We start from the raw sequence: 57,671 nt of genomic DNA, 5'->3' as shown, positions 1-57,671 counted from the left end.
CCGCCATGCGTTTGTGCGCTGGAGCGGCGTGGCGCCAAGCCAATTCAGGACGTGAAGAAGGGGCGAATTGCGGTCATGATTTTTGGCCATATCCATCCCCTTTTGGCCTTTCCTGCCGTTTTCCGATTCGCCGTGCAACGCAACACTGGACGCAACCGAATCAGCCCTGCGGAGAACAACAAATGCTGACGATCTACTCAGACGATCACCACCTGCACCATGGCCGCTGCGAACTCATCGATGGCCAGCTCAAGCCGTGCTTCGAGATGCCGTCGCGCGCCGACCATGTGCTGCAACGTGTGCAGAACCAGAACCTTGGCGGGGTCGAAGCGCCCAAGGATTTCGGTCTTGAGCCGATCGCCCGTATCCACAGCCGCGACTATCTCGATTTCTTCAAAGGCGCGTGGGACCGCTGGACCGAATTCAACACTGACGGCGATCTGCTGCCCTACACCTGGCCGGCGCGCACGCTGCGGGCAATCAAACCGACCAGTCTGCATGGTCAGCTCGGCTATTACAGCTTCGACGGCGGCGCACCGATCACCGCCGGTACATGGCAAGCGGCCTACAGCGCGGCGCAAGTAGCCCTCACCGCCCAAGCGCAAATCCAGCGCGGCGCACGTGCAGCCTTCGCCCTGTGCCGTCCACCGGGACACCATGCCGCCAGCGATTTGATGGGCGGTTATTGCTACCTCAACAACGCCGCGATCGCCGCGCAGGCTTTCCTCGATCAAGGTCACAAGAAGGTCGCAATCCTCGACGTCGACTATCACCACGGCAACGGCACGCAGTCGATTTTCTATGCGCGCAGCGACGTACTGTTCACCTCGATCCACGGCCATCCGGAAGCGGAGTTTCCGTTCTTTCTCGGCTACGATGATGAACATGGCGAAGGCGCCGGTGAAGGCTTCAACTTCAACTATCCGCTGCCCGCAGGCTCCGGTTGGGAGGTGTGGAGTGCGGCGCTGGATCAGGCCTGCGACGAGATCGACCGTTATGGCGCCGACGTGATTGTCGTGTCCCTCGGCGTCGACACCTTCAAGGACGATCCGATCTCGCAGTTCAAACTCGACAGCCCGGATTATCTGGCGATGGGCAAGCGCATTGCCGCCCTTGGCAAACCGACGCTGTTCGTCATGGAGGGCGGTTACGCGGTGGAGGAAATCGGTATCAACGCGGTGAATGTGCTCGAAGGATTCGAGCAATAAGCGAACTCAGGCCGGATAAACAAACCAGACCCGCTCAGGCGGGTCTTTTTTTGCCCGCAATATTTATCTACCGCATGCGCCTCACCGCCCGCCTCTACCTTGCCCGGAACCGCCGCCCTTTCAGCGCGCGCCTATCAGAGCAGGAATTGCCCATGCCCGAAATCCCCTCACCCAGTGCCGTCGACATCCTGACCCAACTGGTGACCGGTCCTTCGCTGCGAGAAGTCGCCTCGAAAACGCTACGCCCGGCACTCAAGACGTTGTATCCAGACCTCGACATTGATCCACAGCTGGCCATGGTCGTGAGACCGACCTGGGTCATTCAGGATGATGAGGTCGTCCCCGGCCGCCACTTGATTGAATCGCTGACCGACACACTGGTGCGGCTGGGCCTCTCCGGCACTGCCGTGACGTACCTCGACGGCGAACACTATCTGACCTTGCAGCCCGATCAGCCCGCTGCCATCCAGCTGCCGGTGAAAATCAGCGCCGTCGGCAAACTGCTCAATGAACGGGCACCTTTGCTGTTCATTGCCTACAAGGAACAGCAAGTCGAGTATTGGGACGAATTCACCTACCCGGGGCAACCGCGCTGGCAGCAACTGTCGCAAGCCTTGCGCAACCTGTGGAACGTCGAGGCCAATCCCGACTGGAATGCCAACCAGCGCGCCATGGTCGAGGCGGTTTACCGGCACCCGGACAAACATCAGCGCCGGCCGACCGGCAAATACCAGGTACGCGCCTGCCTGATCGATCTGGACCGCAACGAGGGTGACGACCAAGAGCACCTGGCCCTGCTCGATACGGCGGTGCTGATCGGTACTGACGGCGAAAGCACCTGGATCATGACGCACTCGGTGATCCAGGGTTTCGAGCACTTCGAATCACTGGATGAGCTCGGCAAAGCCTTGCCGCGTCGCTACTGGAAAGAGGCCTCCGGGACCGGATTGAAATGGCGACTGTTCGAACCGCAGGGCAACTTCTTTGACTATCAGGCCTGTACCTTGATCGCGCTCGAAGCTGACGCTCTGGGTGAGATCAGTTTCTTTCAGGATTCGAGCGCCAACCCACTCTACCCGCACACCGGGACGGTCGGCGATCCTCGAGAACCGACACCGCGCCTCAAACCTCATATCGAGCGCCTGCGTCCGATGCTGCCCGCCTGGCTCGACAGCGCGGCGCCTGCCGATCAGAACCGTTACAGCCGGCATCTGCTGGATCTGACCATGATCCAGCATACGAACAAGGGAAAAACATTCCAGAGCGAAGTCATCAGCCTGCAAGCGTTCACCTGTGAGGCCCTGAAACAACAGATCCTCAAGGATCATCCGAGTGCCGCCGAGGTGAAGATCGAGGACATCGAAATCAGCATCACCAGCCTGGTGGTCTGGGGCACATTCGTATTGCCGGGCAACACCCAGACCCAGACGCTGTCACTCATCGAACTTGCCCTGCAGAACCTCGCGGGACAACCGACAGGCAACAAAACCGTACGCTACAAGGACGACAGCGAGTTGCCTGAATGGCTGACCGCGAGCTACCTCGAACAACTGGTGAACACGGTCGATATCGGCCGGACTTACACCGCGCACCTGCAAAACCTGTTGGTCGACGACAGCGAGCAAGCGTCGACGCTACAAAACCTCTACACCAGCCAGTTGCCCATCGAACTGCCGTTGCTGGCGTTGCAACACAAAATACAAGGCAAGGCCGGCATCACTGATCAGGGGTATCGCTACGTGGTTGCCGCCCTGGCCAGCAGCGACGATGAACGCCAGGTCGATCGCGAGGAAATCGTCATTCGTCCGTTGGCTTTCGTCGCCCATCGCACCTCATCAAAGGCAGATACCGTCAACAACATGTTCGTTATCGGCCCACGCGACGTCGACAAAGGACCCTGCGTGCTTTACCGGCCACTGTTTGAAATGGCGCTGATGCAGTTTCCCTCTCACGCCAACCTGCTGTACGAAATCCAGCATTCTCGCCATCTGCGCGAGTCGGTCCTCGCCTGGTTACCGGACGATGTGCGCTTCAACTACAGCCAGTTTGTCTTCACCGCGAGGCTGCCTTCGATATGGACGATCCCGCAGTTGCTGACCAATCCCGGTACCGCTCTGGACATGTCCGGCCCCGTGGCACTGGGGACGGCAACGATTGAACAGGATGTGCTGGCGACGCTGCACAACAGCAACGTCCAGGCGCTGATGACCCAGGCCGATCGCCAGTCGGTGTCCGATGCCGAGGCGCGCTGGGCCACGCTTAAACACGGCGGCTGGACGCTGTTCAACGCCGCATTGCCGTTTCTGGGGCGCAGCGTCGGCACAGCCGCGTGGATCTGGCAGATCATGGACGACCTGCAAGAAATCAGCGACGTCGCCAATGAGCAATCCGGCAAGACCGCCTGGACCGCGATCGCCGACATCCTTCTGGCGCTGGGCATGGTACTGGCCCATCGTGCAGCGGTCGGTGACAAGCCACAAAACGAATCGACCAGTCCGGAAGAACCCGGCCCAACCATCACGCCCCCCACCGTCATTGGCAAGGCATTACAGCTGCCAGATATTGCCGGCAGCGCACTGCCCGGCGCTCATGAGATATCGATCAACCCTTTTGCCGCCCTGAAGCGATCTCCCGTCGCACTGACCACGTTGCTCGACAGTTTTCAGATCGCCAAACCCCGAGGCATCGGCGATGCCGCCAGCGAAGGCATACACAGACACCTCTACCCCCGCCAGAAACAATGGTTCGCCCCCGTCGGCAAGCGCTGGTTCGAAGTCACGCTCAATGAGCACGCGGATGTCCAGATCATCAACTCACGCCAACCCGTTCCGCGTCTCGGGCCCTTGCTGAGCCACACCGCTAATGGTCAATGGGTGGTCGATCTACGCTTGCGCCTGCGCGGCGGCGGACTCGACGCAGCGCTTGAGAAAGCTCAGGACTTCAGTAAAAAAACCGCCAAACAGCTGAGCACCACCATCAGCGCTTTCGACAAGACGATGAAAGCCAAAAGCACTCAGCGTGACGCCGACCACGACGCGTTCAGCAACGCGCCGGCGCAAGTCCGTGCGCAAGCGCGTCAGCGGTATCTGGATACGCTCGACTCACAGCACAAGGCGTACGGTACGAGCATCGAACAGATCAAAGCGTTGAATAAAAAGCAAACCATTCCCAACTACCGGGAGGTCATGATTCAACGACTGGAGATGCAGTTGTTCCTCGGCCAGGAATGGCTGGAACTGCATACCACGGAGTTCCAGGCGAGTCTGAAGACGATGCAGACAATGCTTGCCGATGAAGGACGTTTCGCCGTGGAGACGTTCGCTCGGCAGTTCGAAACGATGACCGATCAGACTCAGGCCATCATTGAAAAAATAGAGTCGGCCCGGACCCGTTTCGACGAGCTGATGCTGCTGGGAAGCGATGCGGTTGAGGTACTTCACACCTATCGTGAGGCGCTGCCCAAATATGATCTGAATGACCTCAAGCTGTTGCAGATCAGCCTCGGCCAGGAGATCTGCATCAAGGCAGCAGACCCGACCTCGGGCGCCAACGCCTATCAGGCCTTGTCCACGCTCATCGAAGACGCTGCACTGAATATCCAGAGCGCGTTGAATCTGAGCGCCGATGAAAGCCTCGACAACCTGCGCGAACGCAAGGATGCCTTGAGCAATGTTGCCGAGCAATTCACCTCGATCGACCAACGTTTTGGCGATCTGCTGATCGACTATCCCGATCAGATCTACACCGAGCGACTGACGCATGTGCGCAGCCGGGTCAATGCGTTCAAGGCCCGCACAGATGTAAAACTGGCCGACTTGCTGCGTTACAGGCACTTGCTGGAACCGGCGCCGGGACCTTCAAGGCAAACATCGGCACGCCAGATCATCAAAACCAAATCCAGGCGCACGCTGGTCGGCGAGCGCAAAAAAAGTCTCGAAGGCCAGGACACCGATCAGGTGGAAGTGCGCACCACCCTGACGGGCGTCATCGCCACGTTTGAGGAAGAATCACCCGGGGTCTGGGTCGAGCAGCGCAAAGCCACAACCAAGCCGCCCAAGACCAGCCCTGACCTCAACCACAGCATTCGTGAGGGCGAGGCTCTGCTCGACGGCTTGGCCGCGTTCCACCGGCGTATCGAAGCCCAACTCAAACGAGGACCAAGGATTCCTGTCGAGATCGAGGAGCAATACCACAATCATGCCGCCGCTTTGCGAGAAGCCAACGCGGCAATCGATGAAGCACTGACCGGCAGCAATCTGACTGCCGACCTGAAGAAGCCGACCGAAGCGCTCGGCCACAGGCTTGACGCGGCCGCTCGAACCCTTGAAGAAAAAGGCACCAGCACCCGTATCCGGATGGTCAAGCAACAACTGCCGACCGCCGCCGGGATTCAGTGGCTGAAGGACAAGGGAGAAGTGACAATCTCCCAAACCGTGACTCGGCACCGGCTCAAAGGACAGGCCAGGGATTTTCTCGACGAATATGAAATTCGCGACGCCCACACCCACAAGGCGTTGTGTTACGCCCATTTCCATTACAGCAGCGCACAAGCGCCCGTCGCCCCGTTCCCCGTCGGCCACATGAAAACCGTGGCACAACGGCATATGAGGGGGGCCTATGAGCCACGCTTACTGAACAATCAGGCGCTGATCAATGTTCACCGCAGCGGTATTTCCGAGCGGTCCGCGCAGGCGCTGTTCCTCACGCCTGCCACGCCTGTCGTAACCGGGTCAGCGCCGCTGTGATCGCTGGCTCAGGTACGGCGGCAAAGCCCAGCACCAGTCCGGCGCGCTGCGCCAGCGGCGTCGTCGAATCCGGCAGCCAATAACGGCTCAAGCCGTTGATCTCCACGTCGGCGCGGGCGGCTTGTTCGATCAGTTGCTGCTCGCGCTCGATGCTGTCGACCGCCACGGTCAAGTGCAGTCCGGCCGAGACCGCAGGTAAATCGCCGACGCCGGCAATGACGCTCGGCCAGCCGTCGAGCAAGGTATTGCGCCGGCTCAGCGCAGCGCGGCGCATGCGCCGGATATGCCGCTGGAAATGTCCGGCAGCCATGAATTCGGCCATTACCGCTTGTGTACTCACCTCGGAATGCCGGACATCCACAGCCCGCCGTTGCGAGAACGCATCCACCAACGCCGGGGGCAACACCAGATAGCCGAGACGCAGCGCCGGGAACGCGACTTTGCCGAAGGTACCGACATACAGCACGCGGCCCTGTCGATCGAGTGCCGCCAACGGTGCCAGCGGCGCGCCGGTGTAACGGTATTCGCCATCGTAATCGTCCTCGACGATCCAGCCTTGGCTACGCTCGGCCCAGGCGAGCAGTTCGAGGCGTCGCGCCAGGCTCATCACAACGCCGGTCGGATATTGATGTGAGGGCGTGACATACGCCACGCGACAATCCTCAGTGGCCGCCAGTGCCGAGCAATCCATGCCCTCTTCATCCACGGCAATGCCGCGCAAACGAGCGCCCGCCACGGCGAACGCATGACCGGCCGCGCGATAGCCCGGATTTTCGATCGCCACGCCATCGCCCGGCGCTACCAGCAACTGTGCACAAAGGCTAATCCCTTGCTGTGCACCGCTGGTGATCACAATTTGCTCAGGCGAACACTGCATGCCCCGCGAACTGCGCAAATAGGCGGCGATCATCGCGCGCAAACGCGCATCGCCGGATGGATCGCCGTAGCACAGCTGCTCCAGATCCGGCTTACGCCAGAAAGCCGCATTCAGCTTGGCCCACACCTCGAACGGGAACAGATCAAACGCCGGAACACCGACCCGAAATGCGCGCGGCGGACCACTCGGTGGCCGGGGTAAATGGTTCTTTTCGATGCGCGAAAAACTATCGCTGTGGATAACTTTACTGGATGGAATCACAGGTGAATCCAGCCAATTTGTGGATAAGGCTGTGGGTAAGCCTGTTGAAAACCCTGTGGATACTTTTGTGGATAGTTTTTTCGACGGCGCTGCTACGGGCATCAATTGTGCGACGTAGGTGCCATCCCCCACCCGCCCTTCAATAAAGCCTTCGGCATACAGTTGATCGTAGGCGCGCACCACGCTGTTGCGGGAGATTCCCAACGCCGCCGCCAGATCGCGACTGGCCGGCAACCGCGTACCACTCGCCAGCCGCCCATCCAGCACCCGCAAGCGCAACGCCTGATAGAGCTGACGACTCAAGCCCTGACGGCGGTCTAGCTCGATACCCGCGGGATTGAACGGCATGGACAACGTCGGCGAATCGGGCATGGCAATGGACCTATGAAATTGGTCATTAATGGCTCTTACAACAGACCAATAGCCTGCCTACGATGCTGGCATTCGCCAAGGAAAATCTCCATGTACACGCCACGCGCTTTTGCCATCGAAGACTTGTCCCAACTGCACGAACTGATTCTTGCCACCCGCCTCGCCATTCTGGTCACCCATGGCGACAGTGGTTTGCAGGCCAGCCATGTGCCGGTGCTGCTGCATTGCGAACAAGGTGAGTACGGCACGCTGTACGGGCACCTGGCCCGCGCCAACCCGCAATGGAAAGACCTGCGCGACGGCGCTGAAGCCATGCTGATCTTCGCCGGCGCCGACGCTTACGTCAGCCCGGGCTTTTACCCGAGCAAGGCCGAGCACGGCAAAGTCGTGCCGACCTGGAACTACATCGCCGTGCACGCTTATGGCCACGCCGAAACCTTCAGCGACGGCGGGCGCCTGCTCGACATCGTCAGCACCCTGACCGACCGTCACGAAGCGGGCCGTGCGCAGCCGTGGTCCGTCGCCGATGCGCCCGCCGATTACATCGACGGCATGCTCAAGGCGATTGTCGGTTTCGCCATTCCCATCGACCGCCTCGAAGGCAAGCGCAAACTCAGCCAGAACCGCAGCGCCGAAGACATTGCCGGCGTGCGCGAAGGCCTCGCTGCCAGCCCGGAAATCAATGATCAAACCCTCGCCCGATTGATGCGCTAAGGAAATCACCATGAGTCAGATCGACATTCGCCAGGTCAGCGCCGATGACCGCGCCGCGTGGCTACCGCTGTGGCAGGCCTACCTGCAGTTCTACAACACCGAACTGCCTGACGCTGTAACCGACAGCACCTGGCAGCGTTTTCTCGACCCGAGCGAACCGACCCACGCGGCATTGGCCTGGGCCGACGGTAAAGCCGTGGGCATGGTGCATTACATCTATCACCGCTCGAACTGGAGCATCGAAAACTCCTGCTACCTGCAGGATCTGCTGGTGATGCCGCAAACCCGTGGCAGCGGTGTCGGACGCCTGCTGATCGAACACGTTTATGCCACCGCCAAGGCTGACGGCTGCGGCAAAGTGCACTGGCTGACCCATGAATCCAACGCCACCGCGATCCAGCTCTATGAGCGCATCGCCGAACGCCCGGGCTTCATCCAGTTTCGCAAAGCCCTTTAAGGAGACGCACGCATGACCGCATCACTCGCTGACTGGAAAGGCGTCCCCGCCCCCACCGCCACGTTGCTTGAAGGCCGCTTCATTCGCCTGGAACGACTCGATCCGGCGCGTCACGGCGACGAGTTGTTCGCCGCACTCGAAGGCCCCGGCGCCGACCCGAAACTCTGGGATTACTTGCCCTACGGCCCGTTCCCGGAACGCAGCGTTTTCGACGCTTGGCTGAACAACCACGCGGCCGCCAGCGACCCGTATTTTTTCGCTGTGATCGACCGCGCCAGCGCTCAGGTGCAAGGCATCCTCAGCCTGATGTCGATCGTCCCGGCCCAGGGTCGTATCGAAATCGGCCACGTCACCTTCGGCGCGCCGATGCAGCGCTCGCCGAGAAGCACCGAAGCGGTGTACCTGCTGGCCAAACATTCCTTCGACCTCGGCTACCGCCGCCTCGAATGGAAGTGCAACAACGGCAACGCCCGTTCCAAATACGCTGCCGAGCGCCTCGGTTTCAGCTTCGAAGGCGTGTTCCGTCAGCACATGGTGGTCAAGGGCCAGAACCGCGACACCGCGTGGTACTCGATTCTGGATGGCGAGTGGCCGGCGATTGCGGCAGGATTCGAGCAGTGGCTGTCGGATGAAAATCAGACGTCCGACGGGCAGGTGAAAGGCTTGGTCGAGTGCCGATCGTGATTACCTGAAAAGCAAAAGATCGCAGCCTGCGGCAGCTCCTACACGGGATTGACGTTCACCCAAGGAGTTGCCGCAGGCTGCGATCTTTTGATCTGTTGTTCACCCCAGCTTTTGCGCCAGCACCGCAATGTGTTCCGGCCCGATGCCGCAGCAACCGCCTAAATGGCTGGCGCCACGCTGCTGCCAATCAATTGCCCAATGCAAGTAACCCGGCGGATCAAGATCCTCGCGCAGCGGATCAAGTCCGTCATTGGCCGTGGCTTCTTTTGGCTGCGGCGGAAACGCGTTGGCGTAAGCGCCAATTCGAATCTTCACCCCCAGACGCTCGAAGGTTTCACGCGCCGCATCGATCGCGGCACCGATCACTTCCGGCTGACTGCAATTGAACAGCAACGTTTCGACGCCCAACTCAGCCGCCACCGCCGCCGCTTCGGCAACCGGTTCGCCAGAGCGCAAGCGCGGCACTTCATCGGTGTCTTCGTCCTTCAAGGTGAACGACAACCAGAACGGTTTGCCATCCTTCGGCAACCCGGCGTGAATGGCTCGCGCCTCTATGATCGAACTCTGGGTTTCCGCCAGCCACAGATCAACATGCGGAGCCAGGCCATTGACCAAGGGCGCCAGCAACTCGGTCACTCGTGCGGCCTCGAACAGATCCGGACGATAGGAGCCAAACAGCGGCGGCAATGAGCCGGCCACCCGCACGGATTTCCCCGAGGCTTGCACTGCACGTCGCGCCAGCTCACCGGCCAACGCGGCCAGCGCCTGCCCTTCAGCGGCGAAACGCGCTTCGCCAATATGGAACGGCACCACGGCATAACTGTTGGTGGTAATCACATTGGCGCCACTGGCGATATACGCGGCATGTACCGCCTCGACAGCCTGCGGTGCTTCACTCAATGCCAGCGCCGACCACTCAGGCTGACGAAATGGCGCACCGGCGCGCTGCAACTCACGGCCCATGCCACCATCGAGAATAATCGTGCTGCCTGCGCCCATATGCTTTTCACTCATATGCTTATGAAAATAACTCACTATCAGAGTCGTTCTTATAACTATTTAATACGCACCATTCCGTTAAAAACAACCTCTTTTTTACTCAGGGATCGACTGTGAAATTTCAACCGCTACTGGCCCTGGGCCTGACGATTCTGGCCGCCTCCACGCAAGCCATTGCGGGCACGACACTGGACCGTATCGAGCAAAAGAAAGAACTGGTCGGTGTGCTGATGGAAAGCTATCCGCCGTTCTCGTTTCTCAATGACCAGAATCAACTTGATGGCTTCGACGTTGATGTCGCCAAAGCCGTGGCTGACAAGTTAGGCGTCAAGCTGCGACTGGAAACACCGTCCTGGGACGTCATTGCGGCCGGCCGCTGGAGCGGGCGCTACGATATCTGCATCTGCTCGATGACGCCGAGCAAGGCCCGCGCCGAAGTGTTCGATTTCCCGGTCGAGTACTACGCTTCGCCGGCAGTGATCGTGGTCAACGCCAAGGATGAGCGGATCCACGACGCCAAGGATCTGAGTGGCAAAAAAGTCGGCCTCACCAGCGCTTCCAGTTACGAAAGCTATCTGAACAAGAACCTGGTCATTGAAGGCGCCGAAGACACGCAGCTGCAGTACCCGTTCGACGATGTGCAGATCGCGCCGTACGACACCGACAACGTCGCCTTCCAGGACTTGGGCCTGGGCGCCGGCGTGCGCCTGGATGCGATCCTCACCAACCTCGTCACCGCGCAGCCACGCCTGAACCAAGACAACCGCTTCAAACTGGCCGGTGCGCCGCTGTACTCGGAGCCGAACTCGGTGGCCATCGAAAAGGGTGACGCGCAATGGGACGCCAAGGTGCGTGAAGTCTTCGCGCAACTGAAACAGGACGGCACCCTGAGCAAGCTGTCGCAAAAATGGATCGGCGCTGATATCAGCCAATGACTTCTTTCCCGACACCTCCCCAGCCACCGCAACCGGTGGCTGAAACTCGCCTGCAACGGATGTTCGGTTTTCGTACGCGGCTGTACCTGACATGGGCAGCGCTGTTCTGCCTATTCGCCGGGTTCTTCCTGAGCTTCGACCTGAAGTTCTCGATCATCCTCGACAAACTGCCCAATCTGGTCGGCCTGCACCTGGCGCCCAACGGTTTTCTACAGGGTGCGGCGCTGACGCTTTTCCTCTGTCTGTGCTCGATTGTCGCCTCGTCCCTGCTGGGCTTCATCACGGCGTTGGCACGCCTGTCGAAAAGCGCGGTGGCGTTCGGCATCGCCAGTTTTTACACCTCGTTCTTTCGCGGCACGCCACTGCTCATCCAGATCCTGCTGATCTACCTGGGCTTGCCGCAATTGGGCATCGTGCCTGGCGCCATCGTCGCGGGCATCATTGCCCTTTCACTGAACTACGGCGCCTATCTCAGCGAAATCTTTCGTGCCGGCATCCTCGGGGTCGACCACGGCCAACGCGAAGCTTCGCTGGCACTGGGGATGCGCGAGACAGTGATTTTCTGGCGCATCACCCTGCCGCAAGCCATGCGCACAATCATCCCGCCCACGACCAACCAGTTCATCTCGATGCTCAAGGACTCGTCACTGATTTCGGTGATGGGCGTCTGGGAAGTGATGTTTCTCGCCCAGTCATACGGGCGCTCAAGCTACCGCTACATCGAAATGCTGACGACGGCGGCCATCATTTACTGGTTGATGTCGATTGGCCTGGAGTTGATTCAGGCGCGCATGGAGCGGCATTACGGCAAGGCTTACGTGCGTCGCGATCAGTGACTCATCACCTCAAAGACATCATTCTGTAAAAACCCTTCGCTATACAGGACGGCCCGCTTATAACAAGAAGGCCGTCCACTCATGCCGTTCCCGCCCCAGCGTCTGTCCCTCGCCATTGCCCTGTTGATCACCGCCACCACCGCCCACGGCAAAACCGTGCAGATCGACACCGCCACCACGGCAGCACAAACGCTGGGTGGCAGCGACACTTTGACGATTTCCGCACCCGGCAGCATCATCAACAGTGGCAAAACGGTAAGCCTGAAGGACAGCACCAGCGGCGTAGGTGTAGTGATCGATAACGCGGGCAAAATCATTTCCACGGGGGGCCGCGCGATCGACAGCAGCGGCGACCTGAGCAAGGCACGCAACTACACCATCTACAACCGCAGCGGCGGGCAGATTCTCGGCGCCAACGACGCTTTGCGCATCGACAGCAATTTCGTCAGCGGCAGTCTGTTGATCGATAACAGCGGGGTGATCCGCTCCACCACCGGCCAGGGTCTGGACCTCGATGCGCTACGCAGTGACGGCGTGAAAACCACCATCATCAACCGCGTCGGCGGGCTGATTCGCGGCGACGCCAGCGACGGCATGAAGACCGGCGCCAACGCGACGATCACTAACTACGGCGAGATTTCCACCGGCGATTCGCACAATGCCGACGAGAAATTCGACGGCATCGATATCGATTCCGCGAGCGGTGTCAGCGTGACCAACTACGGGGTGATTTCCGCTGGACGTCACGGCATCACCACCGATCTCGGCGCGACGCTGATCAACTACGGGCAGATCACCGGCCGTAATGGTTCCGGCTTCGGTTCCGATGGCGATGGCACCGTGATCAACCACGGCACCATTACTGGCGCTTACTCAGGCTTGCAAGCGAACGGTGACGGCGATGGCGTGGACATCGACAAGATCGCCCACATCGAAAACTACGGCACCATTCAAGGCGTCGGTGCGGGTGGTGTCGACAAGGGCGGTTTCGCCAACGGCAGCGAAGGTATTGCCCTCGGTGGTGGCTACATTCTCAACGCCAGTAATGCTTTGATCAGCGGTGCCGACAGCGCCATTCTGGTCGACGATGGCAGTGGCGGCTCCGGACTGGCGGCGACCACTCTGGAAAACTTCGGCACCATCCAAGGTCTCAACGGTTTCGGCGTGAAGTTCGTCGGTGAATTCGCCGACAGCGTCATCAACGGCGGCACGATCAGCGGCAGCAATGGCCTGGCGCTGGATCTGGGTGCCGGCAACGACAGTCTGAGCTTGCGCAATGGCAGTCGCTTTGTCGGCGTGGTGGATGGCGGCAGCGGTTACGACCGGGTGGTGATGGATGACGCGGCCGGTGGCAGCTTCGGCGCCAGTCGCAACTTCGAATGGCTGGAGGTCAAGCAAGGCGCGTGGACGCTGACCAGCCATGATGATTTCAGCGACGGCGGCGCGGTGCGCAACGGCGCAACACTGGTCAACCAAGGCAGCATCGTCGGCAACCTGAGCGTCGACGCAGGCGGTGTGTATGCCGGTGGCGGTTCGGTGGGCAGCCTCACCGTCAACGGCACATTGCGCACCGACACCCACCTCGGTCGCGCAACCATCGTTCGCGATTTGAACATGGCCAGCACCGCCACCCTCGCCTACGGCGTCAATGCCGATGGCAGCAGCGCGCCGGTACAGGTCGGCGGCATCGCCAGTCTCAATGGCGCAACGCTCGCGGTAAATCCCGGCAGCGGCACGTATCCATGGCAGAGCCATTACACCGTGCTGCAAGCGGCGCAGGTCAACGGCACCTTCGGCAAAGTCACCAGCGACTATGCGTTCCTGACGCCGACCCTCGCCTACACGCCCACCCAGGTCGACCTGACCTACACCCGCAATGACGTGGCCTTCAATGCGTTCGCCACGACCGGCAACGGTACAAACGCCGCCAACAGCCTGGCCTCGATCGGCAAAAACAGTGCGCTGTACAACGCCTTGCTCAATACCAGCCAAAACAGCGCCGGCGCTGCAATCGAACAACTGGCCGGCGCCAGCAACGCCAGCCTGACCAGCGCCACCCTCGGCGCCAGCAGTCAGGTCGGCACCAGCATGCTCTCGGCGATGCAGCAAATGGGCGGCAGCCCGGGTTTGATGGTCGGTCTCGATCAACGCGACACCCCCGTGCTGGCAGCCAATGGCGTGCCGTCCGAAACGCGCAATCTGAATGATCCGAACGCGCGCGGCCGGCTCTGGCTGCAAGGCATCGGCGGCTACGGCAAGCTCGATGGCGAACACGGCAGCAGTGGTCTGGAGCAACGCACCAAGGGCAGTGTGCTGGGCGCCGACTGGTCACTGAATCCGGCATGGCGCCTGGGTGTACTGGGCGGCTATTCAAAAACCGATCTGGATGCGACCGGCGTCGACGGCAACGTAGAGAGCTGGCATGCCGGCGTCTACGCGCTGCATCAGAATGGCCCGATCGCCGTGCGCCTCGGCGCGGCGTACAGCGGTCATCAAGGTGAAAGCAAACGCACCATCGCCTTCAATGGTTTCAGCGACCGCCCGAAAGGCGACTACGACGCCGACAGCCAGCAAGCCCTCGCCGAACTCGGCTACGCCATGGGCAGCGGCCGGCTCAGCGCCGAGCCGTTCGCCAATCTCGGTTATCAGCGCTACCACCGCGACCGCTACAAGGAAAAAGGTGGCGCCGCCGCGCTGCAAGTCGACAGCCAGACCCAAGACAACTTCAGCAGCACCTTCGGCCTGCGCCTGGCGCACTTGAGCAGCCTGGACAACGGCATGAGCGTGACCCCGCGCATGGCCGCTGGCTGGAAACACACCTACGGCGATGTCGGCAGCTCGACGCGTCAGGCGTTTGTGACTGGCGGCACGGCGTTCAGTGTCGATGGCAGCTCGCTGGATCGTGACAGCCTGGTGCTGGAAGCCGGCCTCGATGTGGGGATTTCCGCGCGGCATACGCTGGGTGTGGGATACAGCGGTGAGATCGGCAGCAACAGCCGCAACCACGGGTTGATTGGTCAGTGGCAGATGAGTTTTTGAGGGCTGAACAGCCGGCGGGGTCTTGAATGGCCGTAGGAAAAGGAGCCGCTGCGGCCGAGTAAAAATCCTGGTTGCGGATCTCGCGGTCATTTTCTACAAAACGATGCGATGTCGCCTGCAAGCCTACGGGAAGCAGCCGACATCGGATTTTTCGGTGCATCAATAAAGTTTGGTCTCCCATCAACAGAGATCAAACTGAATGTCTGCTCAACACAAATTCGCACCGAAATATTTGGCTCTAGCCGTTGCGCTGGCACTTGGCGGTTTACAGCTTGCTAACGCTCAGCAGCAGCCTGACGTAGCCGAGTCACTCCCCGACATAAACGTGCCGGAGCTGCCAGAAATCGGCTCATATCAGGAGGCTCTCGAAAGTATTCAGCGTTTTATTGGCGATAAAAACACTGTGCCCATCGTGCTCGATACACCCGAAAGTACTTTCCAAGGTGCAGCAGTCAACGATTTGATCGTTCTCAATGACGGCGCCTCCGTCAGTGGGCGGTTAGATGGCGGCGAGGGGAAAAACGTATTGGTAGTGAATGCCTCTAACGGCGGCACGCTAAAAGACACCCGTAATCTCAATGGATTGCATCTCGTCCAGGGAGACTGGACGATAAGCAGCAAGGGAGACTTCAAGGAAGGCGTGTTGGTAGAGCCCAGCGGTACGCTGACAAACCTGGGCGCCATAGAGGGAGGCGCGATTAGCGCCGGCAAGCTTTTCAACAGGGGAAGTATCAAGGGCAACGTACAAGTAGAGAAAGGAGGCAGTTTTGCGGGCAAGGGTACGGTAGGAAATCTGCACGTGAATGGCCTGCTCACGGTCAATGAATTGCACGGCAGTCCGCGGGTGAAAGGCAACCTGAGCTTTTCCCCAAACGCCGAACTGGCTTATGAGGTCAGTCCTGTCGGCAGTCAGACGATCAAGGTCGATGGTGCAGCCAAGCTTGATGATGCCACCCTGAAAATTGTCGCTACTTCGGGGGAGTACCCATCAAGCCGCCAGTACAAAATCATCGAAGCTGGCAGCGTAGAAGGTAAATTCGGCACGATTGTGAACGACCTGGCCTTCATGACAGCCACACCTCAATACAACAAAAAATCCGTCGGACTGACTTACGCCCGTAACGGTGAGCCGCTTGCGAGCGTTGCCACAACTACCAACGGTCGTGCAGTTGCCGACAGCATTGTCGAACCACAAGCGCCTGCGCCATTCGCAACGCCAACGCCATTGACGGCATCCGCACCAGTTCCAGTTCCAGTTCCAGTTCCAGTTCCGACGTCAGCATCGACTCTCGTTGCAGAGTCCGCCCCATCGCCAGTGCAGGACGAACCTCTGACTGCGCAAGTTAACGAGACCGCCGAACAGCCCGCTCCTGCGCCACTTAAACCCACAAACGCAGCAGTCGCCGCGTTGCTGACCAGTGACAAAACCACCGCCCCCGTCGCCATCGAACAGCTCGCCGCCGGCAGCAACGCCAACCTCGCCAAAGCCACGCTGAGCAGCATCACTCCGGTGAGCGCAAGCATGCTCTCGGCCATGCAGCAACTGAACAGCCGTTACGGCTCTGCCTACTCCGGCAATTCACCGCGTCAGGCCGCCGGCGGCGCCGATTCCGGACGGGTGTGGATTCAGGCGCTCGGCCATGGCGGCAAGGTCGATCGCGAGTTCGACAGCACCCTCAAACACGCGACCCAGGGTCTGGTCATGGGCGCCGACTGGCGGCTCGACGAGCAATGGCATATCGGCCTGGTCGGCGGTAAATCGCAAACCCGACTCGATGCCCGGCAATACGATGGCGATCTCGACAGCTGGCACCTCGGTGCCTACGCCGTGCGTCAGGACGGACCGTTCTCACTGCGTCTCGGAGCGACCTATGCCAGCCATGACGGTGACAGCAAGCGGCGAGTAGCCTTCAACGGGTTCAGCGACCGCCTCAAGGGCAGCTACGACGCCAACACCCAGCAAGCCTTTGCCGAACTGGCGGTCAATGTTGGCCGGCACAACGCAACGCTCGAACCGTTCGCCAGCCTCGGCTATCAGCGCTACCAGCGCGACAGCTACAGCGAAAAAGGTGGGGATGCGGCGCTGAAAGTCTTTGGGCAAACCCGCGACAACCTCAGCAGCACCTTCGGCCTGCGTACGGCGAAAATCACTCGACTGGATAACGGCATGACGCTGACGCCGCGATTCAGTGCCGGCTGGAAACACACCTTTGGCGAGATCGAAAGCGGCACCCGCCAGCAACTGGTCAAGGGTGGCAAGCGGTTTGAGGTTGCCGGTGCAGCGCTGGATCGAAACAGCCTGTCGGTGGATGCCGGCCTCGATCTTGGTCTGTCAGCCAATCACTCTGTCGGCGTGGGTCTTACCGGTGAAATGGCCACTGACAGCCGCACCCACGGCGTGATGGGCCAATGGCGCATGGCGTTCTAACTGACACAACATTCTTTGTAGGAGCTGCCGAAGGCTGCTCCTACAGGATCAAAAAAACGCAAAAAAAAGGGGAGCACATGCCCCCCCGAGGTTTAAAGCGTTGGATCGCGGCCGTTATCTCAGCCTTCGATCTCGATCAGGATTTCGCCCGGATTGACCCGATCACCCTTGGCCACATGAATCGCAGTGACCTTGCCGGCAATCGCTGCCTGGACTTCGGTTTCCATCTTCATCGCTTCGGTGATCAGCACAGCCTGGCCGGCCTTGACGGTGTCGCCCTCCTTGACCAGCACATCGACGATGTTGCCGGGCATGGTGGTACTGACGTGGCCCGGCGCCGAGGCTTGTTTGCGCTTGCTGCTGCCACCGCTGACGAATTCGTTGAGCGGTTCGAACACCACTTCTTCCGGCATGCCGTCGATGGACAGGTAGAAGTGACGCTTGCCTTCAGCCTTGACGCCGACACCGGTGATGTCGACGCGGTAGGTTTCACCGTGCACATCGATGACGAACTCGGTCGGTACGCCTTCGCCGCCCGCCTTCGTTACACCGCCCGCTTCAGGAATTGGCAGCAGCACTTCAGGGGTCAGGGTGCCGGCGGCACGTTCTTCGAGGAATTTGCGGCCGATGTCCGGGAACATGGCGAAGGTCAACACGTCCTCTTCCGACTTGGCCAGTGCGCCGATGTCAGCGCGCAGCTTGGTCATTTCCGGCTTGAGCAGATCGGCCGGACGCACATCGATAACTTCTTCGCTGCCGATGGCCTGACGACGCAGTTTTTCGTTGACCACGCCCGGCGCTTTGCCGTAGCCGCCCTGCAGGTACAGCTTCACTTCGTTGGTGATGGTCTTGTAGCGCTCGCCGGCCAGCACGTTGAAGAACGCCTGAGTGCCGACGATCTGCGAGGTCGGGGTCACCAGCGGCGGGAAACCGAGGTCTTCACGCACACGCGGGATCTCCGCCAGCACTTCGGCCATGCGGTTCAGGGCGCCCTGCTCTTTCAACTGGTTGGCGAGGTTGGAGATCATCCCGCCCGGCACCTGGTTGACTTGCACGCGGGTGTCGACGGCGGTGAATTCGCTTTCGAACTGGTGGTACTTCTTGCGCACGGCGTAGAAGTACAGGCCAATCTCTTGCAGCAGCTCGAGGTTCAGGCCGGTGTCGTACTCGGTGCCCTTGAGTGCAGCGACCATCGACTCGGTGCCCGGGTGGCTGGTGCCCGACGCGAAGCTGGAGATCGCGGTGTCGATGTGGTCGGCGCCGTTTTCGATCGCCTTGAGCTGACACATGGTCGCCAGACCCGCCGTGTCGTGCGAGTGGATGAACACCGGTAGCGATTGCTCGGCTTTCAACGCACGCACCAGTTCGCCAGTGGCGTACGGGGTCAGCAGACCAGCCATGTCCTTGATCGCCACGGAGTCGCAGCCCATGGCTTCCATTTGCTTGGCTTGCGCCACGAACGCATCGATGGTGTGCACCGGGCTGGTGGTGTAAGCGATGGTGCCCTGGGCATGTTTGCCGGCAGCTTTCACTGCTTCGATGGCCACGCGCAGGTTACGCACGTCGTTCATCGCGTCGAAAATGCGGAACACGTCGATGCCATTCACCGCCGCCTTGGCGACGAAGGCTTTGACCACGTCGTCGCTGTAATGACGATAGCCGAGCAGGTTCTGCCCGCGCAGAAGCATTTGCAGGCGGGTGTTAGGCAGCGCCGCGCGCAGTTGGCGCAGACGCTCCCACGGATCTTCCTTCAGGAAGCGAACACAGGCGTCGAACGTCGCGCCGCCCCAGCATTCCAGCGACCAGTAGCCGACTTTGTCGAGCTTGTCGCAGATCGGCAGCATGTCTTCGGTGCGCATGCGGGTGGCGAGCAGCGATTGGTGAGCGTCGCGCAGGATGGTATCGGTAACGAAGATCTTCTTGGACATTGTTGTATTCCTCACAGGCCTGCGTGGGCGGCGATGGCGGCGGCGATGGCCAGGGCCAGCTCTTCGGGTTTGCGCTTGATCGAGTAGTTGGTCAGTTCAGGGTGGCTTTCAACGAAGCTGGTATTGAACTGGCCGCTACGGAATTCCGGGTTGCGCAGGATTTCCTGGTAGTACGCGGCAGTGGTCTTCACGCCTTGCAGGCGCATGTCGTCCAGCGCACGCAGGCCACGGTCCATCGCCTCCTCCCAGGTCAGCGCCCAGACCACCAGCTTCAGGCACATCGAGTCGTAGAACGGCGGAATGGTGTAGCCGGTGTAGATCGCTGTGTCGGTGCGCACGCCCGGACCACCGGGGGCGTAGTAACGGGTGATCTTGCCGAAGCTCGGCAGGAAGTTGTTCTTCGGGTCTTCGGCGTTGATACGGAACTGCAAGGCGAAACCACGGTGCTGAATGTCTTCCTGCTTCACCGACAACGGCAGGCCGGAGGCGATGCGAATCTGTTCGCGGACGATGTCGATCCCGGTGATTTCTTCGGTGATGGTGTGTTCCACCTGAACCCGGGTGTTCATCTCCATGAAGTACACCTCGCCCTCGGCGAGCAGGAACTCCACAGTACCGGCGTTCTCGTAACCCACAGCCTTCGCCGCACGCACCGACAGGTCGCCAATGTAGGCGCGCTGTTCCGGGGTCAGTTGCGGGCTCGGGGCGATTTCGATGAGCTTCTGGTTGCGACGCTGAATCGAGCAATCACGCTCGAACAGGTGCACGACGTTGCCGAAGCTGTCGCCGAGGATCTGCGCTTCGATGTGCTTGGGATTGACGATGCATTTTTCCAGGAACACTTCGGCAGAACCGAAGGCCTTGGTTGCTTCGGAAATCACCCGAGGGAAATTCTGTTCGAGTTCTTCGCGGCTGTTGCAGCGACGGATACCACGACCGCCACCACCGGAAGTGGCTTTGAGCATCACCGGGTAACCGATGCGGTCGCCCTCGGCCAAGGCTTCTTCGATATCAGCGACGTTGCCTTCGGTGCCCGGCGTCACCGGCACACCGGCCTTGATCATGCTGCGGCGCGCTTCGGTCTTGTCGCCCATGCGGCGAATGACTTCTGCCGAAGGGCCAATGAATTTGATCCCGCGTTCGGCGCAGATATCAGCCAGCTCGGCGTTTTCCGAAAGGAAACCGTAACCGGGGTGCAGTGCATCACAGCCGGTTTCAACCGCCAGGTTCACCAGTTTGCGCGGGTTCAGATAACCGGCCAGTGGCTCGGCACCGATGCTATGGGCCTCATCCGCTCGCTTCACATGCAGCGCATGACGGTCGGCGTCGGAAAAAATCGCAACCGAGCGAATGCCCATTTCGGCGCAGGCTCGCACGATTCGTACGGCAATCTCACCACGGTTGGCGATCAGGATCTTTGTTATCACTTGGAGGTTCCCTTGAGCCGGTGGCACCACGACCTGCTAGACCCAGGTCGACGCGTGACCAAATGTTTCAATTTAGTCGCAGGTCCACACTAGCGCTCATGAAGGATTAACAAAAATGAATAAAAATTGGGTCAGGCATAAGTAAAGACTTATAGTTGAAGCATCCGCCAGCCGTCAGAGCCTGTAAAAAATGCGTAAGTCCTTGATGCGTATGACATTGCGTCAATTGCAGATCTTCAACGAAGTGTGTGATTTACGCTCTTACAGCCGCGCAGCCGAGGAAATGTCCCTCACACAACCGGCCGTCAGCCTACAGATTCGTCAGCTCGAAGAGCTGATCGGCCAGCCATTATTCGATTATGTCGGCAAAAAACTCTACATGACCGAGGCGGCCGAAGCGCTCCAGCGCGCCAGTCGGGACATTTTCGGACGCCTGGAAAACCTCGATATGCAGCTATCAGACATGCAGGGTTCGCTGCAGGGTCAGCTGAAACTGGCGGTGGAATCCAGCGCCAAATATTTCGTGCCGCACCTGTTCGCCGCGTTTAAACGCCAGCATCCGGAAGTGAATCTGCAACTGACTGTGGTCAACCGTGGCCAAGTGATCCGCAGGCTCTCGGACAACCGCGACGATCTGGTGATCATGTCGATGGTGCCGCAGGACATGGGCCTGGAATTCCTGCCGTTCCTCAACAACCCGATTGTCGCGGTGGCGCGCCCGGATCATCCATTGGCGCACATGGGCCCGCTGCGCTTGCAGGATCTTGAACCGTACACGCTGCTGGTCCGCGAGCCGGGATCGGGTACGCGACTGGCCTGCGAGGAGTATTTCAAGGAGAAGCGCGTGCACTTCACCCAGACCCAGGAAGTGGCCTCGGCCGAAGCGCAGCGTGAATGCGTGCAAGCGGGTCTGGGCCTGGCGCTGCTGACACGCCATGCCCTGAACCTGGAACTGGCGACCGGCGGACTCGTCGAGTTGCCGGTCGAAGAACTGCCGCTGCTGCGCAGTTGGTGCCTGGTGCAAGCCAAAGCCAAACGCTTGTCACCGGTAGCACACGCCTTCCTGGCGTTTATCCGCAGCGAACGGGTGCAGATCAGCGCGCTGGTTGAGCGCTTCGACGGGAAGCTGCGGTCGCTGCCTGCCAGTGAGTGATCTCGGGAAAGTCGCCGATTTCGGCCTGAAGCTGGCGCAGTTCGAAGCGATCTTCGATAGCGCGGCGAAATTCCATGCGGCGCTGGTCTTCTTGCTGACGACGGGTTTTCGCGGCGCTGTTGCGTTCTTCGTAAGGCTGAGCCATTTCGAGTCTCCCAAGGCGATGACGGGAGTTTCACGATAGGCGGCGGGGATGACGGTTTGGCTGCGCGGGGATGACAGTGCGATGAAACTTGCGGTGTTTTTGAGGACGCCTTCGCGAGCAGGCTCGCTCCCACAAGGGATCTTCTGTGAACACAAATTCTGTGTCATACCGAGATCAAATGTGGGAGCGAGCCTGCTCGCGATTAAGGTCGGAACGACCTTGGATGACGTGAGTCATCAGTCATCCAGAGCTTTGGCGGCCTTAGGCGACAAGCGCAGGCTGCGCAAACTGCGCTTCACGCTCTTGAGGTGGTTAACCAAGCTCGGCCCGCGCGCCATGGCCACGCCCATCGCCAGCACATCAATCACCACCAGATGCGCAATGCGCGAGGTCAGCGGCGTATAGATTTCGGTGTCTTCATGCACATCGATCGCCAGATTGACCGTCGACAATTCGGCTAGGGGCGTCTGACTCGGGCATAAGGTAATCAGCGAAGCGCCGCTCTCGCGCACCAGATTGGCGGTGATCAGCAGATCCTTGGAACGCCCCGACTGGGAAATGCAGATCGCCACATCGGTCGGCTTCAACGTCACCGCCGACATCGCCTGCATGTGCGGATCGGAATACGCCGCCGCCGTCAGCAGCAAACGGAAGAACTTGTGCTGTGCATCCGCTGCCACTGCACCCGATGCACCAAAGCCGTAGAACTCGACCCGCTGCGCCTGCGACATCAGTGTCACCGCACGCTGCAACTCGATCGGATCGAGCTTCTCGCGAACCTCCATCAGGGTGTGCAACGTGGTGTCGAAAATCTTCAGGCTGTAATCGGCAACCGAATCGTCTTCATGGATCGCGAACTGACCGAAGCTGGCACCGGCCGCGAGGCTTTGCGCCAGTTTGAGTTTGAGATCCTGAAAACCGGAGCAACCGATGGCGCGACAGAAGCGCACGATGGTCGGCTCGCTGATGCCGACACTGTGGGCCAGGTCGGCCATGGAACTGTGCATCACCGCCGCAGGGTCAAGCAGCACGTGGTCGGCGACCTTGAGCTCCGACTTGCGTAACAGGTGACGTGATTGGGCGATGTGTTGCAGCAGATTCAAGGGGCTGGACTCTTCTTATGGGCAAGGATGTAGCACGCTTGTAGTTATACTACATGAATTGGCTTTTTGCCTGCTCAATGCGTAACTCCATGTCCCCATATCAGGCGCGATGGGGTGCATGTAGCCCTTAAAGCGGTTTTTCCTGATTACGCAAAAGCCCGGCCAGACTGGCAGCTTCCACCGGGCGGCTGATCAGATAGCCTTGCACCTCATCGCAACGCTCGGCGCGTAAAAACTCCAGCTGATCCTGTCGCTCGACGCCTTCAGCCACTACTTTCAGTGACAGCCCGTGAGCCATGGCAATGATCGCGCGAGTGATCGCCGCATCTTCACTGCCCTCACCCAACCCGCGAATGAACGCCTGATCGATCTTCACGTAATCCACCGGAATACGTTTGAGGTAACTCAACGACGAATAGCCGGTGCCGAAGTCGTCGATCGCCAGTTTCACCCCCAGATCACGCAATTGCTGGAAGGTCGCGATGATGTGTTCGACGCTGTCGAGCAACTGGCTTTCGGTCAGTTCCAGTTCGAGGTAGTGCGGCGCCAGCCCGGTTTCCTCCAGCACTTGCCGCACCAGACTGACCAGCTTGCCCTGGCGCAATTGATGCACCGACAGGTTCACCGAAACGCGGATCGGCTCCAGCCCCTGGCGCTGCCATTCGCAAGCCTGCCAGCAAGCCTGACGCAGAACGAATTCGCCGATTGGCCCGATCAGTCCGGTTTCCTCGGCCAGCCCGATGAAGTCTCCCGGCGGCACCCGGCCCATGGTCGGATGATCCCAGCGCACCAACGCTTCCGCCGCATTCACGCGTCCGGTTTCCAGGCACAGCTTGGGCTGATAGAACACTTTCAGCTGCTTGTCTTCGATGGCTTTACGCAACTGGTTTTCCAGTTGCAAACGCTCAAGGGTGCTGGCCTGCAGGCTGTCGGTGTAGAACTGGAAGCTGTTGCCGCCGAGGTGCTTGGCATGTTGCATGGCCATGTTCGACTGGCTGACCAGCGCAGAAATTTCCCGCGCGTTGTCCGGCAACATGCTGATGCCCATCGACGCGCTGACCACCAGTTCATGGCCTTCCACGGTCAGCGGCAAGCGCAGCTTGGCCGACAACCGCGTGGCCACCCGGGCCAGACTCGACAGATTGCCGTAGGCATCGAACAGCACCGCAAATTCATCACCGGACAATCGGGCAATGGTGTCCGCTTCCGGCAAGGCGTTGACCAGGCGGCGCGCCATTTTCTGCAGCAACTGGTCGGCAATCTCATGGCCGAGGCTGTCGTTGAGCAGCTTGAAGCGATCCAGGTTGATGTGCAGCAACGCCAGACTGCGTCGGCCCTGACGCGAACGCTGATGCGCTTCGTGCAAGCGTTCGCGGAACAATGAGCGGTTGGCCAACCCGGTCAGTTCGTCATAATGAGTCAGATAACGCATGCGCTCTTCGGATTCACGCCGCGCTGAAAGATCGGCGAAGAAGCCGACAATGTGACTGACATTTCCCCGACCATCACGCACCGCATTGAGTTGCAGCCACTGCGGATACAGTTCGCCGTTCTTGCGCGTTTCCACCAGTTCGCCCTGCCAACTGCCGTGCTGCTCCAAAGCGTGACGGATCGCCACATAATGACGGCGGGCATCGCGGCTGCACGGCAATTCGACGACGTTGCGCCCGAGCATGTCTTCGATGTCGTAGCCGGTGACGCGGCTGAACGCCTGATTGATTGCGATCAGCGCGTAATTCGGGTCGAGAATCACGATGCCTTCACTGGCCGCTTCGAATACGGTCGCCGCCAGGCGCTGCTGCTCTTCGAGGCTTTTGCTGGCGCTGATGTCGCGGCGGGTGCCGACCATGCGGATCACCCGGCCGCTGTCGCTGCGCTCTACCGCGCGGCCCCGGTCCTCGATCCACACCCAGTGGCCATCGCTGTGACGCACGCGGTATTCGATCTGGTAGTCCTCGGTGCGGCCCTTCAAATGCTCGATCAACGCGTATTTCAGCGTCGGCACATCGTCTGGATGCAGACGTGGCTTGAGGTCGCGCAACAGCGCCGTGACGTATTCCGGAGCGAGGCCGAACAACTCCTGAATCTGCGTGTGGTGGACTTCGTCGGTTTGCAGGTTCCAGTCCCACAGCCCCAACTCGCTGGCCTTCAACGCCAGCGCCAGCCGCGCCTCGCTTTTGCTCAGGGCCTGATTGGCAGCGTCCAGTTCTCGGCTGCGCTGAGCAACGCGGTCTTCGAGTTCGACCTGTGCTTCACGCAACTTGCCCTCGGCACAGCGCCGGTGGTCGATTTCCTTGGCCAGCTCCAGATTGAGCTGCTCGCTGCGCAACTGCGTCTGTTGCAGGTGTTCGATCAAATGCTGATTCTGAAAGCGCCGCAGCAAGCCGCGATCAATCAGGCGATTGACCTGCCACGCGACCACGCTCAGCGAGCCGAGCAGGATCAACCCGAGCCAGCCCCAGCCGCGTGCCTGCTCATCGCCGCCCCAGAACAGAAAGCCGATCGCCGGCAGCAGACAGGGCAAGGTAAAGGAGAGAAACGCCGGCAGGCTCACCGCGTAGGCAACGCTGGCCGAGAGGGTTGCAGCGCCGATCAGGCCGAACACCCAGGCTTGCTGCATGAAGTTGTCGGCGGGCACCAGGGCAATGCCGGCACCGGCCAGCGTCAGGCCGGTCATGGTTGAGCCAAGCAGAAACATCCGCCGCCAGATCGGCTGCGCCTGACGGTCAGGGATCGCCGAGTCGAACGCGGCGACCTGAATCACCCGCAACGCCACCAGCGACAACAACCACACCAGCCAGACGCTGACCACAAAGTAGCGCTGCGGGCTCCAGAGCAAAGCGGCGCAGACCAGACCATTGATCAACATAAACAGGGTGGGCAACAACGAGCCCTGATACAGCAGACGCGTACGCTCGACCGCCATTTCGACGGCATAGTGCTTGCGGATAACCCGGGGTTCCACGGAGGGGCCCGACAGTTCAGAGCTGAGGGTCATGGGCAACGTTCTTGTTCTTATAAGGAGGGCGTGCGCCCGAAACGTGGACGGAGCATACACAAGCAGCTCCCGTTGCCAAACTGCTCCAGATCACAATTTCAGCGAAACTTTTCCACCCTTTGGCACCGGTAAAACCCTCGGAGCGCGGCGGGCCGATGCTTGTAGCCAGTGACTGACCGGTCGTCATCGACAGGACTTTCATCGGCTAATGCAAAGCTCGGTTTGCCCGGGCCTGCGGCGCACCCTAGAATGCCCCGATGCGCGATGATCTCTCCCTTCTGCTGAACTCCCTCAACGATGCCCAACGCCAGGCCGTAGCAGCCCCCGTTGGCCGTCAGTTGGTCCTGGCCGGTGCTGGCTCCGGTAAAACCCGAGTGCTGGTGCACCGTATCGCCTGGTTGATCCAGGTTGAAAACGCCTCGCCCCACTCCATTCTGTCGGTGACCTTCACCAACAAGGCTGCTGCGGAGATGCGTCATCGCATCGAGCAGTTGCTGGGTATCAACCCGGCCGGCATGTGGGTCGGCACCTTCCACGGCCTGGCGCACCGCTTGCTGCGGGCGCACTGGCAGGAAGCCGGACTGAGCCAGACTTTCCAGATTCTCGACAGCGACGACCAGCAACGGCTGGTCAAGCGGGTGATCCGCGAGCTGGGTCTGGACGAGCAGCGCTGGCCAGCCCGTCAGGCGCAGTGGTTCATCAACGGCCAGAAAGACGAAGGTCTGCGGCCGCAACATATTCAGGCCAGCGGCGACTTGTATCTGGCGACCATGCGCGGAATCTACGAGGCCTACGAGGCGGCGTGCCAGCGTGCCGGGGTTATCGATTTCTCCGAACTGCTGCTGCGTGCCCTCGACTTGTGGCGCGATCACCCGGGCCTGCTGGCGCATTATCAGAAGCGCTTCCGGCATATTCTGGTGGACGAATTCCAGGACACCAACGCCGTGCAATACGCCTGGTTACGCCTGCTCGGCAAGGGCGGCGACAGCCTGATGGTGGTCGGCGACGATGACCAGTCGATTTACGGCTGGCGCGGCGCGAAGATCGAAAACATTCATCAGTACTCTTCCGACTTCGCGGATTCGGTGACCATTCGTCTGGAACAGAACTACCGCTCCACCGCCGGCATCCTCAAGGCCGCCAACGCCCTGATCGCCAACAACACCGGACGCCTGGGCAAAGAGCTGTGGACCGACGGCGGCGATGGCGAAGCGATCAATCTGTACGCCGCGTTCAACGAACACGATGAAGCACGCTACGTTGTCGAAACCATCGAAAGCGCGCTGAAAACCGGCTTGGCCCGCAGCGATATCGCGATTTTGTACCGCTCCAACGCCCAATCGCGCGTTCTCGAAGAAGCTTTGCTGCGCGAGCGCATTCCGTACCGTATCTACGGTGGTCAGCGCTTCTTCGAGCGCGCGGAAATCAAGAACGCCATGGCGTATCTGCGCTTGCTCGAAGGTCGCGGCAACGATGCGGCGCTGGAACGGGTGATCAACGTGCCGGCCCGTGGCATCGGCGAGAAAACCGTCGAGGCCATCCGCGATCACGCGCGCCACAGCGATGTGTCGATGTGGGAAGCGATGCGCCAACTGGTCGCCAATAAAGGCCTGACCGGTCGCGCCGCCGGTGCGCTGGGTGTGTTTATCGAGCTGATCGAAAACCTCGCCGCCAAGTGCATGGAAATGCCGCTGCACCTGATGACACAAACCGTCATCGAGCAATCCGGCCTCATTGCCTACCACGAAGCGGAAAAAGGCGAGAAAGGTCAGGCACGGGTAGAAAACCTTGAGGAACTGGTCAGCGCCGCGCGCAACTTCGAGAACACCGAAGAGGACGAAGAACTGACGCCACTGGCGGCATTCCTTGGCCACGCTTCGCTGGAGGCCGGCGACACCCAAGCCGACGAGCATGAAGACAGCATTCAGTTGATGACCCTGCACAGCGCCAAAGGTCTGGAATTCCCTTACGTGTTCCTCGTGGGTATGGAAGAAGGCCTGTTCCCGCACAAGATGAGCCTGGAAGAACCGGGGCGCCTTGAGGAAGAACGGCGCCTGGCCTACGTCGGCATCACCCGGGCGATGCAGAATCTGGTGATGACCTATGCTGAAACCCGACGCCTGTACGGCAGCGAAACCTACAACAAGGTTTCGCGTTTCGTACGCGAAGTACCGAAGGGCCTGATTCAGGAAGTGCGCCTGTCGAACAGTGTCAGCCGTCCATTCGGCGGTAATCAGTCGATGAGCGGCAGCAACCTGTTCAGTGGCAGCGAGATTCCGGAAACGGGTTTCAGCCTCGGTCAGGCGGTACGCCATTCGATTTTTGGTGACGGCGTGATCCTCAACTTCGAGGGCGCCGGTGCGCAGGCACGGGTGCAGGTGAACTTCAGCGAAGGCAGCAAGTGGCTGATGCTCGGCTACGCCAAGCTGGAAGCGATCTAAGACCGATTTCGCTTTTCTGTGGGAGCGAGCCTGCTCGCGAATGAAATCACCGCGGTTGATCTGATAGACCGCGGTGCGGCGTTCGCGAGCAGGCTCGCTCCCACAGGGTTTGGCGGTGGATAATCGAACAAGGACATTTCCATGGGCTCAGGCTTCTTTTCTTCCTGGACATTCTGGGCCCTGCTCTCGGCCACTTTCGCCGCATTGACGGCGATTTTCGCCAAAGTCGGTATCGAAAACGTCAATTCCGACTTCGCCACCCTACTGCGCACGATCGTGGTATTGGTCAGCCTGGCCTTGATTTTGTACGCAACGGGCCAATATCAGTCATTGGGATCAATCTCCGCCAAAAGCTACCTGTTCCTGTTGTTGTCCGGCCTGGGCACCGGCGCGTCGTGGCTGTGCTACTTCCGCGCGTTGAAAGTCGGCCCGGCCTCGCTGGTCGCACCGGTGGACAAACTCAGCGTAGTGCTGGTGGCGGTGCTTGGCGTGATCCTGCTGGGTGAGAAACTTGACCTGCGCCAATGGGGAGGTATCGGCCTGATCACGGCCGGTGTGGTGATGCTGGCGTTTCGTCGCTAAGCACGTTTTCCCACTGAACCTGTCTCCGTTTCCTACAGCCAAATGTACATGGCCTTATTGCCCCGACCGAGCTGAACGTAACCTGTCAGGCAAAAGCCCGAAACACTCTCTCGCTAGCCAGTAACACTTCAGCTGTGCAACATGGCGCGCGTGTCTCCACAAACGGGAATTCCCTTTATGAAACGTTTTCTTAGCATCGCCATGGCGTTGTGCATCGGCCTGACGATGAGCCTCGACGCCAACGCCAAGCGCTTTGGTGGTGGCAAAAGCGCCGGCGCTGCGCCGACGCACCAGACCAGCCAAATGGCTCCATCTTCTCCAGGTGTCGGCGGCGCTGCTGCGACCGCAGGTGCTGCCGGTGCCGCTGGCGCTGCGGCCAAGGCCGGCGGTGCTTCGAAATGGCTCGGCCCTCTGGCCGGTATCGCCGCCGGTGGCCTGCTCGCTTCCATGTTCATGGGCGGCGGCTTCCAGGGCATGCAGATCTTCGACATCCTGATCATGGCCGTGATCGCGTTCGTGATCTTCCGCTTCATCGCTGCACGTCGACGCAAGCAGCAGGAGCAGTTCGCTCCGGCCGGCGCACCAATGCAGCGTGAAGTGTTCGAGCAGAAGCCTGCTGCCATGGGTTCGATCTTCGGTGGTTCGGCTGCACCTGCTGCCGCTCGTCCGGTGATCAATGCGCCAGCCTGGTTCAACGAGCAGAACTTCCTTGAAGCTGCACGCAGCCACTTCCAGGCGCTGCAGCAGCACTGGGACGCTAACGAGATGGACAAGATCGCCGAGTTCGTGACCCCGCAAATGCTCGAGTTCCTCAAGCGCGAGCGTGCAGATCTGGGCGACGCGTTCCAGTCGACCTACATCGACAACCTCCAGGTTCAACTGGATGGCGTCGATGACCGTGCTGACAAGACCATCGCCACCCTGACCTTCAGCGGTGTGTCGAAGACTTCGCGCTTCGATCAGGGCGAAGTGTTCAGCGAAAGCTGGAACATGGAGCGTCCGCAGGGCGAGAACCAGCCTTGGCTGGTTGCCGGTATCCGCCAGAACGGCTGATCCCTCCCGACGCTTCACTTGCGGTAATAAAAACCCCAGCCTCGGCTGGGGTTTTCTATTTCGCGGTTGCATCTATAGCGAGCTACTGTATAAACCGGCCCATATAAACCGCGCCATTCAAGCAAGAGGATCCCGGACGTGGAAGAAATCATCGAACAACTGCGTGAAGCCAACGAACCCGTGCCGGTTCCATTGGAATTGCCTGACGAAGATCTGCTGGTCGAAATCGAAGAACAGCTGTTCATCGACATTCCGTTTGTCTTCAGAGAGTTTTTGCTGACCGTCAGCGATGTGGTGTATGGCAGCCTCGAACCGGTGACTGTCACCGACCCGCAATCCCACACCTACTTGCCGGATGTTGCCGCCAACGCCTGGGATGCCGGGGTTGATCGCAGCCTGATTCCAATCTGTCAGGACGGCGACGACTACTACTGTGTCGAAGAAGACGGCACAGTGGTGCTGTGGCAAGCCGAAGAAGAATTGATTGCCGAGGAAACCTGGGAATCGGTGTGGCACTGGGCGCGGGACGTCTGGCTGGAAAGCTGATCGGCCAGCCGCCCCCGGCAGGTCAATGCCCCGACGACTCCTTGTGGTTGTCGAGGGTTTCCAGCAGCGCCACCTGCATCCGCGTGTGCACGCGGATGAACCAGCGCCAGAGCAGCGCCGCCACGGCGGCCGCGACGACGGCGATCAGCACCAGCAACTTGTTGGTCGGCAAGATACTGGCCGACAAGGCTGCCAGCAGCAGGAAGATCACCAGCAGCGAGAGAATCGGGATCACTTCGGAGATCACCCGACGCACTCGCTGCGTGTGACGCCCGGCCATTTCCGGCTTCACGCCCATCTCCGCCAGCAGCATCGACAGCGCCTTGAGCTTGCGATACGCCGCAATCAAAAACGGCAGCGAAACCAGCAACGCCCCGCCCCAGATCAGCGCCTTCTGCCAGCTCGGATCGCTGATCCAGTCTTGCAGCCAGGCCGAGAGGCGTTCAGCAAAGAACGCCCCGCTAAAGAAGATCGCAATCACCAACGCCAGATTGACCCCGACCTGGAGCAGGATCTTGCGGATAATCGACGCCAGCATCGCGCCCTCGCCTTGCGGCTGGATACTGCGCAACCATTCGCCGTACATGCCCAACACGCGACCGAGACGCTTGGGCACGGCCGCCGACAACTTGATCGACAGCGGATCGGCCGCGCGAATCAGATACGGCGTCAGCAGCGTGGTGATCACCGACACAGCGACAGCAACCGGATAGAGGAAGTTACTGGTCACCTGCAGGGTCATGCCCAGCGCGGCGATGATGAAGGAAAACTCGCCAATCTGTGACAGGCCCATCCCCACGCGCAGTGAGGTGCGTCCGTCATTTCCGGCGATAAACGCCCCGAGGCCGCAGGACAACATCTTGCCAAGCACCACGGCGACGGTGATGACCGCGATCGGCCACGCGTATTGCAACAGAATCATCGGATCAAGCATCAGGCCGATGGCCACGAAGAAAATCGCACTGAACAGGTCGCGAACCGGCTCGATCAGCCGTTCGATCTTCAGCAATTGCCGAGACTCGGCCATGATCGCGCCGATCAGGAAGGCGCCGAGCACCATGCTGTATTCGAGCTTGACCACCAGCAGACAGAAACCGAAACACAGACCCAGCACAGTGATCAGCAGCATTTCGTTGCTTTCGAATTTGGCCACGTAAGCCAGCAGGCGCGGCACCAACAGAATGCCGATGACCAGCGCGACGATCATGAACAACGACAACTTGCCGACCGTGGAGAACACTTCACCGGAACTGACCGTGCCGCTGACGGCGATGCTGGATAGCAGCGCGATGATGCCGATGCCGAGAATGTCTTCGACGATCAATACGCCGAAGATCAACTGCGCAAAGCGCTCGTTCTTCATCTTCAGGTCATTGAGCGCCTTGACGATGATGGTGGTCGAGGAGATCGCCAGAATCGCGCCGAGGAACAGCGAGTCCATGGTGTTCCAGTCGAACCAGCGACCGATTTCGTAGCCGATCCAGATCATCAGGACGATTTCGAGGAACGCCGCAATAAACGCCGTGGCACCCACCTTGAACAACTTGCGCAGGCTGAACTCCAGCCCGAGGCAGAACATCAGGAAAATCACTCCAAGCTCAGCGAGGGTCTTGATGGTTTCTTCGTCGTGGATCAGGCCAAACGGCGGCGTGTGCGGGCCAATGATGAAGCCGGCGACGATATAGCCGAGCACCACCGGCTGCTTGAAGCGATGAAACAACACGGTCACCACGCCTGCGACCAACATGATCACTGCCAGGTCCTGAATAAAACTGATGGCATGCATGGCGTGGGCTCCTTGAATGACAAGGCTCGCGGGCAGACGTCAGAAAAGTCTGAGCGAGCTAGGTAAAAATCCGCTTTTGGTGTGGGAATTGCCCTTGAGGCGGGCTTTTGCAGGGTAACACCGCGACTTCCGCCTGGAAGGCGGTGCAATATATGGAAACAGATCGATCCCGGCGTGACGGCGGCCCGTCGCCCGGCGTCCCGATAACGGTGCTTTAGAAAAGCGACCAGGCACCCGCAGAGGTGCTTCCAGCAACCAGCCTTGATCCGTGAGAACGTTATGGAACCCGGAAACGCCCAGCTGTCGATGACGGTACTGATGACCCCCGACATGGCCAACTTCTCTGGCAATGTCCACGGCGGCACCCTGCTCAAATACCTCGACGAAGTGGCTTACGCCTGCGCGAGCCGTTATGCCGGCCGCTACGTGGTGACGCTGTCGGTGGATCAGGTGATTTTTCGCGAGCCGATTCATGTCGGCGAACTGGTGACTTTCCTGGCGTCAGTCAACTACACCGGCAACACGTCGATGGAAGTCGGCATCAAGGTCGTTACCGAAAACATCCGCGAACGCTCGGTACGCCACACCAACAGTTGCTTCTTCACCATGGTTGCCGTGGATGACCAGCGCAAGCCGGCCGCCGTGCCGCCGCTGCAACCGCAGAACAGTGAAGACAAGCGTCGTTATATGCAGGCGCAGCAGCGTCGGCAGATTCGTCAGGAGCTGGAGAAGCGCTATCAGGAGATCAAGGGCGACGCCTGAGATTTGTAGCGTTAGGAAATCGCTATCGCGAGCAGGCTCACTCCTACATTGGAATTCGTTTCCCTGTAGGCGTGAGCCTGCTCGCAATTGGATTCAACGCGGTCTTACAAACTGATCGCAGTCGCCTCGAACTTCACCCGCGGATGCGCAATCCGATCCTGCGCCCGCACCAGTTGCAACTCATAACTGGCGCACGCCTGAGTCTCCAGCAATACCTCATGCACCGCCGCCGCCGTGAACTCAAACGCGGCTACCAGGCTGTCACCCAACAGCACCCGCGCCAGAAACAGGCCGGATGTCAGATCACCCACGCCCACCGGCTGACGCGGAAACGCCAGCAACGGGCGGCGCAGATGCCAGCTGCCTTCGGCTGTCACCAGCAACATTTCAAAGCCATCGGCCGGTTTGCCCGGATAGTCCAGATGTTTGACCAGCACCACTTTCGGCCCGCGTGCCAACAGTGCCCGCGCCATCGCCAGGCAATCGAACAACGATTGCGGCTTGCGCCCGGAAAAGCTGTCCAGCTCCAGCTGGTTCGGACACATGATGTCCGCCACGGCTGCCGCCTCGTCCAGGAGGAAATCGCTGACTTCGGTCGGCACGCTGCAGCCCTTCTCCGGATGGCCCATCACCGGATCACACAGATACAGCGCCTTCGGATTGACCGACTTGATGCGCTCGACGCCGCTGAGAATCGCCCGGCCCTGCGCCGCGCTGCCGAGGTACCCGGACAGCACCGCATCGCAATTGCCCAGTTCGCCAATCGCGGCAATGCCTTCGACCAGCTCGGGAATCTGCTGCGGCGCCAGCACTTCGCCGGCCCATTGGCCGTACTGGGTGTGGTTGGAAAACTGCACCGTATTGAGCGGCCAGACATTGACCCCGACCCGCTGCATCGGAAAAACCGCGGCGCTGTTGCCGGCGTGGCCGAACACCACGTGGGACTGAATGGCGAGCAGATGAGGCGTACGTTTCATTCGGGTCATTCCGTAAAACGATTGAAATTCAAGCCGCGCAGTATGCGACGAAACGCAGCCTGTACGACAGACCGGCGACGCAGTTAAGCTGACGCTATCTTTTGGAGTTCGATGTTGATGCTGACCCTGGAAAACATCTTCGTGCTGATACTGTTCGCCACTGCCGGCGCGTGGCTATGGCACAACCATGGCTTGCGCGAACGCGCCCTGGAGCGGGTCAAACAGCATTGTCTGAACGTGCGGGTCGAGCTACTCGACGGCAACGTTGCCCTGAAGAAGATCGGTTTCATCAAGGACGCCAACGGTCGCCGACGACTGGCGCGGGTGTATAACTTCGAGTTCACCGTGACCGGCGAAACCCGCCATAACGGCACCATCACCCAGTTTGGCGCGCACAGTGCGCAGATCGAACTGGCGCCCTACCCGGCACCGTTCGACGACACGCCACCGGTGGTTGAAGTGCACAAGCCGCGCGCCGAAGTCATCGAGTTAAGCCAGTGGCGCCAGGAACACACCAAGTGGAAGCCTTAAAGATCAAAAGATCACAGCCTTCGGCAGCTCCTACAGGGAATCGCATGTAGGAGCTGCCGAAGGCTGCGATCTTTTGATCTAACTGTCCCGACACCCCGACAAACCCTGCTGCAGCTTTTCAATGTTTTGCGGATCGACGAAGATCAGCTCAATCCGCGAATCCTTTCGCCACTCACTGACCTGCCAAATCAACTCGGCATTATCCAAAGCATTCGCAGACACCCAGCCCTCCGAGCTGTGGATAACCAGTTTCGCCCGCTGCCAATTGAGGCTGGCTAGCCAGTCAGCAATGCGAAGCTTGTCGAACGTCTGCCCCGGATGCCAACGCCAACCAATGCTCCAGCCCCCCTCCTGCGCCTGACTCAGGCAAATCGGCAGCGTCGGATCAGTCCAGACGGTCGGCATTTGACCTAATGCTTTGGGTACGGCCAGGTTTTCCGCACCGTTGACCGCTTTTGCGGCCAGGCCCGGCAGTTCACTCAGGCTTAATTGCGCCTCTCGAGTCCAGACCAACGGCACTGGCGGCAACTGCCTGGCGATTTTTCCCTTGGCCCCGTCATCAAGGTTTTCAGCCTTGTTCAACAACAGCAGGCCAGCGGTTTCCAAGGCTTCCAGTTGCGCTGCCGGCAACGGTTTCCCCGCTTCCAGCGCCTGAGCATCCAGCACCAGAACACACGGCTGCACCGCCAGTACACCCAGCCACGGCGCCTCATTCAACTGTTTAATCAATTGCGCCGGATGACCCAACCCGGAAGGCTCGATGAACAATCGATCCGGCTTTGCCTTGCGCAACAAACGCCCGAGGCCGATCTGAAACGGCGCGCCATTGACGCAACACAGGCAGCCCCCGGCCACTTCGCCCAGTGCGATACCATCGGCGTCGCTCGTCAGCAGTGCAGCATCGAGGCCGATCTGGCCAAACTCGTTGATCAGCACCGCCCAGCGCTCGCCGGCCGGCCGCTGGGTCATCAACTGACGAATCAGGCTGGTCTTGCCGGCGCCCAAAGGGCCAGCAATGACATGGGTAGGAATGTTCTGCAACATGGCCGGGAGCTTTCTTGGGAGATTCAAAGATGCGTTGGATGGGATGGTCGTTGCTGTTGACGCTGCTGTCGAGCGAAGCGTGGGCCCAGGCCTGCGTGGTGCACAGTCAGGGCGAGCGGCTCGATGTCAAAGTCTGCCAGCAGAACCGCAATATTCCGGAAAAACTGTTCAACGACGGTTTCTGCCAACCAACGCTGGCCGGACAGAAAGTCGAAGTGCAGTATGTCGATCAATGCCCGAGTGGTGCGTTTGGCGTGTGCAGCAACGCGCGAGTCGCCAATATGCCTTATCGCCAGGATATCCACTATTACGGCGTCGCCACGGATGCCGCGTATCTGAAGCCGTACTGCGAAGGCCAGAGCCAGGGTTTGTGGCTCAAGCCTTGAGGCGTCAGCCGAGCCAGTCGAGCGTCAGTAGCAGACGACGCTCGCCCGCGCCCGGTTGCGGCGAGCGGTGAATCAGGCCGAAGCCTTCATTGCCGTGCCATTTCTCGCCTTTCAATAACGCGACGTCGCCGCTGTTGAGTTGCTCAATTTGCGCTTGGGGTTCGGCGTTGGCCTGCCCCAATTGACTGCGATCCATCGCGCCCTCCTTGAGCCATTGGCTGCCGGCACCGGCGTAAGTCGTGATCAGCCGCACCGGCACGTGATCAACGTGAAAGCGCGGGCACATGGCTTTATCGAGCACTCGCAGGCGCAGACCAATACGCCGCGCACCGAGCAAGCAGGCGAAGGCACTGACTAACCATTTCTGGTCGGCGATAAAGCCTTCGTAACCCTCCAGATCGCGGAAGCCCACGGCCAGACCGGAAAGATCAGGTTCCGCGTCCTCATCCGGTAACTCCAGACACAGCGATTCCGCCAAAGGCTCGTTGAGCGACAGGAGCAAGTGGGCAAACTCGCTGATATGCAAAGGCAGTTGACGCTGCCAGACAGCGAGGTTGGTGTCGTCTTCCAGAATCCGTGCCAGTGCTTTCGGCGTCGGACCTTGATGTTGATGGCGGGTACGGTTTTGCAGCAGTTTGAGTGCAAGCATCAGGCGGCCTCTTCGTGCCAAGGGCCGAACGGATCCGCCAGCAATCGCCAGCCCTCTACGCCAAGGGCCATTTCTTCATCGGTGAGCAGGCAGGCATCGAGTTCGGCAGAAAGCTGCAGGAAATCGATGTTCTGACCGATGAACACCAACTCCTGGCGACAGTCGCCAACGCTCGGCGTCCAGTTTTCCATGATGGCTGCGGTGCTTTCCTGATCGTGTGGCCATTGGTCCTTCGGCACAAAACGCCACCAGCGCCCGGCAAAACCGTGGCGCATCAAACCGCCAGCCTGCGACCAGCTACCGGCGTCGGTGGGTTTGCTCGCGAGCCAGAAGAAGCCTTTTGAGCGCAGCAGTTTGCCGTTCAGCCACGGCCGATCGATGAAACTGAAAAAGCGTTGCGGATGAAACGGACGACGCGCGCGGTACGCGGTTGAAGCGATGCCGTACTCGTCGGTTTCCGACACATGCTCACCGCGCAACTCCTGTAGCCAGCCGGGTGCTTGCGCGGCTTTCTCAAAGTCGAAACGACCGGTATTGAGGATTTTCTCCAGCGGCACCTCGCCCATCACCATCGGGATGATTTCGGCGTGGGCATTAAGGCGTTTGAGGATGGCGATCAGCTCTTCTCGCTCGCACTGGCTGATCAAGTCGATCTTGCTGATCAACAGCACGTCGGCGAACTCGATTTGTTCGATCAACAAATCAGTGATGGAGCGCTCGTCTTCCTCGCCAAGGATCTCGCCACGAGAAGCCAGACTCTCCGCCGCCTGGTAGTCCGGCAGGAAATTCACACCGTCGACGACAGTGACCATGGTGTCGAGACGCGCGATGTCGGAGAGGCTTTGGCCCTGCTCATCGCGGAAGGTAAAGGTTTCGGCCACGGGCAGTGGCTCGGAGATGCCGGTGGATTCGATCAGCAAATAATCGAAGCGGCCCTCACGGGCGAGTTTGCTGACTTCTTCCAGCAGGTCCTCGCGTAACGTACAGCAGATACAGCCGTTGCTCATTTCGACGATTTTCTCTTCAGCGCGGTTAAGGCTGACATCACGCTGGACTTCGCTGCCATCAATGTTGATCTCGCTCATATCATTGACGATGACGGCGACACGCAGACCCTTGCGATTACGTAGTACGTAATTCAAAAGCGTACTCTTTCCGGCGCCAAGAAATCCTGAAAGTACGGTGACGGGCAATTCGGCTGACATTGGATAATCCTCTTTAGATCGCAGCCGATTAGCGCTTTGCTGGCGCTTGGCGTTTTTGTGCTTCATGCGATGGTTTTCGCTGAAAGTAAACGCTTGAAATCGGCCTGCTCAGGCTCGGTTATTTTTTATGTTATAGTATAACAACATGAATAAACCAGCCCTCCTCTTGTCTTGAACGATAAACCGCAGGAAGCTGAGCCAACCTCGCTCCCGGAAGTCATGATGAACAATGCGCTGAAATGCTCGTTGCTGAGCCTTGGGTTGTTGTTGTCTGGAAATGCGATGGCACAACTGCCCACGCTCGCGACCTGCACACGCAGCGCAAACCTGTTGGCCTGCGTCGATGGCGAGGGCAACGCCTATAGCGTCAACACCGTCGGCAACACGCTTTATCTGCGTGGGTTTGAAAAGGCTGGCCAGCGTTATTGGGCGCAAACCAATAGCCGTTTCGGCCAACTAACGTTCTTCACCGGCATCGCCTCTGACGGCGAAGCCTGGGTTGGCTACACACGACGTGTTGGCTGGACGACGATCAATCGGTTCTCGAGCTCGGGCGGTAGCAGCGCGAAGTTCACCTGCAGCCGGATTACCGGCTGTTAGACCTGCGCCTTTTGCTGCTCTTGCTGCCAAGCCAGGTAGCTGTCGACAGGGGGATTCTTTTCAAAGTAGCGCTGCAATCCTTTAAACAAACCGTCTGCCACGGCTTGCTGATGCCGAGCGGTGACTAGACGCTGACTGTCGCGCGCATTGGAAATGAAGCCGGTTTCCACCAGGATTGAGGGTACATCGGGCGATTTCAGCACCGCAAAACCGGCCTGCTCTACACGCTTCTGGTGCAGAGTGGTGATACCGGCAAGGCTGCTCAGCACCGTGCTGCCGAGCTGCAAACTGGCGGCGATCGTCGCATTCATTGACATGTCGAGGATCACCCCGGCGAGCATCGGGTCTTTATCTTTCAAGTTAAGCAGACTTGGCGCACCGAGCAGGTCCGCGCCATTCTCTCGCTGCGCCATAAAGCGCGCAGTCGCCGATGTCGCACCACCTTCAGACAGACAATAAACCGAGGCGCCAGAAGCGGTCAGGCGCGGGGCTGCGTCGGCATGCACCGAGATAAACATGTCGGCCCTATGCTGCCTGGCGATCTCCACACGCTTGCGTAAAGGCACGAAAAAATCGTCATTGCGCACCAGTTTTACGTCAAAGCCCTTCTCTTTTTTCAGGCGTTTAGCGAGCAACTGCGCAATGGAAAGCACGACATCTTTTTCCCGCTCGCCCTTGGCGCCGATCGCGCCGGGATCCTTTCCGCCATGCCCCGGATCGACGACTACGATGATGTCGCGCTTCGGATGAGCGCTAATCTGCGGTGTTTCACGTGGAACCTTTGGGGGCATTGCCATTGGTTTCGCGCTGACCAAATCCAATACCAAGCGATGACTTTGCCCATCCTGCGGCGCCAAAAGGAAACTGTTCAGCAGCACGGGATTGTTCAGATCAAGAACGATCCTCGAGTCGCCCAAACCAAATGGTCCGGATCGGATCGACCGAATCATCGTGTCATTCAGAGCCAACTGGCTGAAATCTGCCCTCAAACTTGCCCCACTCACATCAATGATTAGCCGCTCAGGCGCACTGAGTGTGAAGGTCTTGTAGCGCACCGGCCCGCTCAGATCGAACACCAACCGCAGCTTTTCCTCAGATCGCCAAAGTCTTGCCTGACGAATTTGCGTAGCAGACACACCGAAGGGCAAAGCAAAAGTAGCGCTGGCCAAAATCAGATTGAGCACCTGACGTCTGTGCATATGAAAACCCGTTCATGAAAAAGACATCGTGATTTGAATTGTTATAATGTAACATCGAATTCAATCAACAGATGGTCCCGAACATGAATTCGCTTTCACTCCCGGATATTGCCGCGCAGGCCACTCGCCAAGTTTTGCCCCTGGAATGGGTGGGCATGCATGGCATTGCATTGCCTGTTTCGTTGGAAGGCCAAAGTATGAGCGCCAAGGCTGATGCAGGAGTGAGTCTGGATGACGGCGAGGCACGAGGCATTCACATGTCGCGGCTGTATTTGGCTCTGGCAGCCCTCGAACAGGAACGCCTGACACCGGCTCTTTTGCATCAAGTACTCAAGCGTTTTCTGCAAAGCCACGAAGGTCTATCCAGCCGCGCCTACCTGAACATTCATACCGATTTACTGCTGAAACGCCCCGCGCTGATCAGTCTATTGGCCGGTTGGAAATCCTATCCGGTGACGATTTTGGCCAGCCTGAAAAACACGATGTTCCACGTGGAACTCAAAATTGAAGTGCCTTACTCGTCGACTTGCCCGTGCTCCGCTGCCTTGGCCCGGCAGTTGATCCAGCAACAATTCATCGACGACTTCGCCAATAAAGCACTTCAGCACGCAGACGTTCTGGCTTGGCTCGGCTCCAGCCAAGGCATCGTCGCCACTCCTCACAGCCAACGCAGCACCGCCCGACTGCATTTACACCTCGATGAGTTCATTGATGAGTTCCCTCTGAGCGCGATCATCAATGACGCCGAAGCCGCGCTCGGCACCGCCGTGCAAACCGCAGTGAAACGCGCCGATGAGCAAGCCTTCGCCCTCGCCAACGGCCAGAATCTGATGTTCTGCGAAGACGCCGCACGCCGATTGAATCTCGCGCTACGCCGCACACCCGGTGTTAACCAACTCCATCTGCGAGTAATCCACGCCGAAAGCCTGCACGCCCACGATGCTGTCGCCGAAAGCCGTTGGCAGCGTGAACAAGCATGATCCGTTGCCAATCCCTGAGTTGGGGCGCACCCGGTCAACCACTGGCCGCGCCCCTGAGTCTTGAACTCGACAGCGGCAGCCTGACCGCGATGATCGGCGCCAACGGCTGTGGCAAGAGCAGTCTGCTGAAAGTCATCGCCGGGCTGCAGAAGCCCTTGGCAGGCAAAGTCAGCCTGAGTGTTCCACGCCAAAGCGGATTGTCGTTCCTGCCCCAACAACAGCACCTCGACCGGCAATTCCCCATCAGTCTTGAAGAACTGATCGCCGCCGGTTTCTGGGGGCGGCGACTCTCAACCCAGCTGCGAACACGGCGCTTGAAAGACGCTCTCGAAAACTGGCATCTGAGCGGGCTCGAACAACGCCCACTCATGGCCTTGTCCGGTGGCGAATTGCAGCGCGCCCTACTCGCCCGTTTGAGCCTGACCGACGCCACGGTGCTATTGCTAGACGAACCCCACGCCGCACTCGATGAACTCGGTCAACAACTGCTCTGGCAGCACATCCATAACTGGCATAGCGAAGGTCGAACATTGATCGTGGTGTGTCACGACCTTGCCGCCGTGCGCCAACACATACCGCAAACTTTGCTGATCAAAAATAGCCAGTGTGTGTTCGGCGCGAGCATCGAGCTGATCCAGCAAACACCTCACACGCAGGTGGCCTGATGCTCGCCGTCAGCCACTTCTGGCAGCCGTTCAACGAGTTTGTGTTCATGCGCCGCGCCCTGCTCGGCGGCTTGGTTTTGGCATGCAGCACCGCGCCACTCGGTGTCTTTTTGATCCTGCGACGGATGAGCCTGATCGGTGACGCAGTGGCCCACGGCATCCTCCCCGGCGCGGCATTGGGTTTCTGGTTTGCCGGGTTGAGCCTGCCCGCACTCACACTCGGAGGCCTCGGCGCCGGTCTGAGCATGGCCGGCCTCGCCGCCTGGATCACCCGTCGCACCGGCCTGCGCGAAGACGCCAGTCTCGCCGCGATCTACCCGATATCTCTCGCCAGTGGTGTGCTGATTCTCGGCATCGCCGGCAAACGCCTCGACCTGCTTCACTTGCTGTTTGGCTCGGCATTGGCCGTCGACGGCCCGACCCTCACCGGCATGTTGTGGGTCTCGGGGTTCAGCCTGAGCGCCATGGCGCTGATCTACAAACCGCTGCTGCTCGACACCCTCGACCCACTGTTCCTGAGGACTGTCAGCCGCCTCGGCCCACTCGCCCACGGCGTGTTCCTGACGCTAGTGGTACTGAATTTGGTAATCGGTTTCCAGGCCATTGGCGCGCTGATGGTGGTCGGACTGATGATGCTACCCGCCGCCGCTTCGCGATTCTGGAGCCGCCGTCTGCCGATCCTGATAGCCATCGCGGCGATCATTGGCTGCCTCTCAGTCGGGTTCGGCTTGCTGCTGTCGTTCTATTACTCGCTACCGAGCGGCCCGGCCATCGTGCTGGTCGCAGGCGTTGGTTATCTGTTGTCCGTGGTGTTCGGGCCGGTGCACGGTTTACTGCGCCGCCCGCCTTTGCTCACATCCCAATGAGGTGTTTCCCGATGCGCGCTCTACTCGTGCTGTTCAGCCTGATGCTGTCGATGTCATTGTCGGCAGCGGAAAAACTGCCCGTGGTCACCAGCTTCAGCATCCTCGCCGACATGGTCCATCAGGTTGGCGGCGAGCATGTCCAGATCACCAACATGGTCGGCCCGGACGCTGACGCACACACCTACGAGCCAACACCGGACGATGCCAAAGCCCTGCTCAAGGCCAGACTGATCATCAAAAACGGGCTGGGTTTCGAGCCTTGGCTAGATCGACTGATCACCAGCACCGAGACCAAAGCCACTGTTATCAGTGCCAGCCATGGCGTGATTCCCCGTTCACTGGATGAGGACGGCGAAACCGTTCCCGACCCCCATGCCTGGCACAATCTGGCGAATGCCGAGCTGTATGTCGCCAATATCACCAAGGCGCTGGTCGCTGCGGATCCTGCGAACAAGATCGACTACGAACGCAACAGCCAAACCTATCTGAGGCAGATCTACGCCCTGCTCGCCGAAGCCAAAACAAAACTCGGTTCGCTGCCACCGGGCAACCGCAAGATCGTCACCAGCCACGATGCATTCGGTTATCTCGGCCAGGCGTACGGCATCGACTTCATGGCACCGCAAGGTCTGTCCACCGAGCGTGAACCCTCGGCCGCCGAAGTCGCTGCGCTGATCACACAGATTCGTCAGGCCAAGGTCAAAGCGGTGTTCATGGAGAACATCAAGGACACACGCCTGCTCAAACAGATCGCCGACGAAAGCGGCGCGCACATTGGTGGAACGCTCTACTCCGACGCCCTCGCCGCCAGCGGCCCTGCCAGCACTTTCACCGGCCTGTTCGAATACAACCTCAACACCCTTTACGACGCGCTGAGCCGACCATGATCCGCAAGAATCCATCAGGTGATTTACCGCAGATCGCCGAGTCGGCCTATGTCGACAAGACCGCAATCATCTGCGGCAAAGTGGTGATCGGCGAGAACGTTTTCGTCGGCCCCTATGCGGTGATCCGCGCCGACGAAGTAGACGCCTCGGGCGAGATGGAAGCGATCACCATCGGCGCCAATTCGAACATTCAGGACGGTGTGGTGATCCACTCCAAATCCGGTGCAGCGGTGACCATCGGCGAGTTCAGCTCCATCGCCCACCGCTCGATCGTCCACGGCCCCTGCGTCGTTGGCGACCGCGTGTTCATCGGCTTCAACAGCGTGTTGTTCAACTGCATCATCGGCAACGGTTGCGTGGTGCGGCACAACTCGGTGGTCGACGGTCGGGATTTGCCGGATGCCTTTTACGTACCCTCCACTACTCGCATTGGCCCAAACACCGACCTCTCGCAATTTCCACCGGTGAGTGTCAGCGCTTCGGAATTTTCCGAAGACGTGGCGCGCACCAACGTCGATCTGGTGCGCGGCTACAAAGCCTTGCAGAACGAGTTCTGAACCATGAGCAGCGTGCTGATTCGCAACGCAAGGTTAGTCAACGAAGGACGCGAGTTCGACGGGGACTTGTTGGTCAGCAATGGGCGTATCGTCAAGATTGCGCGCAGCATCGAAGGTGAAAACGCCAAGGTGGAAATCGACGCGAACGGTCAATGGCTGCTTCCCGGAATGATTGATGATCAGGTGCATTTCCGTGAGCCAGGTGCGCCGGCCAAGGGCAGCATTCACACTGAGTCGCGTGCGGCGGTTGCCGGCGGCATCACCAGTTTCATGGACATGCCCAACACCAATCCGCCCACCCTCACCCTCGAAGCGCTGGCCGACAAAAAGCGCCGGGCGGCGCTCGGTTCGGTAGCCAATTATGGCTTTCACTTTGGTGTGAGCCGGGACAACCTCGACACGGTTGCCGCGCTCAATCCGTGTGAAGTGGCCGGTGTGAAAGTGTTCATGGGGGCATCCACCGGCAACATGCTGGTGGATGATCCGCAGATTCTCGAGCGGCTGTTTGCCGAAGTCCCGACCATTCTGTTGGCCCACTGCGAACACACGCCAAGCATCGACGCCAATGCGGCCAATCTTCGAGAGCTGTTTGGCGAACGCATTCCGCCCGCCGCTCACCCACTCATCCGCAATACCGAGGCGTGTTATCGATCGTCATCGCTCGCGGTGGAACTGGCCAAACGTCACGGCACGCGCCTGCATGTTTTGCACCTGACCACGGCGCGCGAACTGGCGTTGTTCGAGGACAAACCGTTGGCGCAGAAACGCATCACCGCTGAAGTGTGTCTGCATCATTTGCTGTTCGACGACCGCGATTACCCAAGCCTTGGGAACTTGATCAAGTGCAACCCGGCGATCAAGACTCAGGCCGATCGCGATGCGTTGCGCACGGCGTTGAACAGCAATCGACTGGATGTGATCGGCAGTGACCACGCGCCACATACCTGGGAAGAAAAGCAGCAAGCTTATGCGCAGGCGCCTTCGGGATTGCCGCTGGTACAGCATGCGTTGCCAGCGTTAATGGAGCTGGTGGCGGATGAGGTTTTGCCAATCACCACACTGGTGGCGAAGACCAGCCATCGCGTCGCGGATCTGTTTGCGATTCCGGATCGGGGTTATTTACGGGAAGGGTATTGGGCGGATCTGGTGCTGGTTGAAGCACAAACGCTGAAGGTCGATCGGCAGTCGATTCTGTCGCAATGTGGATGGACACCGTTTGCCGGGCGCAGCTTTCGGCATCGGGTGAATGCGACGATTGTTTCGGGGCAAATTGCCTGGCGGGAGGGTCAGGTGAATGAGGGATGTCGCGGGTTGGTGCTGAGGTTTATGCGTTGATTCAAACCCCTGTAGGAGCTGACGAGTGAAACGAGGCTGCGATCTTTTGATCCTTTTGCAAAATCAAGATCAAAAGATCGCAGCGTCCCGCAGCTCCTACATGGAATGTTTTACGCGCGAGGCTTAACGGCGCCGCAATCCTGGCCCAACCACACCGCGCGAGTCTCCAGACTGCCCTTCTGATTGATCCCGATCGCATTGAACGTACCGTTGGCCACCGTGGTGAATTCGCGATCACTGAGGAACGTCGCCACCCCGGTGCCCTGCGCTTTCGGGCAACTAAAACGGAATTTCCACTGGTTACCGGTGCGATCGGTGATCTGCTGTTTGCAGCCCGATTGCGGGTCGGCCAATGGAATATCGTTGGTCGCCACTTGCTGCGGCGTCAGGCAGGCACGAATACCCTTGCCGCCGATATTGATCCCGTTCTTCTCCAGCGCCGCGCGCTGTTGCGGGGTCATCTGGCCTTGCAACTGGCCGAGGATCGATTGCACATCCATCGGCTGGTCATCGACCTTGACGTTGCTCGATGTCATTTCCCACAGACCCGGCTGCAGCATCTGCGCCTGAGCAACCACCGGCAAAGCCAAACCCAGACCCAGCGCCAAACCCAGCAGACGAACGTTCATCGAAAAACTCCTGATCAGTAGTGGCCGTTAGACGTCGGCCGATTGCTTCGGTTCATGCACCAATTAAATAGCGACATTCGCGACAGAACATGGTCTGTTAAGCATTGAATCTTCCGGAGCAAGGCTGCCCCATGGATTATTTTGGACCGCACATTTTCGGTTATCTGATCGCCCTGATACACACCCTCGGCTTGATCGCCGCGATTCACGCGGTGCTCACCGTGCGCACGGCTCAAGGCTCGATTGCCTGGGCATTGTCGCTGATCTTCATTCCCTACCTCACGCTTATTCCGTACCTGGTGTTCGGGCGCAGCACTTTTGATGGTTATATCAAGGCGCGACGCCAGGCCAACGAACAGATGCGTCAGGCCATCTCCGAGCTGAACTGGCGCCCGTGGGTGGAAGAAGCCCTGACCGCACGCGCGTCGAATGCCTACGCCTCGTTACGCGCGATGCCCAAACTGGGACGCATGCCGTGCCTGGCGAACAATGAAGTGCAACTGCTGATTAACGGTACTGACACGTTCGAGGCGATTTTCCAGGCCATCGATCAAGCGAAAGAAGCGGTGCTGATCCAGTTTTTTATCATTCACGATGATCGACTCGGGCAACGCTTGCGCGATCTGCTGCTGAAGAAAGCCGCTGAAGGCGTAGCGATTCATCTGCTCTACGATCGCATCGGCAGCCACGCCTTGCCCCACAGTTATGTGCAGACGCTGCGCGATGCTGGCGTCGAAGTGAAAGCCTTCGCCACGCGCAGCGGCTGGCTCAATCGCTTTCAAGTCAACTTCCGCAACCACCGCAAGATCGTCGTGGTCGACGGCGTGGTCGGTTTTGTCGGCGGGCACAACGTCGGCGATGAATACATGGGCGAGAAGCCACCGCTGGCGCCATGGCGCGATACGCATGTGAAAGTACGTGGCCCGGTGGTCGCGTGCATGCAGGAATCCTTTGCCGAAGACTGGTTCTGGGCCGCGCGCACATTGCCGCCACTGATCCTGCCTGACGAGTACCCGGATGACGGCGTACTCTGCCAATTGCTCGCCAGCGGCCCGGCGGATGCCTACGAGACCTGCTCGTTGTTCTTTGTCGAAGCCATTCATGCGGCGACCGAGCGGGTGTGGATCACCAGCCCTTATTTCATTCCCGACGAGGCCGTGTTCGCCGCATTGAGATTGGCGGTATTGCGCGGGGTCGATGTGCGTCTGCTGCTGCCGTCGCGTCCCGATCACCGCATTGTCTACGCCGCGTCGAGTCTTTACGCCTTTGAAGCTGTGCGCGCCGGTGTGCGGGTGTTCCGCTACGAACCCGGTTTCCTGCATCAGAAGGTGGTGTTGATCGACAGCGAAATCAGCGCCATCGGCAGCGCCAATCTGGATAACCGCTCGTTCCGGCTGAACTTCGAAGTGATGCTGCTGACCGTCGACAGCGCCTTCGCCGCCAGCGTTGAAAACATGCTTATCGCAGATTTCGAGCAAGCCTACGAAATCGCCAAAGAAGAAAGCCGGGAGATCCACCGCTTGCAACAAGTCGGCATGCGGATCGCCCGGCTGATTTCGCCGATTCTTTGAAGCCCTCTCCGAGAAAAGGGCTGCGCCGAGGTCAAGGGGTGTAGATGTCGTCGCGTGTCCATGGCAGTTCATGGCTGCCATCCGGATGCGCTTTCACTGCAAGGATCTGGTGCAGATTGATCCAGCCGCGAGCGAAGGCGTAAGCACAACCGGCCAAGTACAGACGCCAGATGCGCAACGCCTGATCCGGCACCAGTTTGCCGGCAGCTTCAAGGTTGTCCTCCAGCCGCTCGCTCCAGTGGTCCAGCGTACGTGCGTAATGCAGGCGCAGACTTTCGACGTCGACCACCTCCAGCCCCGCCTCGCTGATTTGCGCCGAGATCATCGCCAGGTGCGGCAATTCGCCGTTGGGGAACACGTACTTCTCGATGAAATCCCCGGCACCGCGTCCCACCGGACGGCCATCGGTATGCTTGGCGGTGATACCGTGGTTCATCACCAGACCGCCCTCCTTCACCGCGCCAAACAGGGTTTTGCAATACTCGGCGAGATTGGCGTGGCCAACGTGCTCGAACATGCCGACGCTTACTACCTTGTCGAAACGCCCGTCCTGCGGCAGATCGCGATAGTCGAGCAATTGCAGTTCGATCTGGTCTTCCAGGCCTTCGGCTTTGACCCGCTCCCGCGCCAGCTCCAGCTGTTCCTTGCTCAGCGTGATACCAAACACTTTCGCGCCGAACTCCCGCGCGGCATACCGTGCCAGCCCACCCCAGCCGCAACCGACATCGAGCAAATAGTCGCCTGGCTGCAAACGCAACTTGCGGCACAGATGGCGGAATTTGGCTTGTTGCGCCTGTTCGAGGGTTTCACTGCCCGTTTCGAAATACGCGCAGGAATACGCCATATCGCTGTCCAGCCAGAGCTGGTAGAACGCGTTGGACAAATCGTAGTGGTAGGAAATGGCTTTGGCGTCGGTTTCCTTGTCGTGCACCGAACGCACTGGCTGACTGTCGCCATCTTCGCCGAGCAAAGCGTTGCTCAATTCGTCGCAGACCCGGATGACCTCGCTGATCGAGCCCTCCAGCTCAAGCTTGCCTTCAACGAATGCCGCTCCGAGCGCATCCAGGCTTGGATGGGTGAACTGGCTGACCATCTGCGGGTCCTTGACCACGATGGTGACGCTGGGCGCCGGCCCCAGATTAAACTCATGGCCATCCCAGAGTCGCAAGCGAAGCGGAAGCTGCAGGTTCTGTAAGGCCGGTGGAAGTTGCGCGAGCATGGAAAATCCCCCTTGTTTCAGACGTCAGATCTGAGGGTAGACCATCCCAGAAAAATAGCAGGCTATCGATTTGATTAGCCTGATCTATCGTTGCAGACGCTCCAGCAAACCCTCCTGAATCCACTGTTTCAACCAGGTAACGGCTTGAAGTGGCGCGCCCTCACCATAAGTGACTGCTAACTCGGCGCACAGTTCGGCGAAAGTCCAGCCTTCGTTGAGCAAGCCATCGAGGGCCGAGGCTTGCGCCGGATCGAGGCTGCGGTAACTGCAGATCAGCTGGTTGCGCCAGATCAGACAGATCTGTGGGATGTCGAGCGCGATGCTGTCAGGGAATTCCGATTGTTCCTTTACCGAGCGCCACAATGAAAGACTATTGAAGCCGCACTCCATCCACTGCAAGGATGGCACCGGTCTGACCCGCAATTCGGGCCATTGCGCCGGGGCCAGCACGGCCATGTCCTCAAGCGTCAATGGCTCACCGGCCGGTGCATCGAAGGCCAGGGTGAAGGCCCATTCGAGCGCTATCAGCTCAGCCAGCGGCGCACTCTGCTCTGGCACCAGATGCTCGCGAACAAAACCTTCGAAGCCTTTGCCCAACCAGCGCAGGCTGTAATGCGCGGATGGGTATTGACGGATGTACGCCATGCCGAGGGCGTCGAATTCTTCATCGCCCATCCAGTGCAGGACCGTGGGGAAGTCATTGCGCAAGACTTCCAGCAACCGCGCTTTGTAAGCGTTGTGATAGATCGCCAGTCCCGTGCCGATATCCAGTGTCGGACCACCGATCAGGCTCTTGCCCAAGATCAGATTTGCGCTGACGTCTGCGTCGAGCAGGAACGATTCAAACGCCAGTTGCCACTCTTTCAGGCGCATTGCAGCCTCCCGGCCAAAACCTTATCACCCAGCCGTCGTGCCTTTTGCAGTTCATCGAGCAGTGCTTCGAAGGGCGGAAAACGATCGTCGCGTTCAAGCAACGTGGCCACCGGGCCGAAGTGTTCAAGTGTGCGTTGGTAAAGCGCCCAGACCGGATCGCTCACTGGATGGTCGTGAGTGTCGATCACGTAGTCACCATAATCGCTGTGCCCCGCCAGATGCAGCTGACGGACTTTATCGACGGGCAGGCTGCTGATGAACGTCCATGGATCGAAGCCGTGATTGCGTGAACTGACGTAGACATTGTTCACGTCCAGCAGCAACTCGCAGCCGCTTATTCGGCTCAGGACCGCGAGAAACTCCCACTCGGTGAAATCGTCCGAGGCGCCGCGCACGTAACTGGAGACGTTCTCCAGCACCAATGGACGCTGCAAGATGTCCTGAACCTGCATCACCCGAGCGGCTATGTAGTCGAGGCTTTCTTCGGTGTAAGGCAGCGGCAGCAGATCGTGTAACTGATGGGCATTGCCACGGCTCCAGCACAAATGATCGGAGATCCATGCCGGTTTGACTCGTTCGGCCAATTGCTTGAGTTGTTTGAGATAGTCCGGATCGAGGGCATGCGGCCCGCCGATGGACAACGATACGCCGTGCATCACCAGCGGATAGCGCTCGGCGATGGCGTCGAGGTAATACAGGGCCTTGCCGCCCTGCACCATGAAGTTTTCCGAGACCACTTCGAACCAGTCGACGTCCGGCGACTGCTCAAGGATCTGCTGGTAATAGGCGCTGCGCAAACCCAGGCCATAACCCAGGAATGGAATAGAGGCTGACATGCGCGGACTCCTGATAAAAAGAGGCCGCAGTGGCGCAAACCACTGCGGCGGCACTTGCCGGTCAGTTACTCACCGACCTTGCCACCTGCCTTTTCGCAAGCCGCCTGGGTCATGGCTTTGAAACCCTGGCCTTTGCAGGAACCCATGCCTTTGCAGGCGTGGTCTTTGGTTTTGCAGTCGTTCTGGCCTTTGCAGGCGTTCACGCCGTAGCAGTGAACGTTGGTATCGGCAGCCATCGCGTTGGTGGCAACACCGGCAAACATCGTGGCGGCAGCCAAAGCGAGAGCAGCACCTGCAGCAGCGGATTTGATAGTCATTTTTCTTATCCTCGGTCATCGTCAGGGGTGTCGGCTGGAAGGTTTGTTCAGTCCCGACACAGCACTAGAGAGCGCCGCCCCGACGGCGTTACAGCGGATCGAAAAATAATTTCAGAGGTCTTCCTTGAGCTTCAGTAGCGGCTCTTGAAAGCGCAGTAACCGCCCGGCGTTGCCCAATACCAGCAAGGTGCTGAGGTTATGCAGCAGCGCGGCGATCATCGCCCCGGCGGCGCCCAGCCAGCCGAATGCGGCGAATACGACGATGGCCAGCGTCCAGCCCAGACCGATGATCACGTTGACCTGCAACGTCCTGCGGCACTGACGGCTGAGGCGCACGCAGGTGCCGAGTCGGCGCAGGTCGCTACCGATCAAGACGATGTCGGCAGAGGCCAATGCGATATCCGCCCCCCCGGCGCCCATCGCCACACCGACCACGCCCGCCTTCAGCGCGAGCGAATCGTTAATGCCGTCACCGACCACCATCGGCCGGAAGCCATTGTCGATTTCCTTGAGCACGCGATTGAGTTTGTCCTCGGGCAAGGCCTGGGCCTCGACCTCATGCAAACCCACCTCTTTGGCCAGCGACTGAGCCACGCTTTGCCGATCGCCCGTGAGCAACAGTTGTCGCCCAAGGCCCAGTTCACGCAATTCACCGAGGGCAAATCGGGCTTCGGGTTTGACGCTGTCAGCGAGCAACAGCCAGGCGAGGAATTCACCGTTCAGAGCCAAACCGGCGATGGGGCCGTCATGATCGGGCACCGTGGTCGTGGTAATGCCCAGTTGCGCGAACAATTCCGGGCGACCGAGCGCCGCTTCGCCCTGCCCGGTCATGGCCACTACACCGAGGCCCTGACGCTCGTGAATATCACTCAGCGGTAGGCACTGATCCTGACTCACCAACCCTGCGAGCGCACGACTGACCGGATGACTGCTCGCCGCGCCGAGGCTGGCGGCAAGTGCCATGACTGTGGACGACTCTGCTTGCGGGCTGTTGATCGACTGCAAGCGCAACGTGCCATAAGTCAGCGTCCCGGTTTTGTCGACGACCAGCGAAGTCAGGTCGGCCAGCTCCTCAAGGAACGCCGAACTGCGGATCAGAATGCCGTGGCGTGCCGCCACCGCCACACCGGCAATCGCAGTTGCCGGGGCAGACAAGACCAACGCACACGGACAGGCGGCAACCAACACCGCGAGCATCGCTTGCGCGTCATTGGTGATGAACCAGGTCACCGCCGCCAGCAGCAACACCAGCACCATGTAACTGCCGGCATAGCGTTCGAGCAAGCGCGTGATCGGTGGCTTCGAGCGCTCGGCGTTCTGCATCAATGCGATGACTTTGCCCAGCGTCGACTCATCGCCGGTGCGAGTCACTTCGATGCGCAGCAGGCCGTCGAGGTTAATCGCGCCGCCGAACACTGCCATGCCGGCGCCCGCCTCGACTGGCACCGATTCACCGGTAATTGACGCGGTATCGAGACTGGCTTGACCGGATAACACTCGGCCGTCCGCCGGCACTCGATCACCGGCTCGCACCTCAACGGTATCACCCGCTTTCAACATGCCGTTGTCCACTTCGATGATCGTGCCGTCGGCCTGAACCTTGCGCGCATGGCTGCGCGTCAGTTGGCCAAGCGCATGAATCGCTTCCTGCGAGCCGATGACACTGCGCTCCTCAAGGACATGACCGAAGATCATGATGATCGGCAGCAACGCCGCCGTCAGCAGATCACCGGTCGCCCACGCGCCGAGCATGGCCAAGGTAATCAGTTGATCGGTGATGCCATGCAGGCTTGGATAACGCAGGCTGTACCACGCCGAACGCATCACCGGCACCGCAACCAACAAAGAGGCAAAACCGAGCAACAACTGGCTGACTCCGGTTTGCTCTGGCACCCGCCAGCGCCAGATCAGCCCCAGACCCAGCAGGCCCAGCGCAAGCATCGCTAACGTCAGTTGCCGTGCAGCGCGGCGTTGTTCGGCCGAGGACAACAGGATCGGTGCGGCGGTCGATGCAGTCATTGGCTGGCTCCCTGAATGATCAGGCGGGAATCGTCTTTCGGATCGACCGTGGTGACCGATCCGGCCTGACCGAGAATCTTCGGCATGCGCTCGCGGTAAAGACGCAGGAGCATTTGCGGGTCTGTACTCTTGGCCAGACTCGACACCGTGGCAGTGTCGGCAGAGGCTTTGGCCAAGCGTTCACCGGCCTGCGCGTGAGCGACTTGTAGTGCCCGATCGGCTTGCTCGTTGGCGGTCTGGGTGAGCTTTTCGGCATCGGTACGTGCGTTGGCCACAGCTTTGTCGGCTTGCTGACTGGCAGTCAAAACCGCGTTGAACGCACTGACCGCAGGATCGGGCAGACTCGATTGCACATCGACCCGCGCCACCTCAATCCCGATGCCTTGCCCGCTCGCCTTCAACTCGGCCAAGCGTTTGTTGATGCCCTGCACCAGATCACCACGAAGCTTTTCACGACGTTCAGCGGCTTGATTGTCAGCACCGATCAATTCAGGGCGAGCGACCAGAATGGTGTCCAGATCCCTCGCGGCAGTCAGTGCCACGGCGCTGCGGGTGACCAACCGATCGAGCGCCGGCAACACATGATCGGCCTGCAACACGAAGTCATAGGGGTCGATGACTTTGTAGAACACTCGCACATCCAGTTGCACCACCCCGGCGTCACCGGTCAATAAATAACCAGACCCGGCCAGTGCATCGCTGAGTGGTGTGGCGAAGGAAGCGACCCGGTCAGCCTTCAGCGCTTCGTCGCTGCGCAACAGATTTTCCACTCGACGCTCGATCACCCGATCCGCCGCTGGCAGCAAAACCACCTGTTCGAACGGTTGAGGCCAAGCCAACAGCAGCCCGGCGTTTTGCACGCGATCCAGGGCGCCAAAGTGCAACACCACCGCGCGATTTTGCGGGTCTATCTGCCGCACATTGGAAAACGCCCAAGCCAATGCGGCCAACACTGTCACCGCATACAGGGCGAGAAATGCCAGCCGACCGGCCTGAATCCACGGACTGTTCAGCGAATGTGTTCCACGTGGAACTTCTTCACTCATGGCTGCGATCCGGATTGACTGTCGAGTGTTGGGGGGCCGTCGACCAAAACGCGGAATGGCGCGGCGTCGGTGCGCAAGATGAGTTTTGTGTCTGGCGTAACGATGGTGCCGAGGGTATCGAGCGAGCGCAGCAAATTGTAGAGCTGCGGTGAACTGGCATACGCACGACCATAAATCTGCGCCGCTTCGACGCGAGACTGTGCCTCGATTTCTGCAGCTTTCACTGTCGCGTCAGCCTGCACAATTCGCGCATCGCGCTCAGCAGCGGAACGGATTTGCGCAGCCTCCCGTTTGCCGATAGCCGTACGCTCGGTGGCAATGGTTTCACGCTCGGCGCGCATGCGATCGACCGTGGCGGTTAGCGTCACCGACGGCAAGGTCAAACGCTCGATGCCGACTTGCACGACGCGCACACCATAGGTCGCGAGCAATTGCTGATCAATCTGCTGACGCAACTGCGCTTCGAAATCGGCGATATGCACCTGACTGGCATCGGTGTTCACCAGATTGGCCAGATCGAAGCTGCTGGCCGTGGTTTCCAGCGCCGAGCCGACAAAAGTGCGGATCTGCCGTGCCGCTTCATCTGGCTGGTTTTGCACCGCGCGCATGAAGCGCTGCACATTGTCCGGGTCACCCTGCACCTGCCACGCCACATAGGCCTGCACGATGATGCGCAAACCGTCGCGGGTGCCGACATCCTGCAAACCGCTGGACGTGGTACGCAAACGCAAATCCACCGGAATGGCGGCTTCAAACGGCGCCGGCCAGCGCCAGCTCAAACCCGGATCAAGCAACACCCGCGATGGATTACCGAAGCGGGTTATGACCGTCGCTTCACCCGAGCGCACTTGCACCAGGCTCGCTGCTGCGATGGCGAACGCCACCAGCAACACGGCCCACCCCATGCGGCGCCACGGAAAAGGCCCCGCCTCTTCCGGCGCTCCGTGGTGATGGTGATGATGCCCATGATGATGCTGATGCCCGCCGTGGCCGTGATCGTGGCCGCTGTGATCATGCGGTTCGTGAGTGTGTGACTGGCTCAATGGGCGACTCCTGGTTGAGCGGTGTTGCGCGCGGGCGTCGGGTCAGCCGGCAGCGTGAAGGTCCGCAAGTCGATGGTCGGCGCATTGCTGCTGCCTCCGAGACGATGATCGAGTACCAGCAACTTGGCCTTGCTCAGCCCTTGGCTGAGTTGACCGAGGTACTGCTCCAGCACAAAGGCTTGGCCGGCACGGGTGTAGGCTTTTTGCTCGGCGCTGAATTTCAGATCCGCCGCCTGCGCCGTGGCACTGGTTTCACGGGCATTGGCGCTGGCCTGATCGCGGGCAAGACTGGCCTGCAATTGCGCTCGATTACTTGCTTCAGCAGCAGCGCCGCGCTCGCGGGAGACCAAGGCCTGCGCGCCGATCTGTGCCGCTTGCACGCTGTGATAGGCATTGGCGGCACCGGCCGGCGGGTGAATCGCTTCAACGACCGTGGCGAGAATATCCACACCGCTGTTGAGTCGCAGCAGATCGCTTTGCACTGCGCGTCCTATCTCTTCGCCCAGCCCTACCCGATCTTTACCAAGCAAACCGTCAAGTGTGCGCGAGGCAAAGTCGTGCACCAGAATCCGGCTGGCGGTACTGCGGATCAGTGTCGGCACATCTGCACTGTTATAAGTTGCGGCCAGCGCTGCCTGATCCGTCAGGCCAATGCGATAGACGAAACGTACGTCCATGTTGACGATCTGGAAGCTCTGCTGATCGCCGCGGCGGCTGGCAATGACTTGCGACTTGTCGTTTGCGTGGCTGGCGTCCCACAAGCGATTGGCCGTCAAAGGTGGCGGGCCTTCGGCGGGATCGGCCTGTAGTGGCGCCGGGTTCTCGCCGACGCTGGTTGCCAACTCGTGCACCACGCCGTTTTCGACGATCAACACGCGACCGAGCGGCCATGGCAAACCACCGTGCAAACCAGGACTGAACACCTGGACCGGTTTGCCGAAACGCTCGTAAATGCCTCGACCTTGCAGGGGGACTTCATGGATGCCGGTAAGCAACCAACCGACCAATGCGACCAGCGCCAACACCGGCAGAAACGCCCGGCGCATGTAACTGAACGCCCAGATCTGGCGCAGATCAATGCCAAAGCGGTTGTGCAATTCATGCTGCAAGGCGAGTAACGGTTGCGGCGGCCAACGCAGCATGTCGGCGACAAAACTGCGCGCCAATAGCGTCGGTTCAAGCTGTTCGCGCCGAGGGCTAAAGACGGAGAGTACGGCGCGCAATAGCAGCTCGATCGCGACCAGTCCCGGCAAGATGCCGATCAGTACGGCAACACGCACGGGCCACACGGCATTCTCGCCAGCGAACAACAAACACAGCGCGCCGAGCACCAGACTGATGATCGCCACGCGCGCCAGTTGCGCCAATGAACCTGCTTCCGGCCATTGCGCCGGACTCTCCTGAGCCAGTTGTCGCTCAAGCACCAACAAGCCGAACGCCAGCAGTAATGCCAACGCTGCGCCCACCGTGGCGGGCAATCCAACGGCGGCGGCGGGCAACGCCAGGTTCCACACCTGTTCGATGCTCAGCGCCACCAGCAACGCCCAGCCAGCCAGCCACAGCGTTGCTGCACCGATTTGGCCAAGCACATGCAATGCATGCTGGCTGAGGCGATCCAGCAGGCGCTCGTACCACCCTTGCGGCGCAGAGAGTTCATCATCGGCAATCGGCGTCAGCGCGACAGGATTGATCACCCGCACACGCCATTGCGTCACCCACCACGCTGATTGCAGCCCGGCGACCAACACCAGCAATGCCGCGCTCTGATTGACCAGCAGCGGCAGCCATAAGGACTGCGGCGCAAACAGCCCGACAAAAAACGCCAGCACCCACCCCGTCCCGGCCATTCCACTGAGGCCGATCGCCCATCGACGCAAACGTCGACTCTGCGTGGCCGCCTGCTGAAAACGCGGCAGTCCGGTCACTGGCGTGCCATCCACCTCCAGATCAACTTGCATATCACCCCAACATCAATGGCTCGCGGTTCATATCGTTACGATATAACGAAAAGCGTGAAATATTCGTACACAATTGCGCTCATTCAAAGACGCCTAACCTGTCGCTTGCCTGAAGCCTTGACCGAAAAGCCTCGAAACGCACATATTACGTTCGTAATTTTTACCACAACGACTTTTAGCGATCCGCATCCATCCAACAGGAGCAAGCGCATGAGCAACTATGACGTAGTGATTCTGGGCGGCGGCCCCGGCGGCTATAACGCGGCGATCCGCGCTGGACAGTTGGGCCTCAAGGCCGCTTGCGTAGAAGGTCGCGCGACGCTCGGCGGCACCTGCCTGAACGTTGGATGCATGCCATCCAAAGCCTTGTTGCATGCTTCAGAGCTGTACGACGCGGCGATGGGCGCTGAATTCGCCAACCTCGGTATCGAGGTCAAACCGACCCTCAACCTCGCGCAAATGATGAAGCAGAAAGACGAGAGCGTGGCCGGCCTGACCAAAGGCATCGAGTTTCTGTTTCGCAAGAACAAGGTCGACTGGATCAAGGGCTGGGGCCACATCGACGGGCCGGGCAAAGTCACGGTGACCGACGATCAGGGCAGCAAGATCGAACTGACCGCCAAGGACATCATCATCGCCACCGGTTCCGAGCCCACTCCCCTGCCCGGCGTCGAGATCGACAACAAACGCATCCTCGACTCGACCGGTGCACTGTCGCTCAGTGAAGTGCCCAAGCATCTGGTGGTGATCGGCGCCGGGGTTATCGGCCTGGAGCTGGGCTCAGTGTGGCGGCGGCTCGG

The 57,671-nt window shown here is 59.7% G+C and carries 49 protein-coding genes (1 of these 49 running past the window's edge); 27 read left to right on the top strand and 22 right to left on the bottom strand.

Features of this window, described 5'->3' with window-relative positions; translation table 11 throughout:
• The 3 genes from ACWR1S_RS01710 to ACWR1S_RS01700 all read left to right on the top strand — a co-directional run.
• Nucleotides 1-55, top strand: the final stretch of a protein-coding gene (locus ACWR1S_RS01710) for an AraC family transcriptional regulator (RefSeq protein WP_454562233.1). The gene continues 938 nt to the left of window position 1, outside the view; the window shows 55 of its 993 coding nt (coding positions 939-993); its start codon lies beyond the left edge, outside the window; the stop codon is at nt 53-55.
• Between the two features lie 127 nt (nt 56-182).
• Nucleotides 183-1,208: a histone deacetylase family protein gene (locus tag ACWR1S_RS01705; protein ID WP_454562232.1), complete on the top strand. Its 1,026-nt coding sequence runs from the start codon at nt 183-185 to the stop codon at nt 1,206-1,208.
• Between the two features lie 152 nt (nt 1,209-1,360).
• Nucleotides 1,361-5,953: a dermonecrotic toxin domain-containing protein gene (locus ACWR1S_RS01700; RefSeq protein ID WP_454562231.1), complete on the top strand. Its 4,593-nt coding sequence runs from the start codon at nt 1,361-1,363 to the stop codon at nt 5,951-5,953.
• Here ACWR1S_RS01700 and pdxR read toward each other — a convergent pair.
• Nucleotides 5,910-7,463, bottom strand: coding sequence for a MocR-like pyridoxine biosynthesis transcription factor PdxR (gene pdxR, locus ACWR1S_RS01695; RefSeq protein WP_454562230.1), 1,554 nt, complete (start codon nt 7,461-7,463; stop codon nt 5,910-5,912). The genes ACWR1S_RS01700 and pdxR overlap by 44 nt on opposite strands.
• Before the next feature lie 90 nt (nt 7,464-7,553).
• Between pdxR and ACWR1S_RS01690 the strand changes: the two genes are divergently transcribed.
• From ACWR1S_RS01690 to ACWR1S_RS01680, 3 genes are read left to right on the top strand one after another with little or no spacing between them, the layout of a single operon-like run.
• Nucleotides 7,554-8,177, top strand: a complete 624-nt coding sequence (locus ACWR1S_RS01690; RefSeq protein ID WP_454562229.1) for an FMN-binding negative transcriptional regulator — start codon at nt 7,554-7,556, stop codon at nt 8,175-8,177.
• A 10-nt stretch (nt 8,178-8,187) separates the two neighbouring features.
• Nucleotides 8,188-8,634, top strand: a complete 447-nt coding sequence (locus tag ACWR1S_RS01685; protein WP_454562228.1) for an N-acetyltransferase family protein — start codon at nt 8,188-8,190, stop codon at nt 8,632-8,634.
• A 12-nt stretch (nt 8,635-8,646) separates the two neighbouring features.
• Complete coding sequence (locus ACWR1S_RS01680) at nt 8,647-9,318, top strand: GNAT family N-acetyltransferase (RefSeq protein WP_454562227.1); 672 nt, start codon at nt 8,647-8,649, stop codon at nt 9,316-9,318.
• 99 nt (nt 9,319-9,417) lie between these two features.
• On the opposite strand, the gene ACWR1S_RS01675 is transcribed toward ACWR1S_RS01680, so the two are convergent.
• A complete protein-coding gene (locus ACWR1S_RS01675; RefSeq protein ID WP_454562226.1) occupies nt 9,418-10,317 on the bottom strand; it encodes a homocysteine S-methyltransferase family protein in 900 nt (299 codons plus the stop codon).
• Nucleotides 10,318-10,430: 113 nt separating this feature from the next.
• Here ACWR1S_RS01675 and ACWR1S_RS01670 point away from each other — a divergent pair, with 113 nt between their 5' ends.
• The 4 genes from ACWR1S_RS01670 (at nt 10,431) to ACWR1S_RS01655 (ending at nt 17,555) form a co-directional block, all read left to right on the top strand.
• Nucleotides 10,431-11,252 carry an ABC transporter substrate-binding protein gene (locus ACWR1S_RS01670; protein ID WP_454562225.1) on the top strand — a complete coding sequence of 274 codons (822 nt, stop codon included), beginning with the start codon at nt 10,431-10,433 and terminating at the stop codon, nt 11,250-11,252.
• Nucleotides 11,249-12,088 carry an amino acid ABC transporter permease gene (locus ACWR1S_RS01665; RefSeq protein WP_454562224.1) on the top strand — a complete coding sequence of 280 codons (840 nt, stop codon included), beginning with the start codon at nt 11,249-11,251 and terminating at the stop codon, nt 12,086-12,088. Before ACWR1S_RS01670 ends, ACWR1S_RS01665 begins: the two co-directional genes overlap by 4 nt.
• A gap of 81 nt (nt 12,089-12,169) precedes the next feature.
• Nucleotides 12,170-15,127: an autotransporter outer membrane beta-barrel domain-containing protein gene (locus ACWR1S_RS01660; RefSeq protein WP_454562223.1), complete on the top strand. Its 2,958-nt coding sequence runs from the start codon at nt 12,170-12,172 to the stop codon at nt 15,125-15,127.
• A gap of 199 nt (nt 15,128-15,326) precedes the next feature.
• The gene (locus ACWR1S_RS01655; protein ID WP_454562222.1) at nt 15,327-17,555 is read left to right on the top strand and encodes an autotransporter outer membrane beta-barrel domain-containing protein; all 2,229 of its coding nucleotides are present in this window, start codon (nt 15,327-15,329) and stop codon (nt 17,553-17,555) included.
• A gap of 119 nt (nt 17,556-17,674) precedes the next feature.
• On the opposite strand, the gene oadA is transcribed toward ACWR1S_RS01655, so the two are convergent.
• Together oadA and ACWR1S_RS01645 are read right to left on the bottom strand one after the other, a co-directional pair.
• Nucleotides 17,675-19,483, bottom strand: coding sequence for a sodium-extruding oxaloacetate decarboxylase subunit alpha (gene oadA, locus ACWR1S_RS01650; protein WP_016984008.1), 1,809 nt, complete (start codon nt 19,481-19,483; stop codon nt 17,675-17,677).
• Nucleotides 19,484-19,494: 11 nt separating this feature from the next.
• Nucleotides 19,495-20,910, bottom strand: a complete 1,416-nt coding sequence (locus tag ACWR1S_RS01645) for an acetyl-CoA carboxylase biotin carboxylase subunit (protein ID WP_025112637.1) — start codon at nt 20,908-20,910, stop codon at nt 19,495-19,497.
• 190 nt (nt 20,911-21,100) lie between these two features.
• Here ACWR1S_RS01645 and ACWR1S_RS01640 point away from each other — a divergent pair, with 190 nt between their 5' ends.
• Complete coding sequence (locus tag ACWR1S_RS01640) at nt 21,101-22,063, top strand: LysR family transcriptional regulator (protein ID WP_454562221.1); 963 nt, start codon at nt 21,101-21,103, stop codon at nt 22,061-22,063.
• Here ACWR1S_RS01640 and ACWR1S_RS01635 read toward each other — a convergent pair.
• From ACWR1S_RS01635 to ACWR1S_RS01625, 3 genes are all read right to left on the bottom strand, one after another.
• Nucleotides 22,005-22,208, bottom strand: coding sequence for a PA3496 family putative envelope integrity protein (locus tag ACWR1S_RS01635; protein WP_454562220.1), 204 nt, complete (start codon nt 22,206-22,208; stop codon nt 22,005-22,007). The genes ACWR1S_RS01640 and ACWR1S_RS01635 overlap by 59 nt on opposite strands.
• Nucleotides 22,209-22,444: 236 nt before the next feature.
• On the bottom strand, nt 22,445-23,311 hold the full coding sequence (gene hexR / locus ACWR1S_RS01630) for a transcriptional regulator HexR (protein ID WP_008078846.1): 867 nt from the start codon (nt 23,309-23,311) through the stop codon (nt 22,445-22,447).
• 127 nt (nt 23,312-23,438) lie between these two features.
• A complete protein-coding gene (locus tag ACWR1S_RS01625; protein ID WP_454562219.1) occupies nt 23,439-26,309 on the bottom strand; it encodes a putative bifunctional diguanylate cyclase/phosphodiesterase in 2,871 nt (956 codons plus the stop codon).
• A gap of 257 nt (nt 26,310-26,566) precedes the next feature.
• Between ACWR1S_RS01625 and uvrD the strand changes: the two genes are divergently transcribed.
• The 4 genes from uvrD to ACWR1S_RS01605 all read left to right on the top strand — a co-directional run bounded on the left by uvrD (nt 26,567) and on the right by ACWR1S_RS01605 (nt 30,931).
• Complete coding sequence (gene uvrD, locus ACWR1S_RS01620; RefSeq protein WP_454562218.1) at nt 26,567-28,750, top strand: DNA helicase II; 2,184 nt, start codon at nt 26,567-26,569, stop codon at nt 28,748-28,750.
• A 141-nt stretch (nt 28,751-28,891) separates the two neighbouring features.
• The gene (locus ACWR1S_RS01615) at nt 28,892-29,332 is read left to right on the top strand and encodes an EamA family transporter (RefSeq protein ID WP_016984014.1); all 441 of its coding nucleotides are present in this window, start codon (nt 28,892-28,894) and stop codon (nt 29,330-29,332) included.
• 177 nt (nt 29,333-29,509) lie between these two features.
• Nucleotides 29,510-30,385: a Tim44 domain-containing protein gene (locus ACWR1S_RS01610; RefSeq protein ID WP_454562217.1), complete on the top strand. Its 876-nt coding sequence runs from the start codon at nt 29,510-29,512 to the stop codon at nt 30,383-30,385.
• Between the two features lie 138 nt (nt 30,386-30,523).
• The gene (locus ACWR1S_RS01605) at nt 30,524-30,931 is read left to right on the top strand and encodes an SMI1/KNR4 family protein (protein ID WP_003187120.1); all 408 of its coding nucleotides are present in this window, start codon (nt 30,524-30,526) and stop codon (nt 30,929-30,931) included.
• Between the two features lie 22 nt (nt 30,932-30,953).
• On the opposite strand, the gene ACWR1S_RS01600 is transcribed toward ACWR1S_RS01605, so the two are convergent.
• Nucleotides 30,954-32,717, bottom strand: a complete 1,764-nt coding sequence (locus tag ACWR1S_RS01600; RefSeq protein ID WP_454562216.1) for a cation:proton antiporter — start codon at nt 32,715-32,717, stop codon at nt 30,954-30,956.
• Between the two features lie 279 nt (nt 32,718-32,996).
• Between ACWR1S_RS01600 and ACWR1S_RS01595 the strand changes: the two genes are divergently transcribed.
• On the top strand, nt 32,997-33,479 hold the full coding sequence (locus tag ACWR1S_RS01595) for an acyl-CoA thioesterase (protein ID WP_003229693.1): 483 nt from the start codon (nt 32,997-32,999) through the stop codon (nt 33,477-33,479).
• 104 nt (nt 33,480-33,583) lie between these two features.
• Here ACWR1S_RS01595 and pdxY read toward each other — a convergent pair whose 3' ends face one another.
• Nucleotides 33,584-34,456, bottom strand: a complete 873-nt coding sequence (gene pdxY / locus ACWR1S_RS01590) for a pyridoxal kinase PdxY (RefSeq protein WP_454562215.1) — start codon at nt 34,454-34,456, stop codon at nt 33,584-33,586.
• A 117-nt stretch (nt 34,457-34,573) separates the two neighbouring features.
• On the opposite strand from pdxY, the gene ACWR1S_RS01585 reads away from it, so the two are divergent.
• On the top strand, nt 34,574-34,987 hold the full coding sequence (locus ACWR1S_RS01585) for a DUF3301 domain-containing protein (RefSeq protein WP_141126115.1): 414 nt from the start codon (nt 34,574-34,576) through the stop codon (nt 34,985-34,987).
• Between the two features lie 78 nt (nt 34,988-35,065).
• Here the strand turns inward: ACWR1S_RS01585 and ACWR1S_RS01580 are convergent, their stop codons facing one another.
• The gene (locus ACWR1S_RS01580; RefSeq protein ID WP_454562214.1) at nt 35,066-36,031 is read right to left on the bottom strand and encodes a CobW family GTP-binding protein; all 966 of its coding nucleotides are present in this window, start codon (nt 36,029-36,031) and stop codon (nt 35,066-35,068) included.
• Between the two features lie 29 nt (nt 36,032-36,060).
• On the opposite strand from ACWR1S_RS01580, the gene ACWR1S_RS01575 reads away from it, so the two are divergent.
• Entirely contained in the window at nt 36,061-36,417 is a 357-nt protein-coding gene (locus tag ACWR1S_RS01575) for an NADH:ubiquinone oxidoreductase (protein ID WP_454562213.1), read from the top strand.
• A gap of 4 nt (nt 36,418-36,421) precedes the next feature.
• Here the strand turns inward: ACWR1S_RS01575 and ACWR1S_RS01570 are convergent, their stop codons facing one another.
• Together ACWR1S_RS01570 and zigA are read right to left on the bottom strand one after the other, a co-directional pair.
• Nucleotides 36,422-37,066, bottom strand: a complete 645-nt coding sequence (locus ACWR1S_RS01570; protein ID WP_454562212.1) for a DUF1826 domain-containing protein — start codon at nt 37,064-37,066, stop codon at nt 36,422-36,424.
• Nucleotides 37,066-38,271, bottom strand: coding sequence for a zinc metallochaperone GTPase ZigA (gene zigA / locus ACWR1S_RS01565; RefSeq protein WP_454562211.1), 1,206 nt, complete (start codon nt 38,269-38,271; stop codon nt 37,066-37,068). The genes ACWR1S_RS01570 and zigA overlap by 1 nt, the downstream gene beginning before the upstream one ends.
• Nucleotides 38,272-38,493: 222 nt before the next feature.
• Between zigA and ACWR1S_RS01560 the strand changes: the two genes are divergently transcribed.
• Nucleotides 38,494-38,871 (top strand): glutamine synthetase, encoded by a 378-nt coding sequence (locus ACWR1S_RS01560; protein WP_454562210.1) that lies wholly within the window; start codon nt 38,494-38,496, stop codon nt 38,869-38,871.
• Here ACWR1S_RS01560 and ACWR1S_RS01555 read toward each other — a convergent pair.
• Nucleotides 38,868-40,070, bottom strand: a complete 1,203-nt coding sequence (locus ACWR1S_RS01555; protein ID WP_454562209.1) for an N-acetylmuramoyl-L-alanine amidase — start codon at nt 40,068-40,070, stop codon at nt 38,868-38,870. The two genes, ACWR1S_RS01560 and ACWR1S_RS01555, sit on opposite strands and share 4 nt — an antisense overlap.
• Before the next feature lie 83 nt (nt 40,071-40,153).
• On the opposite strand from ACWR1S_RS01555, the gene folE2 reads away from it, so the two are divergent.
• The 6 genes from folE2 to ACWR1S_RS01525 are packed head-to-tail and all read left to right on the top strand — an operon-like array spanning nt 40,154 to nt 45,360.
• A complete protein-coding gene (folE2, locus tag ACWR1S_RS01550) occupies nt 40,154-41,050 on the top strand; it encodes a GTP cyclohydrolase FolE2 (protein ID WP_454562208.1) in 897 nt (298 codons plus the stop codon).
• Entirely contained in the window at nt 41,047-41,715 is a 669-nt protein-coding gene (locus ACWR1S_RS01545; RefSeq protein WP_454562207.1) for a metal ABC transporter ATP-binding protein, read from the top strand. Before folE2 ends, ACWR1S_RS01545 begins: the two co-directional genes overlap by 4 nt.
• The gene (locus tag ACWR1S_RS01540) at nt 41,715-42,581 is read left to right on the top strand and encodes a metal ABC transporter permease (RefSeq protein WP_454562206.1); all 867 of its coding nucleotides are present in this window, start codon (nt 41,715-41,717) and stop codon (nt 42,579-42,581) included. The genes ACWR1S_RS01545 and ACWR1S_RS01540 overlap by 1 nt, the downstream gene beginning before the upstream one ends.
• Nucleotides 42,582-42,592: 11 nt before the next feature.
• Entirely contained in the window at nt 42,593-43,468 is an 876-nt protein-coding gene (locus ACWR1S_RS01535; RefSeq protein WP_454562205.1) for a metal ABC transporter substrate-binding protein, read from the top strand.
• Nucleotides 43,465-44,025, top strand: coding sequence for a gamma carbonic anhydrase family protein (locus ACWR1S_RS01530; protein WP_454562204.1), 561 nt, complete (start codon nt 43,465-43,467; stop codon nt 44,023-44,025). Before ACWR1S_RS01535 ends, ACWR1S_RS01530 begins: the two co-directional genes overlap by 4 nt.
• Nucleotides 44,026-44,028: 3 nt before the next feature.
• Nucleotides 44,029-45,360 (top strand): dihydroorotase, encoded by a 1,332-nt coding sequence (locus ACWR1S_RS01525; RefSeq protein WP_454562203.1) that lies wholly within the window; start codon nt 44,029-44,031, stop codon nt 45,358-45,360.
• 110 nt (nt 45,361-45,470) lie between these two features.
• Here ACWR1S_RS01525 and ACWR1S_RS01520 read toward each other — a convergent pair whose 3' ends face one another.
• Nucleotides 45,471-45,989, bottom strand: coding sequence for a DUF3617 domain-containing protein (locus ACWR1S_RS01520; protein WP_038359480.1), 519 nt, complete (start codon nt 45,987-45,989; stop codon nt 45,471-45,473).
• 131 nt (nt 45,990-46,120) lie between these two features.
• Between ACWR1S_RS01520 and cls the strand changes: the two genes are divergently transcribed.
• Entirely contained in the window at nt 46,121-47,560 is a 1,440-nt protein-coding gene (gene cls, locus ACWR1S_RS01515) for a cardiolipin synthase (protein ID WP_454562202.1), read from the top strand.
• 31 nt (nt 47,561-47,591) lie between these two features.
• Here cls and cfaB read toward each other — a convergent pair whose 3' ends face one another.
• The 8 genes from cfaB to hflK (ACWR1S_RS01475) form a co-directional block, all read right to left on the bottom strand.
• Entirely contained in the window at nt 47,592-48,779 is a 1,188-nt protein-coding gene (cfaB, locus tag ACWR1S_RS01510) for a C17 cyclopropane fatty acid synthase CfaB (protein WP_454562201.1), read from the bottom strand.
• An 84-nt stretch (nt 48,780-48,863) separates the two neighbouring features.
• The gene (locus ACWR1S_RS01505; RefSeq protein ID WP_454562200.1) at nt 48,864-49,652 is read right to left on the bottom strand and encodes an HvfC/BufC family peptide modification chaperone; all 789 of its coding nucleotides are present in this window, start codon (nt 49,650-49,652) and stop codon (nt 48,864-48,866) included.
• Nucleotides 49,643-50,488, bottom strand: a complete 846-nt coding sequence (bufB, locus tag ACWR1S_RS01500) for an MNIO family bufferin maturase (protein ID WP_454562199.1) — start codon at nt 50,486-50,488, stop codon at nt 49,643-49,645. Before bufB ends, ACWR1S_RS01505 begins: the two co-directional genes overlap by 10 nt.
• 65 nt (nt 50,489-50,553) lie before the next feature.
• Nucleotides 50,554-50,805, bottom strand: coding sequence for a BufA2 family periplasmic bufferin-type metallophore (gene bufA2, locus ACWR1S_RS01495; protein WP_454562198.1), 252 nt, complete (start codon nt 50,803-50,805; stop codon nt 50,554-50,556).
• Between the two features lie 111 nt (nt 50,806-50,916).
• Complete coding sequence (locus ACWR1S_RS01490; protein ID WP_454562197.1) at nt 50,917-52,824, bottom strand: heavy metal translocating P-type ATPase; 1,908 nt, start codon at nt 52,822-52,824, stop codon at nt 50,917-50,919.
• Complete coding sequence (gene hflK, locus ACWR1S_RS01485) at nt 52,821-53,870, bottom strand: protease modulator HflK (RefSeq protein ID WP_454562196.1); 1,050 nt, start codon at nt 53,868-53,870, stop codon at nt 52,821-52,823. The genes ACWR1S_RS01490 and hflK (ACWR1S_RS01485) overlap by 4 nt, the downstream gene beginning before the upstream one ends.
• Nucleotides 53,867-54,913 carry a protease modulator HflC gene (hflC, locus tag ACWR1S_RS01480; protein ID WP_454562195.1) on the bottom strand — a complete coding sequence of 349 codons (1,047 nt, stop codon included), beginning with the start codon at nt 54,911-54,913 and terminating at the stop codon, nt 53,867-53,869. The genes hflK (ACWR1S_RS01485) and hflC overlap by 4 nt, the downstream gene beginning before the upstream one ends.
• Nucleotides 54,910-56,871, bottom strand: a complete 1,962-nt coding sequence (hflK, locus tag ACWR1S_RS01475) for a protease modulator HflK (RefSeq protein ID WP_454562194.1) — start codon at nt 56,869-56,871, stop codon at nt 54,910-54,912. Before hflK (ACWR1S_RS01475) ends, hflC begins: the two co-directional genes overlap by 4 nt.
• Before the next feature lie 210 nt (nt 56,872-57,081).
• Between hflK (ACWR1S_RS01475) and ACWR1S_RS01470 the strand changes: the two genes are divergently transcribed.
• Nucleotides 57,082-57,671: FAD-dependent oxidoreductase (locus ACWR1S_RS01470; protein ID WP_454562193.1), on the top strand; the 590-nt coding region annotated here is incomplete at its 3' end.

The sequence above is a fragment of the Pseudomonas sp. AIG genome (assembly GCF_977020205.1).
Note: the sequence above shows the minus strand (reverse complement) of the source record. Positions and strands in the feature narration are given on the sequence as shown.

Bases quoted from the DNA above. Each gene is read 5' to 3' on its own strand.
- ACWR1S_RS01555 (WP_454562209.1), bottom strand. From the start codon at position 40,070: ATGCACAGACGTCAGGTGCTCAATCTGATTTTGGCCAGCGCTACTTTT.
- ACWR1S_RS01520 (WP_038359480.1), bottom strand. From the start codon at position 45,989: ATGAACGTTCGTCTGCTGGGTTTGGCGCTGGGTCTGGGTTTGGCTTTG.
- folE2 (WP_454562208.1), top strand. From the start codon at position 40,154: ATGAATTCGCTTTCACTCCCGGATATTGCCGCGCAGGCCACTCGCCAA.
- ACWR1S_RS01690 (WP_454562229.1), top strand. From the start codon at position 7,554: ATGTACACGCCACGCGCTTTTGCCATCGAAGACTTGTCCCAACTGCAC.
- zigA (WP_454562211.1), bottom strand. From the start codon at position 38,271: ATGTCAGCCGAATTGCCCGTCACCGTACTTTCAGGATTTCTTGGCGCC.
- hflK (WP_454562194.1), bottom strand. From the start codon at position 56,871: ATGCAAGTTGATCTGGAGGTGGATGGCACGCCAGTGACCGGACTGCCG.
- ACWR1S_RS01530 (WP_454562204.1), top strand. From the start codon at position 43,465: ATGATCCGCAAGAATCCATCAGGTGATTTACCGCAGATCGCCGAGTCG.
- ACWR1S_RS01570 (WP_454562212.1), bottom strand. From the start codon at position 37,066: ATGCTTGCACTCAAACTGCTGCAAAACCGTACCCGCCATCAACATCAA.
- bufA2 (WP_454562198.1), bottom strand. From the start codon at position 50,805: ATGACTATCAAATCCGCTGCTGCAGGTGCTGCTCTCGCTTTGGCTGCC.
- cls (WP_454562202.1), top strand. From the start codon at position 46,121: ATGGATTATTTTGGACCGCACATTTTCGGTTATCTGATCGCCCTGATA.
- ACWR1S_RS01640 (WP_454562221.1), top strand. From the start codon at position 21,101: ATGCGTAAGTCCTTGATGCGTATGACATTGCGTCAATTGCAGATCTTC.
- ACWR1S_RS01660 (WP_454562223.1), top strand. From the start codon at position 12,170: ATGCCGTTCCCGCCCCAGCGTCTGTCCCTCGCCATTGCCCTGTTGATC.
- ACWR1S_RS01635 (WP_454562220.1), bottom strand. From the start codon at position 22,208: ATGGCTCAGCCTTACGAAGAACGCAACAGCGCCGCGAAAACCCGTCGT.
- ACWR1S_RS01540 (WP_454562206.1), top strand. From the start codon at position 41,715: ATGCTCGCCGTCAGCCACTTCTGGCAGCCGTTCAACGAGTTTGTGTTC.
- ACWR1S_RS01525 (WP_454562203.1), top strand. From the start codon at position 44,029: ATGAGCAGCGTGCTGATTCGCAACGCAAGGTTAGTCAACGAAGGACGC.
- ACWR1S_RS01600 (WP_454562216.1), bottom strand. From the start codon at position 32,717: ATGCATGCCATCAGTTTTATTCAGGACCTGGCAGTGATCATGTTGGTC.
- ACWR1S_RS01705 (WP_454562232.1), top strand. From the start codon at position 183: ATGCTGACGATCTACTCAGACGATCACCACCTGCACCATGGCCGCTGC.
- ACWR1S_RS01625 (WP_454562219.1), bottom strand. From the start codon at position 26,309: ATGACCCTCAGCTCTGAACTGTCGGGCCCCTCCGTGGAACCCCGGGTT.
- ACWR1S_RS01685 (WP_454562228.1), top strand. From the start codon at position 8,188: ATGAGTCAGATCGACATTCGCCAGGTCAGCGCCGATGACCGCGCCGCG.
- ACWR1S_RS01580 (WP_454562214.1), bottom strand. From the start codon at position 36,031: ATGTTGCAGAACATTCCTACCCATGTCATTGCTGGCCCTTTGGGCGCC.
- ACWR1S_RS01680 (WP_454562227.1), top strand. From the start codon at position 8,647: ATGACCGCATCACTCGCTGACTGGAAAGGCGTCCCCGCCCCCACCGCC.
- ACWR1S_RS01595 (WP_003229693.1), top strand. From the start codon at position 32,997: ATGGAACCCGGAAACGCCCAGCTGTCGATGACGGTACTGATGACCCCC.
- ACWR1S_RS01535 (WP_454562205.1), top strand. From the start codon at position 42,593: ATGCGCGCTCTACTCGTGCTGTTCAGCCTGATGCTGTCGATGTCATTG.
- ACWR1S_RS01560 (WP_454562210.1), top strand. From the start codon at position 38,494: ATGAACAATGCGCTGAAATGCTCGTTGCTGAGCCTTGGGTTGTTGTTG.
- bufB (WP_454562199.1), bottom strand. From the start codon at position 50,488: ATGTCAGCCTCTATTCCATTCCTGGGTTATGGCCTGGGTTTGCGCAGC.
- ACWR1S_RS01700 (WP_454562231.1), top strand. From the start codon at position 1,361: ATGCCCGAAATCCCCTCACCCAGTGCCGTCGACATCCTGACCCAACTG.
- ACWR1S_RS01675 (WP_454562226.1), bottom strand. From the start codon at position 10,317: ATGGGCGCAGGCAGCACGATTATTCTCGATGGTGGCATGGGCCGTGAG.
- ACWR1S_RS01615 (WP_016984014.1), top strand. From the start codon at position 28,892: ATGGGCTCAGGCTTCTTTTCTTCCTGGACATTCTGGGCCCTGCTCTCG.
- ACWR1S_RS01490 (WP_454562197.1), bottom strand. From the start codon at position 52,824: ATGACTGCATCGACCGCCGCACCGATCCTGTTGTCCTCGGCCGAACAA.
- pdxY (WP_454562215.1), bottom strand. From the start codon at position 34,456: ATGAAACGTACGCCTCATCTGCTCGCCATTCAGTCCCACGTGGTGTTC.
- cfaB (WP_454562201.1), bottom strand. From the start codon at position 48,779: ATGCTCGCGCAACTTCCACCGGCCTTACAGAACCTGCAGCTTCCGCTT.
- ACWR1S_RS01610 (WP_454562217.1), top strand. From the start codon at position 29,510: ATGAAACGTTTTCTTAGCATCGCCATGGCGTTGTGCATCGGCCTGACG.
- ACWR1S_RS01655 (WP_454562222.1), top strand. From the start codon at position 15,327: ATGTCTGCTCAACACAAATTCGCACCGAAATATTTGGCTCTAGCCGTT.
- hflK (WP_454562196.1), bottom strand. From the start codon at position 53,870: ATGAGTGAAGAAGTTCCACGTGGAACACATTCGCTGAACAGTCCGTGG.
- oadA (WP_016984008.1), bottom strand. From the start codon at position 19,483: ATGTCCAAGAAGATCTTCGTTACCGATACCATCCTGCGCGACGCTCAC.
- uvrD (WP_454562218.1), top strand. From the start codon at position 26,567: ATGCGCGATGATCTCTCCCTTCTGCTGAACTCCCTCAACGATGCCCAA.
- ACWR1S_RS01665 (WP_454562224.1), top strand. From the start codon at position 11,249: ATGACTTCTTTCCCGACACCTCCCCAGCCACCGCAACCGGTGGCTGAA.
- ACWR1S_RS01575 (WP_454562213.1), top strand. From the start codon at position 36,061: ATGCGTTGGATGGGATGGTCGTTGCTGTTGACGCTGCTGTCGAGCGAA.
- ACWR1S_RS01505 (WP_454562200.1), bottom strand. From the start codon at position 49,652: ATGCGCCTGAAAGAGTGGCAACTGGCGTTTGAATCGTTCCTGCTCGAC.
- ACWR1S_RS01585 (WP_141126115.1), top strand. From the start codon at position 34,574: ATGCTGACCCTGGAAAACATCTTCGTGCTGATACTGTTCGCCACTGCC.
- ACWR1S_RS01545 (WP_454562207.1), top strand. From the start codon at position 41,047: ATGATCCGTTGCCAATCCCTGAGTTGGGGCGCACCCGGTCAACCACTG.
- pdxR (WP_454562230.1), bottom strand. From the start codon at position 7,463: ATGCCCGATTCGCCGACGTTGTCCATGCCGTTCAATCCCGCGGGTATC.